61 protein-coding genes and 1 tRNA gene are annotated in these 53,244 nt (G+C 67.6%); 30 read left to right on the forward strand and 32 right to left on the reverse strand.

Going from position 1 to position 53,244, the window contains the following annotated elements; genetic code table 11:
* Window positions 1-84: 84 nt before the first annotated feature.
* A complete protein-coding gene (locus GO488_RS09115) occupies window positions 85-279 on the reverse strand; it encodes a hypothetical protein (RefSeq protein WP_162317445.1) in 195 nt (64 codons plus the stop codon).
* 135 nt (window positions 280-414) lie between these two features.
* On the opposite strand from GO488_RS09115, the gene GO488_RS09120 reads away from it, so the two are divergent.
* Window positions 415-1,215, forward strand: a complete 801-nt coding sequence (locus GO488_RS09120) for a DUF3592 domain-containing protein (protein WP_162317446.1) — start codon at window positions 415-417, stop codon at window positions 1,213-1,215.
* Window positions 1,216-1,230: 15 nt separating this feature from the next.
* Here the strand turns inward: GO488_RS09120 and GO488_RS09125 are convergent, their stop codons facing one another.
* Both GO488_RS09125 and GO488_RS09130 read right to left on the reverse strand, forming a co-directional pair.
* Window positions 1,231-2,568, reverse strand: coding sequence for an Hvo_1808 family surface protein (locus GO488_RS09125; protein WP_162317447.1), 1,338 nt, complete (start codon window positions 2,566-2,568; stop codon window positions 1,231-1,233).
* Window positions 2,561-4,075 carry an Hvo_1808 family surface protein gene (locus GO488_RS09130; protein ID WP_162317448.1) on the reverse strand — a complete coding sequence of 505 codons (1,515 nt, stop codon included), beginning with the start codon at window positions 4,073-4,075 and terminating at the stop codon, window positions 2,561-2,563. The genes GO488_RS09125 and GO488_RS09130 overlap by 8 nt, the downstream gene beginning before the upstream one ends.
* An 80-nt stretch (window positions 4,076-4,155) precedes the next feature.
* Here GO488_RS09130 and GO488_RS09135 point away from each other — a divergent pair, with 80 nt between their 5' ends.
* Together GO488_RS09135 and GO488_RS09140 are read left to right on the forward strand one after the other, a co-directional pair.
* Window positions 4,156-4,737 (forward strand): cysteine hydrolase family protein, encoded by a 582-nt coding sequence (locus GO488_RS09135; protein ID WP_162317449.1) that lies wholly within the window; start codon window positions 4,156-4,158, stop codon window positions 4,735-4,737.
* On the forward strand, window positions 4,734-5,213 hold the full coding sequence (locus GO488_RS09140) for a DUF4385 family protein (protein ID WP_162317450.1): 480 nt from the start codon (window positions 4,734-4,736) through the stop codon (window positions 5,211-5,213). Before GO488_RS09135 ends, GO488_RS09140 begins: the two co-directional genes overlap by 4 nt.
* On the opposite strand, the gene GO488_RS09145 is transcribed toward GO488_RS09140, so the two are convergent.
* Window positions 5,210-6,055 carry a DUF8155 domain-containing protein gene (locus GO488_RS09145; protein WP_162317451.1) on the reverse strand — a complete coding sequence of 282 codons (846 nt, stop codon included), beginning with the start codon at window positions 6,053-6,055 and terminating at the stop codon, window positions 5,210-5,212. The two genes, GO488_RS09140 and GO488_RS09145, sit on opposite strands and share 4 nt — an antisense overlap.
* Window positions 6,056-6,271: 216 nt before the next feature.
* Here GO488_RS09145 and GO488_RS09150 point away from each other — a divergent pair, with 216 nt between their 5' ends.
* The 3 genes from GO488_RS09150 to GO488_RS09160 all read left to right on the forward strand — a co-directional run bounded on the left by GO488_RS09150 (window position 6,272) and on the right by GO488_RS09160 (window position 8,576).
* Window positions 6,272-6,952, forward strand: coding sequence for a lipoate--protein ligase family protein (locus GO488_RS09150; protein WP_162317452.1), 681 nt, complete (start codon window positions 6,272-6,274; stop codon window positions 6,950-6,952).
* Window positions 6,953-7,021: 69 nt separating this feature from the next.
* Complete coding sequence (locus GO488_RS09155; RefSeq protein ID WP_162317453.1) at window positions 7,022-8,326, forward strand: dihydroorotase; 1,305 nt, start codon at window positions 7,022-7,024, stop codon at window positions 8,324-8,326.
* Between the two features lie 70 nt (window positions 8,327-8,396).
* Window positions 8,397-8,576, forward strand: a complete 180-nt coding sequence (locus GO488_RS09160; RefSeq protein WP_162317454.1) for a hypothetical protein — start codon at window positions 8,397-8,399, stop codon at window positions 8,574-8,576.
* A 14-nt stretch (window positions 8,577-8,590) separates the two neighbouring features.
* Here the strand turns inward: GO488_RS09160 and GO488_RS09165 are convergent, their stop codons facing one another.
* Both GO488_RS09165 and GO488_RS09170 read right to left on the reverse strand, forming a co-directional pair.
* A complete protein-coding gene (locus GO488_RS09165; RefSeq protein WP_162317455.1) occupies window positions 8,591-8,965 on the reverse strand; it encodes a hypothetical protein in 375 nt (124 codons plus the stop codon).
* 54 nt (window positions 8,966-9,019) lie between these two features.
* Window positions 9,020-9,766, reverse strand: coding sequence for a DUF5806 family protein (locus GO488_RS09170; protein WP_162317456.1), 747 nt, complete (start codon window positions 9,764-9,766; stop codon window positions 9,020-9,022).
* 116 nt (window positions 9,767-9,882) lie between these two features.
* Here GO488_RS09170 and GO488_RS09175 point away from each other — a divergent pair, with 116 nt between their 5' ends.
* Both GO488_RS09175 and GO488_RS09180 read left to right on the forward strand, forming a co-directional pair.
* Entirely contained in the window at window positions 9,883-10,254 is a 372-nt protein-coding gene (locus GO488_RS09175; RefSeq protein ID WP_162317457.1) for a universal stress protein, read from the forward strand.
* Window positions 10,251-10,772, forward strand: a complete 522-nt coding sequence (locus GO488_RS09180) for a GNAT family N-acetyltransferase (protein ID WP_162317458.1) — start codon at window positions 10,251-10,253, stop codon at window positions 10,770-10,772. The genes GO488_RS09175 and GO488_RS09180 overlap by 4 nt, the downstream gene beginning before the upstream one ends.
* Here the strand turns inward: GO488_RS09180 and GO488_RS09185 are convergent.
* On the reverse strand, window positions 10,769-11,206 hold the full coding sequence (locus GO488_RS09185; RefSeq protein WP_162317459.1) for a universal stress protein: 438 nt from the start codon (window positions 11,204-11,206) through the stop codon (window positions 10,769-10,771). The two genes, GO488_RS09180 and GO488_RS09185, sit on opposite strands and share 4 nt — an antisense overlap.
* Before the next feature lie 114 nt (window positions 11,207-11,320).
* Here GO488_RS09185 and GO488_RS09190 point away from each other — a divergent pair, with 114 nt between their 5' ends.
* The 4 genes from GO488_RS09190 (at window position 11,321) to GO488_RS09205 (ending at window position 14,508) form a co-directional block, all read left to right on the forward strand.
* Window positions 11,321-11,785 (forward strand): universal stress protein, encoded by a 465-nt coding sequence (locus GO488_RS09190; RefSeq protein WP_162317460.1) that lies wholly within the window; start codon window positions 11,321-11,323, stop codon window positions 11,783-11,785.
* Window positions 11,786-11,844: 59 nt separating this feature from the next.
* Window positions 11,845-12,873 (forward strand): hypothetical protein, encoded by a 1,029-nt coding sequence (locus GO488_RS09195; RefSeq protein WP_162317461.1) that lies wholly within the window; start codon window positions 11,845-11,847, stop codon window positions 12,871-12,873.
* A 39-nt stretch (window positions 12,874-12,912) separates the two neighbouring features.
* Window positions 12,913-14,004: a DHH family phosphoesterase gene (locus GO488_RS09200; RefSeq protein ID WP_162317462.1), complete on the forward strand. Its 1,092-nt coding sequence runs from the start codon at window positions 12,913-12,915 to the stop codon at window positions 14,002-14,004.
* Window positions 14,005-14,070: 66 nt separating this feature from the next.
* On the forward strand, window positions 14,071-14,508 hold the full coding sequence (locus GO488_RS09205) for a hypothetical protein (protein ID WP_162317463.1): 438 nt from the start codon (window positions 14,071-14,073) through the stop codon (window positions 14,506-14,508).
* Window positions 14,509-14,517: 9 nt separating this feature from the next.
* Here GO488_RS09205 and GO488_RS09210 read toward each other — a convergent pair whose 3' ends face one another.
* The 7 genes from GO488_RS09210 to eif1A form a co-directional block, all read right to left on the reverse strand.
* Complete coding sequence (locus GO488_RS09210; protein ID WP_162317464.1) at window positions 14,518-14,949, reverse strand: DUF5807 family protein; 432 nt, start codon at window positions 14,947-14,949, stop codon at window positions 14,518-14,520.
* A 105-nt stretch (window positions 14,950-15,054) separates the two neighbouring features.
* Window positions 15,055-15,360: a hypothetical protein gene (locus GO488_RS09215; RefSeq protein ID WP_162317465.1), complete on the reverse strand. Its 306-nt coding sequence runs from the start codon at window positions 15,358-15,360 to the stop codon at window positions 15,055-15,057.
* A 997-nt stretch (window positions 15,361-16,357) separates the two neighbouring features.
* On the reverse strand, window positions 16,358-18,040 hold the full coding sequence (gene thsA, locus GO488_RS09220; protein ID WP_162317581.1) for a thermosome subunit alpha: 1,683 nt from the start codon (window positions 18,038-18,040) through the stop codon (window positions 16,358-16,360).
* Window positions 18,041-18,194: 154 nt separating this feature from the next.
* Window positions 18,195-19,190, reverse strand: a complete 996-nt coding sequence (locus GO488_RS09225; protein WP_162317582.1) for an ATP-binding protein — start codon at window positions 19,188-19,190, stop codon at window positions 18,195-18,197.
* Between the two features lie 172 nt (window positions 19,191-19,362).
* The gene (locus GO488_RS09230; protein WP_135305803.1) at window positions 19,363-19,911 is read right to left on the reverse strand and encodes a KH domain-containing protein; all 549 of its coding nucleotides are present in this window, start codon (window positions 19,909-19,911) and stop codon (window positions 19,363-19,365) included.
* Between the two features lie 70 nt (window positions 19,912-19,981).
* Entirely contained in the window at window positions 19,982-20,920 is a 939-nt protein-coding gene (gene rio1 / locus GO488_RS09235) for a serine/threonine-protein kinase Rio1 (RefSeq protein WP_162317466.1), read from the reverse strand.
* Between the two features lie 42 nt (window positions 20,921-20,962).
* Window positions 20,963-21,250: a translation initiation factor eIF-1A gene (gene eif1A, locus GO488_RS09240; protein ID WP_135305805.1), complete on the reverse strand. Its 288-nt coding sequence runs from the start codon at window positions 21,248-21,250 to the stop codon at window positions 20,963-20,965.
* A gap of 106 nt (window positions 21,251-21,356) precedes the next feature.
* On the opposite strand from eif1A, the gene GO488_RS09245 reads away from it, so the two are divergent.
* On the forward strand, window positions 21,357-21,770 hold the full coding sequence (locus tag GO488_RS09245) for an SCP2 sterol-binding domain-containing protein (protein ID WP_162317467.1): 414 nt from the start codon (window positions 21,357-21,359) through the stop codon (window positions 21,768-21,770).
* A gap of 38 nt (window positions 21,771-21,808) precedes the next feature.
* Window positions 21,809-22,012, forward strand: a complete 204-nt coding sequence (locus GO488_RS09250; RefSeq protein WP_162317468.1) for a DUF7470 family protein — start codon at window positions 21,809-21,811, stop codon at window positions 22,010-22,012.
* Here GO488_RS09250 and GO488_RS09255 read toward each other — a convergent pair.
* From GO488_RS09255 to GO488_RS09270, 4 genes are all read right to left on the reverse strand, one after another.
* Window positions 22,009-23,013 carry a sensor histidine kinase gene (locus tag GO488_RS09255; protein ID WP_162317469.1) on the reverse strand — a complete coding sequence of 335 codons (1,005 nt, stop codon included), beginning with the start codon at window positions 23,011-23,013 and terminating at the stop codon, window positions 22,009-22,011. The genes GO488_RS09250 and GO488_RS09255 overlap by 4 nt on opposite strands.
* 381 nt (window positions 23,014-23,394) lie before the next feature.
* The gene (locus GO488_RS09260) at window positions 23,395-25,368 is read right to left on the reverse strand and encodes a DUF460 domain-containing protein (RefSeq protein ID WP_162317470.1); all 1,974 of its coding nucleotides are present in this window, start codon (window positions 25,366-25,368) and stop codon (window positions 23,395-23,397) included.
* A gap of 42 nt (window positions 25,369-25,410) precedes the next feature.
* Window positions 25,411-27,342 carry a PAS domain S-box protein gene (locus GO488_RS09265; RefSeq protein ID WP_162317471.1) on the reverse strand — a complete coding sequence of 644 codons (1,932 nt, stop codon included), beginning with the start codon at window positions 27,340-27,342 and terminating at the stop codon, window positions 25,411-25,413.
* A 101-nt stretch (window positions 27,343-27,443) separates the two neighbouring features.
* Window positions 27,444-28,121: an enoyl-CoA hydratase/isomerase family protein gene (locus GO488_RS09270; protein ID WP_162317472.1), complete on the reverse strand. Its 678-nt coding sequence runs from the start codon at window positions 28,119-28,121 to the stop codon at window positions 27,444-27,446.
* 60 nt (window positions 28,122-28,181) lie between these two features.
* Here GO488_RS09270 and GO488_RS09275 point away from each other — a divergent pair, with 60 nt between their 5' ends.
* The 3 genes from GO488_RS09275 to GO488_RS09285 all read left to right on the forward strand — a co-directional run bounded on the left by GO488_RS09275 (window position 28,182) and on the right by GO488_RS09285 (window position 29,766).
* Window positions 28,182-28,832, forward strand: coding sequence for a DUF7114 family protein (locus tag GO488_RS09275; RefSeq protein ID WP_162317473.1), 651 nt, complete (start codon window positions 28,182-28,184; stop codon window positions 28,830-28,832).
* A gap of 67 nt (window positions 28,833-28,899) precedes the next feature.
* A tRNA-Thr gene (locus GO488_RS09280) sits at window positions 28,900-28,971 on the forward strand.
* A 483-nt stretch (window positions 28,972-29,454) separates the two neighbouring features.
* On the forward strand, window positions 29,455-29,766 hold the full coding sequence (locus GO488_RS09285; protein WP_162317474.1) for a hypothetical protein: 312 nt from the start codon (window positions 29,455-29,457) through the stop codon (window positions 29,764-29,766).
* Window positions 29,767-29,842: 76 nt separating this feature from the next.
* On the opposite strand, the gene GO488_RS09290 is transcribed toward GO488_RS09285, so the two are convergent.
* A complete protein-coding gene (locus GO488_RS09290) occupies window positions 29,843-30,286 on the reverse strand; it encodes an acyl-CoA thioesterase (protein WP_162317475.1) in 444 nt (147 codons plus the stop codon).
* Between the two features lie 203 nt (window positions 30,287-30,489).
* Here GO488_RS09290 and GO488_RS09295 point away from each other — a divergent pair, with 203 nt between their 5' ends.
* The gene (locus GO488_RS09295) at window positions 30,490-31,788 is read left to right on the forward strand and encodes a ferritin-like domain-containing protein (RefSeq protein ID WP_162317476.1); all 1,299 of its coding nucleotides are present in this window, start codon (window positions 30,490-30,492) and stop codon (window positions 31,786-31,788) included.
* 176 nt (window positions 31,789-31,964) lie between these two features.
* Window positions 31,965-32,270 (forward strand): DUF8036 family membrane protein, encoded by a 306-nt coding sequence (locus tag GO488_RS09300; protein ID WP_162317477.1) that lies wholly within the window; start codon window positions 31,965-31,967, stop codon window positions 32,268-32,270.
* A gap of 126 nt (window positions 32,271-32,396) precedes the next feature.
* Here the strand turns inward: GO488_RS09300 and GO488_RS09305 are convergent, their stop codons facing one another.
* Window positions 32,397-34,133 (reverse strand): ATP-dependent DNA helicase, encoded by a 1,737-nt coding sequence (locus GO488_RS09305; RefSeq protein WP_162317478.1) that lies wholly within the window; start codon window positions 34,131-34,133, stop codon window positions 32,397-32,399.
* Between the two features lie 157 nt (window positions 34,134-34,290).
* Here GO488_RS09305 and GO488_RS09310 point away from each other — a divergent pair, with 157 nt between their 5' ends.
* The 3 genes from GO488_RS09310 to GO488_RS09320 all read left to right on the forward strand — a co-directional run bounded on the left by GO488_RS09310 (window position 34,291) and on the right by GO488_RS09320 (window position 35,475).
* A complete protein-coding gene (locus GO488_RS09310; protein ID WP_135305817.1) occupies window positions 34,291-34,485 on the forward strand; it encodes a cold-shock protein in 195 nt (64 codons plus the stop codon).
* 169 nt (window positions 34,486-34,654) lie between these two features.
* A complete protein-coding gene (locus GO488_RS09315; RefSeq protein ID WP_162317479.1) occupies window positions 34,655-35,047 on the forward strand; it encodes an amphi-Trp domain-containing protein in 393 nt (130 codons plus the stop codon).
* Complete coding sequence (locus GO488_RS09320; RefSeq protein WP_241692914.1) at window positions 35,044-35,475, forward strand: hypothetical protein; 432 nt, start codon at window positions 35,044-35,046, stop codon at window positions 35,473-35,475. Before GO488_RS09315 ends, GO488_RS09320 begins: the two co-directional genes overlap by 4 nt.
* A gap of 13 nt (window positions 35,476-35,488) precedes the next feature.
* Here GO488_RS09320 and GO488_RS09325 read toward each other — a convergent pair whose 3' ends face one another.
* A complete protein-coding gene (locus GO488_RS09325) occupies window positions 35,489-35,707 on the reverse strand; it encodes a DUF7561 family protein (protein WP_162317480.1) in 219 nt (72 codons plus the stop codon).
* Window positions 35,708-35,770: 63 nt separating this feature from the next.
* Between GO488_RS09325 and GO488_RS09330 the strand changes: the two genes are divergently transcribed.
* The 3 genes from GO488_RS09330 (at window position 35,771) to GO488_RS09340 (ending at window position 38,368) form a co-directional block, all read left to right on the forward strand.
* Window positions 35,771-36,631, forward strand: coding sequence for a YkgJ family cysteine cluster protein (locus tag GO488_RS09330; protein ID WP_162317481.1), 861 nt, complete (start codon window positions 35,771-35,773; stop codon window positions 36,629-36,631).
* Window positions 36,632-36,701: 70 nt separating this feature from the next.
* Entirely contained in the window at window positions 36,702-37,637 is a 936-nt protein-coding gene (locus tag GO488_RS09335) for an NAD(P)H-binding protein (RefSeq protein ID WP_162317482.1), read from the forward strand.
* Window positions 37,634-38,368 (forward strand): DUF7530 family protein, encoded by a 735-nt coding sequence (locus GO488_RS09340; RefSeq protein WP_162317483.1) that lies wholly within the window; start codon window positions 37,634-37,636, stop codon window positions 38,366-38,368. Before GO488_RS09335 ends, GO488_RS09340 begins: the two co-directional genes overlap by 4 nt.
* Here the strand turns inward: GO488_RS09340 and GO488_RS19660 are convergent.
* A complete protein-coding gene (locus GO488_RS19660; protein ID WP_164509631.1) occupies window positions 38,355-38,528 on the reverse strand; it encodes a DUF5786 family protein in 174 nt (57 codons plus the stop codon). The genes GO488_RS09340 and GO488_RS19660 overlap by 14 nt on opposite strands.
* Window positions 38,529-38,684: 156 nt before the next feature.
* Here GO488_RS19660 and GO488_RS09345 point away from each other — a divergent pair, with 156 nt between their 5' ends.
* Window positions 38,685-39,659: a DUF5784 family protein gene (locus GO488_RS09345; RefSeq protein WP_162317484.1), complete on the forward strand. Its 975-nt coding sequence runs from the start codon at window positions 38,685-38,687 to the stop codon at window positions 39,657-39,659.
* A gap of 32 nt (window positions 39,660-39,691) precedes the next feature.
* Here GO488_RS09345 and GO488_RS09350 read toward each other — a convergent pair whose 3' ends face one another.
* From GO488_RS09350 to lrp, 3 genes are all read right to left on the reverse strand, one after another.
* A complete protein-coding gene (locus GO488_RS09350; protein WP_241692915.1) occupies window positions 39,692-41,179 on the reverse strand; it encodes an MATE family efflux transporter in 1,488 nt (495 codons plus the stop codon).
* 72 nt (window positions 41,180-41,251) lie between these two features.
* Window positions 41,252-41,851 carry a TetR/AcrR family transcriptional regulator gene (locus GO488_RS09355; RefSeq protein ID WP_162317485.1) on the reverse strand — a complete coding sequence of 200 codons (600 nt, stop codon included), beginning with the start codon at window positions 41,849-41,851 and terminating at the stop codon, window positions 41,252-41,254.
* A gap of 78 nt (window positions 41,852-41,929) precedes the next feature.
* Complete coding sequence (lrp, locus tag GO488_RS09360; protein WP_162317486.1) at window positions 41,930-42,385, reverse strand: HTH-type transcriptional regulator Lrp; 456 nt, start codon at window positions 42,383-42,385, stop codon at window positions 41,930-41,932.
* 126 nt (window positions 42,386-42,511) lie between these two features.
* Between lrp and glnA the strand changes: the two genes are divergently transcribed.
* On the forward strand, window positions 42,512-43,867 hold the full coding sequence (glnA, locus tag GO488_RS09365) for a type I glutamate--ammonia ligase (RefSeq protein WP_162317487.1): 1,356 nt from the start codon (window positions 42,512-42,514) through the stop codon (window positions 43,865-43,867).
* A gap of 24 nt (window positions 43,868-43,891) precedes the next feature.
* On the opposite strand, the gene GO488_RS09370 is transcribed toward glnA, so the two are convergent.
* The 3 genes from GO488_RS09370 to GO488_RS09380 all read right to left on the reverse strand — a co-directional run bounded on the left by GO488_RS09370 (window position 43,892) and on the right by GO488_RS09380 (window position 46,831).
* The gene (locus GO488_RS09370) at window positions 43,892-44,038 is read right to left on the reverse strand and encodes a hypothetical protein (protein WP_162317488.1); all 147 of its coding nucleotides are present in this window, start codon (window positions 44,036-44,038) and stop codon (window positions 43,892-43,894) included.
* The gene (locus GO488_RS09375; RefSeq protein ID WP_162317489.1) at window positions 44,038-45,297 is read right to left on the reverse strand and encodes a YihY/virulence factor BrkB family protein; all 1,260 of its coding nucleotides are present in this window, start codon (window positions 45,295-45,297) and stop codon (window positions 44,038-44,040) included. The genes GO488_RS09370 and GO488_RS09375 overlap by 1 nt, the downstream gene beginning before the upstream one ends.
* 97 nt (window positions 45,298-45,394) lie before the next feature.
* A complete protein-coding gene (locus GO488_RS09380; protein WP_162317490.1) occupies window positions 45,395-46,831 on the reverse strand; it encodes an MATE family efflux transporter in 1,437 nt (478 codons plus the stop codon).
* Between the two features lie 101 nt (window positions 46,832-46,932).
* Here GO488_RS09380 and GO488_RS09385 point away from each other — a divergent pair, with 101 nt between their 5' ends.
* Together GO488_RS09385 and GO488_RS09390 are read left to right on the forward strand one after the other, a co-directional pair.
* Window positions 46,933-47,127: a hypothetical protein gene (locus GO488_RS09385; protein WP_162317491.1), complete on the forward strand. Its 195-nt coding sequence runs from the start codon at window positions 46,933-46,935 to the stop codon at window positions 47,125-47,127.
* A gap of 67 nt (window positions 47,128-47,194) precedes the next feature.
* Window positions 47,195-47,623: a hypothetical protein gene (locus tag GO488_RS09390; protein ID WP_162317492.1), complete on the forward strand. Its 429-nt coding sequence runs from the start codon at window positions 47,195-47,197 to the stop codon at window positions 47,621-47,623.
* 1 nt (window position 47,624) lies between these two features.
* Here the strand turns inward: GO488_RS09390 and GO488_RS09395 are convergent, their stop codons facing one another.
* Together GO488_RS09395 and GO488_RS09400 are read right to left on the reverse strand one after the other, a co-directional pair.
* Window positions 47,625-48,728, reverse strand: coding sequence for a tRNA (guanine(26)-N(2))-dimethyltransferase (locus tag GO488_RS09395; RefSeq protein WP_162317493.1), 1,104 nt, complete (start codon window positions 48,726-48,728; stop codon window positions 47,625-47,627).
* Between the two features lie 47 nt (window positions 48,729-48,775).
* Window positions 48,776-50,470, reverse strand: a complete 1,695-nt coding sequence (locus GO488_RS09400; RefSeq protein ID WP_162317494.1) for a histidine kinase N-terminal 7TM domain-containing protein — start codon at window positions 50,468-50,470, stop codon at window positions 48,776-48,778.
* 91 nt (window positions 50,471-50,561) lie between these two features.
* On the opposite strand from GO488_RS09400, the gene GO488_RS09405 reads away from it, so the two are divergent.
* Window positions 50,562-50,909 carry a hypothetical protein gene (locus GO488_RS09405; RefSeq protein ID WP_162317495.1) on the forward strand — a complete coding sequence of 116 codons (348 nt, stop codon included), beginning with the start codon at window positions 50,562-50,564 and terminating at the stop codon, window positions 50,907-50,909.
* A 50-nt stretch (window positions 50,910-50,959) separates the two neighbouring features.
* Here GO488_RS09405 and GO488_RS09410 read toward each other — a convergent pair whose 3' ends face one another.
* Window positions 50,960-52,723: a nitrite/sulfite reductase gene (locus GO488_RS09410; RefSeq protein WP_162317496.1), complete on the reverse strand. Its 1,764-nt coding sequence runs from the start codon at window positions 52,721-52,723 to the stop codon at window positions 50,960-50,962.
* A gap of 91 nt (window positions 52,724-52,814) precedes the next feature.
* Window positions 52,815-53,156, reverse strand: coding sequence for a DUF8134 family protein (locus GO488_RS09415; RefSeq protein WP_162317497.1), 342 nt, complete (start codon window positions 53,154-53,156; stop codon window positions 52,815-52,817).
* Window positions 53,157-53,244: the final 88 nt, after the last annotated feature.

Consider the following 53,244-nt stretch of genomic DNA (forward strand, 5'->3'; position numbering starts at 1 on the left):
GGGGATTCAAAAAGGACGCGGGTCCGAGCGGCGACAGCGGCGACAGCGGCGACGAGTCGCCGTCTCGCGTCCGCCGCGCCGTGACTATCGTTCGACGACGGCGGGGTGATCGACTCCGTCCGCGGTCGCTCGCAGCAGCGCATCGCTTATGGCGCTCTTGCGGTGGCTGACCTGCAGATGGACGTACACGTCGTTCGCCGCCAGTTCGTGTCCGCAGAGCGGACAGGCGCGTGTCTCCTCGGTTCGATCCGTCGCGGTCACGGGCGTCGTCGATTGCATATACTCGGATAGTGTTACTGAATCTATATGAATGTGTGTAGTTGAGATACTGTCAGGAACGTCGACATCTATACCACTATCGAGACGACGCCCGGCGTCGAAACCTTTTCTTCCGGCCGCTCTGTCACGAACGCTATGCTCGGTCCCCGCCGGTCGGTCGCCCTCCTCCTCGCCGTCGCGTTGCTCCTCCTCGGCGGCTGGTTCGCCGGTCAGCAGTACGTGGCGGCGACGACCTACGAGCGGACGGCTGGAACGGTACAGTCCGCCGAGATGGAGACGTCCCAGCGCGTCGGCGGCGGTATCCGCCTCGGCGGCGACCAGTACTACCGCCCAAACGTGACCTACTCGTATCGGGTCGAGGGCCGGAGCTACACCGGACGGAACGTCGCGCTCGGCGGCGAGGTCGACACGAACGCGCGCGGTCGGGCCGCGGAAGTGCTGAATCGATATAGCACCGGAGAGGAGATAACGGTCCACTACGACCCGGACGCGCCCGAGAGGGCGTATCTCAGCCGTCGGTTCGCCTTCTTCCCCGGCGGCGTCCTGTTCGCGGCCGGACTACTGTTGCTCGGCGACGCGCTCACGCCGCGGACGCGAGTGATCGGGTTCGTCCTCGCGCGGATTCCGCTCGGTCCGGAGGGGAGACGAAGCGACGGCGAGGAGCGGCGACACGCCGTCCCCGACGACCCGACGGCGATACTCGACGGCCGCGGTTCGCCCACTTCTCTGTCGGTGTCGCCGGAACCGGTCGACGCGGCCCCACTGACCGGACGGGCGGCACAGGCGGCGTGGCTCGCGGTCGGGTTGGGAATCCTCGCGACCGTCGTCGGCTTCGTCGCCGTCTCTCGACCGCCCTACGACGAGACGGCGATCTTCACCGGCGTCGGCGCGGTGCTGGCGTTCGGCCGCGGAGCGTACCAATCGCTGCTGGGCTGACCGACTCGCCTCCCCTCACTGGGGTCGGTGGATAGCGCTCAAGTCATCGACCGTCGGTCCGTTGACGATACGAACGGTGTCGCCCGTCCGGGTGATCCGGAAGGCGTCCTCGAAGGAACTGGACTCGGGGACGACGTAGACGTTCTCCCGCGGTTGGCTCGCGCCGTGTTCCTCGACCAGCGCGGCCCGATAGGCCTGTGAGAACTCACGGGCGTCCGCCTCGCTGTCCCACGTGCTGACCCACACGTAGCCGCCGCCGCCGGATCCGTCTTTGTACGGGACGACCTTGTCGCCGGCCCAGCCCTCGGAGGGGTCGCTCACGTAGGAGTAGCGGTCGGCGTCGGTCTGGTTGTTGTGGTACATCGTGGCGAAGATGGAGGCCTCGCCGACGGTGTCGCCGACCGGGTCGTGGTCGAATCGCGACCACTCGTCGTTCGAGCGGTCGGGGACGGTGAGTTCGACGGGTTCCTCGTCGGGGTAGCGGTCGGGGTGGATGACCTGTTCGGTGCTGTTGGGGTACTGGCGGTGAAGCGCGTCGACGGCCTCCCAGCCGCCCTCCTCGCGGATGCTGTCGACGAATCGCGGCCCCGAGACGTACGGCTGGATGATGACGGTGAACAGTCCGGGGTTCATGCTACTGCTACCGCCGCCACCGCCGCCGCTCGCCTCGGGGTTCTCGATACAGGACCACTGCTGGTCACAGCGGTTCCGGTAGAGCGCCTGCACGTAGTTGGCCTCGCCCTCGATGGCCCCGTCCGTCGACAGTTGGGTGTCCTGGGTCTCAGCGGAGGTGTTCAGCCCGAACTGCTGGTCCTGCAGGGCGTGGGTGAGCTCGTGCGAGAGCGTCCCTCTGTCGACCTGCGGCGTCTCCGTCGGGCTGACGATGACGATGCGGTCCCGGCTCGGCGAGTAGAAGCCCTGAACGGAGGTCGAGAGCGCGCTGTCGATGGCCTCGCTGCTCCCCTCGTCCTCGCCGATGAGCAGCAGGGACTCCCACACCTGATCGTTCCACGGGTCCGCCGGCGGCCCGGCGGCCCCGCTCTGATTGCCCCGCGAGCGGTTGCGGTACTCCGCCCGCGAGATGACCTCGACGGGGACGTCCTGCGTGAACTCCCGCTCGCGTATCCGTTCGAGACGGGCCATCGTCCGGGCGACGACGGCCTCGCGCTCGCTCGCGTTGAGGCCGTCCTCGGTCGTCACGTCCACGGGGTCGTCGTACCAGTAGCCGTTCTCCCAGCCGAGCGTGTCACCCCCCTCCGGGGTCGCAGGGTGGTCGCTCCCGCTCCCGCCGAAGGAGGGGACGGTACAGCCGGCCAGCACGATAGTCAGTGCGAGTAGTAGCTCTCTACGCATCGTAGACCTCTCTGAGTTCCGCTTCGCTCGGCGCGTTCACGACGGTGACCGTCTCGCCCTCGACGTGAACGGCGACGGCGTCGGTGAAGGGGCTGTCCTCGGCGACGACCCAGTTCCCGTCGGCGGTGCGGGCCCCGCCCCAGTGTCGGATGACGGTCCGCCACGACTCCGCGAACGTCCGGGCCGCGGCCTCGTCTTCCCAGGCGGTCCGCCAGACGTAGGCCGATTCCGATCCGTCGGTGTAGACGTACATGCGGCCCCCGTCCCACTGCTCGGCCGACCGCAGCGCGTAGTTGTACGGGTCGCTGCCGTCGACCGAGCCGTTCTCCTCGTAGTTGAACACCGTTCGGGGATCGACGACGGCCGACTCGTTGTAGTCGTCGGTCAGCGTGTACGCCAGCGACGCGGCGATAGCCGACGGACCGACGACGGCGTAGTCCGGGCGGTCGCGGTCGGCCGAGGGCCTGACTCGCGTCCACTCCTCGCTCGACCGGTCTTCGAGGGACACCTCGCGCGGCTCCCACTCGGGGTACTCCCGCGGGTCGATGACCTCGCGTGCACCCTGCGGCTTCTCGTCGTAGGCGTCGTTCACCGCCGCCCAGCCGCCGCGTTCGTACAGGTTCTCGATCAGACCGGGGCCGTCGCTGTATGGGAAGTAAAGCAGGAAGGAGAGCCCGAAGTGGCGGTCGTCACCGCCGCTGCCGCCGCCGGGTTCGCCCTCCAGACACTCCCACTGCTGGCCGCAGCGAGCGGTGTAGCGGGCCTCCGTCGCGCCCGCGTCGCCCTCGACGAGGCCGTTGCGGCCCTGCAAGGCGTCTCGGGTCGCGGCGTCGCCGCCGCCGAGGCCGAACTGCTGGTCCTGGACGGCGTGGACGAGTTCGTGGGCCAACGTCGCCTCGTCTATCGTCGGCGTCGGCGAGTCGCTGACGACGACGATCCGGTCCTCGGCCGGGCTGTAGTACCCGAGGACGCTCGACCCGAGCGTGCTCTCCTGGACGGCGATGGAGTCGCGATCCTCGCCGACGAGGAACAGCGCCTCGAACTTCGCGTTGTCGAACCGCGTGAGCGCCTCGCCCGGGCCGTCGCGCTGGCTTCGGTTCGCGCGGAACGCCTCGCGGGAGACGACCTCGACCGGCACCCGCTCCTCGAACTCCAGTCCGCGGACGAACTCGACGCGGGCCATCGATCGGGCGACGACGGCTCGTCGCTCGCTCTCGTTGAGGCCGTCGCCGGTTGTGACGGCGAGGGTCTCGTTGTGCCAGTAGCCGCCCTCCCAGCCGAGTCGGTCGCGCTCCGGGTCCGGCGGCGCGATCTCGCTCTCAGCCGAACTGCCGCTCGCGCCGTTGCCCTCCGCCCCGCTCGTCCCGTCTTCGAGTTCGAGCGTGAACACCGCGTCCGGCGTCTGTGTCCGCTCGGTCTCCGTTCCCGTTTCGGACGCTCCGAACCCCTGACAGCCGGCCAGCAGGAGCGTCACGGCGCAGACGAGGACGGCGGACTGACGGCGCATCTACTGGCTCAACGGGAGGCGCGGTGAAAAGTGACACGCCCGGGGGAAGGTTCGTAGGGGCGGCGACCGAACCGTCGACTATGCAACTGGATCCGACCGACACCGCCGTCATCGTGGTCGACATGCAGAACGGCTTCTGTCACCCCGACGGCGCGCTCTACGCCCCGGACAGCGAGGCGGCCGTCGACCCCGTCGCGGAGCTGGTCGCGGACGCCCGCGAGGCGGGCGCGAGCGTCGTCTTCACGCGGGACGTCCACCCGCCCGAACAGTTCGAGGACGCCCACTACTACGACGAGTTCGACCGCTGGGGCGAACACGTCCTCGAAGGCTCGTGGGAGGCGGAACTGGTCGAGGACCTCGACCCCCGCGAAGGCGACGACGAACTGGTCGTCGTCAAACACACCTACGACGCCTTCTATCAGACGCAACTGGAGGGGTGGCTCGACGCTCACGGCGTCGACGACCTCGTGATTTGCGGGACGCTGGCGAACGTCTGTGTCCTGCATACGGCCTCCAGCGCGGGCCTGCGCGACTACCGCCCGATCCTCGCCGAGGACGCCGTCGGGTTCATCGAGGCGGACCACCGCGAGTACGCCCTGGAGCACGCCGACTGGCTCTTCGGCGAAGTGACCGACCGCGACGCCATTGAGTTCGCCGAATGAGCGAGCCGGTCCGCGGCGACGTCTCGGAGGTCGAGGGCGGTCCCGAGTACGACCTGAACTTCCGCGAGCATCCCGAGCGCTACCGCCACACGAGCGACGAGCGGGGCGCGTTCAAGATAGAACCGTACAAGGGCGAACTGCTCCCCGACTGGACGATCTCGGACCTCGGCCCGGCCGCCGAGGCGGCTCAGGCTATCCACGACCGCTACCGGGAGTACCGCGACGCGGACGATTTCGTCGGGATGGACATGGCTCGGAAGTACCTCCAGATGGGGTGGACGCGGTCGATGCGCTACGCGAAGTATCCGGGCGGGCAGAAGTACGAGGACGGACGAGAACGGGAGCCGCGGACATGGTACGACCCGGAGAAACGCCGCATTGCCCGGATATATCGGTTCCACCTCGACCGAGTTCGGAACGACGACGCCTACGCGCGGGCGAAGGCGCGTCACCGAGAGCAGTACGGCGAGAACTAGCGTTCGATCGTCACAGTCACGTCCTCTCCGACCGCCAACTCGACCCCCTCACCGACGAGTTTCGCGCCCGCGTCGTCGCGCGAGCAGAACAGCGCGAGGCCGGTGACCGGGTCGCCGTTCGCGTAGACGGTCACGTCGTCCCACGCGACCGTTCGCCCGTCGGCCGTGCCGACCCGAGTGCCGGCGAACGCGACTCGTTCGCTGCCTACACCACCCAGTAACCCGCCGCCGTCGTAGTGCGGGAGGCCGCCGTCGAGGACCCCCTCGTCGCCACCAGTACCGCTCTCGTCGCCTCCCTCGTTCGCTATCCCGACGAACCGCTCGCCGGGTTCGGGATGCTCGGGGCTGTCAAGGCGCGCCCACGTCTCGCCCGCCTCGGCGACGGTGCCGGTGCCGTTCCACGAGAGCGGTTCGACGTCGACGCCGACCGAAATCGGAAGCGATCCCGACGCCCGATAGGGGTTCGCGTCGGGCGAGCGAAAGCCCAGGTGGACGTGGTTCGGGACCCACGGCGCGAAGAAACCGGCGCGGACGAGTTCACCGAGATCGTCGCCGACGGTCACCGTCTCGCCCCGTTCGACGCTCGGTTTCACGTGGAGCAACCGGGCGACGTGCTCGCCGGTGTCGACCAGAATCAGGTGGTCGTCGGCGGCGGCGTAGGGTTTCGGCGGCGCGCGCACCCGCTTCGTCTCCAGCACCTCGCCGGCGACGGGCGAGGGCGCTCGGTCGCCGTCGGGATAGAGGTCTATCGCACGCCCCTTGTCGTGGGCGTCGAACGGCGAGTTGTACAGCGAGAAGCGGTAGTACCGGTGGAGTACGTCCCGCGGGACGGTGACGGCCATCGACGGGGATTAGCGAGCACGGAGTATGTGCCTGTCGTCCGAGCGTTCAAGTCAGATGAGGAGACCACACCGGCCCGTGAGCTAACCACCGCCGCGACGGGTTCGCGGGAGTGCGACACACCCCGTCGCGGTCGCCGCGTGTCGCCTGTTCGCCACTCGCTCACCAGCCACGGCGTTCGGCGGGGACATTTAGTCTTCGCCGTCCCTACGGCGGCTATGCGCCTCCTCCGCGGGCGGGCGAGCGACCACGAGCGCGACTACGCGTGTACTCGGGAGCTGGCCGATCAAGTGGCCGACGACGGGACGCCGGCCCTTCGCGTCTGGACCCCGCACCGACAGGTCGCCTTCGGCCGCCGGGACCGCCGCGCCGAGGGGTACGACCGCGCCCGAGCGGCCGCAACGGACCGGGGCTACGCGATCCTCGAACGGAGCGTCGGCGGTCGCGCCGTCGCCTACACCGGTAGGACAGTCGCGTTCACGCTAGCTGAACCCACTGCTGACGGCCGGAGCGGTATCGGCGCTCGCTACGACCGCGCGGCAGCGGCGATTCGGCGTGCGCTCGCCGAGGTCGGCATCGAAGCGCGCGACGGCGAACCGCCCGACTCCTTCTGTCCCGGTACCAACTCACTGCAGGCCGACGGGAAACTCGTGGGGCTGGCACAACGAGTCCGACAGGACGTGGCACTCACCGCTGGCATCGTCGTCGTTCGGGACCACGCGGCGATTGCCGCCGTCCTCGACCCGGTGTACGACGCGCTCGGCGTTCCCTTCGCCCCCGATTCGGTGGGAAGCATCGCGCGTGCGGGCGGCGTCGGCGATTCGGAGGCCGTCGTCGACGCCGTCGAACGCGAACTCGTCGGTGACCGGACGGTCACGGTCCGCGAAACGGTGGAGTGACCGCCTGCTGTCGCGATCGTCGGCGGCGCCTTTCGAGACACTTAGGGAGGCCCCCGGCGGACAGGGCATATGCTCATCCGCAACGCGACGCTCGCGGACGGCCGGCAACGGGACGTCCGGGTGCGCGGTGAGACCATCGCCGAGGTCGGTCGGGACCTCTCGCCCGACGACGAACGCACCGTCGAGGCCACGGGCAAGCGCTTGTTACCCGGAATGATGGACGTCCACGTTCACTTCCGCCAGCCCGGCTACCCCCACAAGGAGACGTGGGAGTCCGGCTCTCGCGCCGCGGCGGCGGGCGGCGTGACGACGGTGGTCGACCAGCCCAACACCGACCCGCCGACGGTCGACGGCGAGGCGTTCGACCGGAAGGCCGAGTTCGCCGCCGACTCCGTCGTCGACTGGGGCATCAACGGCGGCGTCACGGCCGACTGGATCCCAAACGTCCTCCTGCGCCGACGCCTGTTCGCACTCGGCGAGGTGTTCCTCGCCGACTCGACGGGCGACATGGGCATCGAGACGGATCTCTTCGAGGACGCGCTCGAAGCGGCGACGGAGAACGGTGTCACCGTCACGGTCCACGCCGAGGACGCCGACTCGTTCAACGAGGACGCCCGCGCCCGCGAGGACGCCGACGCCTGGAGCGCCTACCGTACCGCCGAGGCGGAGGCGATCGCCGTCGAACGGGCCTGCGAGGCCGCGAAGCGGATGGACGCTCGCATCCACATCGCCCACACGTCCACGCCGGAGGGCATCGACATCGCCGCCGACGCGGGGATGACCACCGAAGTGACGCCGCATCACCTCCTGCTCTCGCGGCGGGACCTCGGCGAGTTGGGGACGTTCGGGCGGATGAACCCGCCCCTGCGTCGGGAGAAGCGACGCCGCGGCGTCTACGAGCGGGTCGTCGACGGCACCGTGGACATGATCGCGACCGACCACGCGCCCCACACCCGCGAGGAGAAGGACGCAGGTATCTGGGACGCCCCGTCGGGCGTGCCCGGCGTCGAGACGGTGCTGCCGCTCTTGCTGGCGGAAGCCCGTGATCCCGATACCGACCTGACCTACGAGCGCGTTCGAGACCTCACCGCCGCCAACCCCGCCGAGGTCTTCGACGTGCCACAGAAGGGCGCGATCGAGCCCGGTAAAGACGCCGACCTCGTGCTGGTCGACACCACCGAGACCACCGAGATTCGCGGCGAGGCCCTCCACACCGACTGCGGGTGGACGCCCTTCGAGGGCTTCGAGGGCATCTTCCCCGAGTGGACGATGGTCCGCGGGACGACCGTCTACGAGCGCGATTCGGACGAAGACGTCTTCTACGGCCACCAGGGCGAGAACGTCCGCGACGCCGACGGCGAAGTCCTCCAGTAGTCGGATTGTGTGTGCGAGATCTACGCACACTCGCGCCGCGGTGATATCTGATATCGACGAATCGACAGATATGGTTCGCTGTGAGAACTGCGGCGCGGAGGCCGAGACCACCGACGAACTGGACCACGACGACGTGAAGCAGATCGAGCTCGACGAGGGCGGGAACGGGCCGCCCCGCGTCCGCTACGGGGCGAACATCCGCGACCTCTGGCTGTGTAAACAGTGCGGAAAAGTGCTCGGCGTCAGCTGATCACGCCCGTCCTCTCACACCCGCTCTAAGCGCGTCGGCGGAACGGGCCGGACGAGACCGAAGTACGCGCGATAGCAGAGCATTCCGACCCCGAGACCGGCCAGTCCCGCCAGTAGTATCGACGTGATCAGGTCTGGGCCGAGGAGGTAGCCACCAGTCAGGATCGCTGCGCCCAGCACCACGATAAGCGCGACAGTTCGGGTAATCTTGGACCCCGGAAGTCGGTCGGTTGCGCCGTGTTCACCGGCATAAATGGCGAGGACAGTCGTGACCGTAAACAGCGCCGCGAGCGGCCACGACACACCATCGTCGATGTTAAGCCACACCTGTACGAGACAGAGAACCGCGAGAAATCCGTCGGTGAGGAGGACTTTCGTTCGGGGTTCCATCGCTCGTAATTCAGCCGGTCTGCGGATAACGGTGGCGACGGTCCCCCGGTCGGCTCACTTCTCGTCGACGCCGAACTCGTGACCGCACTCGGGACAGCAGACTTCGTCGTGACGCAGCGCCGCGGAGTGCTCGCGGACTTCGCGCATGACCGTCGAGATGCGGTCCTCGGCCTCCATCTCGTCTTCGACGGCGAGATCCACGCCCTCGACCTCCAGGAGGAACTTCGCCACCTCCGTCGCCTCGTACATCACGTCGTCGAGCTCTTCGGCGGTGAAGAAGTCCGACATCGCGCCGTAGAGGAACGTCGCGCCGGCCTTGCGGACCTTCTCCTCGAAGGACGCGCGGGCCTGATTGACCGCCTGCGGCGTGTACGTGTCCGTCATAAAGGGAACGAGTTCCGGGAGGTTCTCGCCGATCTTCGTCATCTCGACGCCGGTCTCGGTGCGGAAGTCGGCACAGAGACGGGCGATGGCCCACTCGCGGGCGGTGACGTACGTCCGCTCGCGAAGGAACTCGTTGGCGCGGTCGTAGGTACCCCCCTCGATCTTCTTGAACCGCTCGTACTTCCGGACGTCTTCGGGGACGTCGCCGGCCGGCGCGACCCCCTCGCCGAGCGCTTCGTCCGCCGCCGCGTCGGTATTCTCGGCGTCGGCGGTCTCGACACCGCCGGCTCCGGCGTCGCTCCCCGCAGCGTCGCCGTCCTCGCTGTCGGCGTCCGCGTTCTCGTCGTCCGGTTCGTGGGGCGTGACGACCCGCGTCGGCGTCTCGTCGCTCTCCTCCGGCGGCGCACCCTCTGTCATTGGCGTCTCTGTGTCCCCGCGCGGAAAAAGCGTATCGCCCGCAGCGTGCGCGTCGTCGTCTCACACGCCGCAGTCGTGGGGGTGGCTTTTTGAGCGACGCCGCCGAGTGGCCGCGTATGAACGTCCTGCTCGGGATCGGAGGGAGCGAACTCTCCTACCACGCACTCGACGAGACGATCGCCCGCGCGAAGGAGACGGGTGACGAGGTGACCATCGCCATCTTCGACAACGAAGAGGTGGATACGGACGCCGACGAGGTCCGGGAACGGGTCGAGTCGACGCTGTCCGAGGCCGACTTCGAGGCGTCGATACGACGCATCGAGGGCGACTCGCCGGGGAGCCGACTCATCGACATCGCCGAGAGCGAGGAGTTCGACCGCATCGTGCTGGGCGGCGGCGAGCGCTCGACGCTGGGGAAGATCCAACTCGGCTCCATCGTCGAGTTCGTCCTGTTGAACGCACAGACGCCCGTCACGCTCATCCGATGACCAGAGAGTACCCCGACGATCCGGCCGGTGAGTTCCCCGCGCCGCCGCGGACCGTCACCGACGCCGAGGGCCGCGAGATCGAGATCGTTCCCGCCGACGACGCCGAACGCGGACGCCTCGTCGAGATGTATCTCGACTTCGACCCGGCCGACCGCGCGCAGGGCATCCCGCCGGTCAAGGAAGAGGCGATCGAGAAGTGGCTCGACACGATCCTCGAAGACGACTGCGTCAACGTCGTCGCCCGCCACGACGGCCACGCCGTCGGGCACGCGACGCTCGTCCCGGACCGCCACGACGAGCACGAACTCGCCATCTTCGTCCTGCAGGCCTTTCAGGGAGCGGGCATCGGGACCATGTTGCTGGAGACGCTGTTGGGGCAGGGACAGGTCGAGGGCATCGATCGGGTCTGGCTCACCGTCGAGCGGTGGAACGACCCCGCGATCGCGCTCTATCGGAAGATGGGCTTCGAGACGAGCAACGCCGAGAGCTTCGAGATCGAGATGGCGATCCAGCTCTAGACGGAGAGCACCGGCTGGCTCGCGTACTCCAGAACGTACAGCGCGGCGCGGCCGATGGCCTCCTCGCCGCCGCCCTCGCGCGGGACGACGATGAACTCCGCGCCGACGTCCTCCGCCGCGTCCAAGATGACGCCCCCCGGCGTCTGCATCAGTCGCTGTTCCGAGAACGCCGTCGCGGTCGAGGTGTCGAGGCCGCCGTCGTGACCGGCCGCCCGGAACTGCTCGCGTATCTTCCGGGTGAACGTGCGGTGTTCGTCGGCGACCGACTCGGCGTCGACGAGCCCGTCGTCGATGTCCCGCCTGAGTCGCTCGTCGACGACGAACAGCAGGTGGAGGTCGGCGTCGTATCGCTCGGCGATGGCGATAGCGTACTCGGCCGCTCGCTCGGCCCGGTCGCTCCCGTCGACCGGCACGAGCACGAGGTCGATGTCCATCACTCGTCTCTGTGACCGGCCCGGGCAAAAAGCCATCCCATCAGCGCGTCGCTCTCCGCGCTCGCCCGGGGCCGAGGGAGCGGCTTTTTGGTCGTGCCCGCGGTACTCCGGCGTATGTTCGAAACGGTGGTCATCGCGACCGACGGCTCGGGGAGCGCCCAGCGGGCCGTCGAGGCCGCGCTCGACCTGGCCGCGCACTTCGATGCGACCGTCCACGCGCTGTACGTCGTCGACTCCGGCGAAGTCGAATCCACGCCCGAGGAGGTCCGCGAGGAACTGGAACGGGCCCTCGCGACCACCGGCGGCCGCGCGCTCTCGTTCGTCCGGGAGACCGCCGCCGCCGAGGCCGACGACGACGTCGTCACGGCCGTTCGGGAGGGTGACCCGGCCGACGAGATCTGCCGGTACGCCGACGAACACGACGCCGACGTGGTCGCGACGGGGACGCGGGGCCGACACGGCGACCATGGCTTCCTGCTCGGGAGCGTCGCCGAGGAGATCGTCCGGCACGCGGAGATGCCGGTCCTGACGGTTCGCCAGTTGGAGGGCGAAGCGAACCCGGAACGGGAGCAGGTGTAGCTCTAACCGAGTTTTCAGTCATCGAAACGAACAGGGGTAGTGCCGTCGAACGCCGAGACATGCCCTCCCGCTCCCGTCGCGCCTTCCTCGCGGCTACCGGCGTCGGCCTCGGATCGCTCGCGGGGTGTAACGCCCTCTCGACCGAGCCGCCGGCTACGTCGCCGCCGCCGGCCGCGGACCTCGCGGACTGGACCGTCTTCGTCGACTCGCAGGTCCCGCTCCCCGAGAGCGTCGCGTTCGACCGGACCAACGACACCACGGCGGCGGACGTCGCCGTCTTCGCGCCCACCGAGGCCAACGTCGAGCAGATCGCGGTGACGCTGGCCGACGGCACGCCGGTCGCCGTCGCCGGGACCGACGCGCAGTGGACGCTCGTGCAGGCCTGTCGCGGACTCGATGCGAGCTACGGGCTCGCCAGCAGCGGATGGAGCGCGCAGACCACGTTCGTCGCGGCGGTGCCCCGGGGCGACCGATTGGACACGCATATCTTCGTCGGCGCGGAACTCCCGCGGGACCTGCCGTGGGCGCTGAACGAGACGCTGTCGCCCCGGGCGCAGGCCTGTACGGTCCCGTTCGAACACGTCGAACTCCCCGGAGACGTGACCCCTCTCGGGACCACCCGCATCCGCGGGCGCAACGACGTCGCCGGGTTCGATCGACGCGACAGCGTGCTCGTAGCGGACGACGACGACGTGACGCCGGTGTACGTCGACACGTCGGCGACCATCTGGAGCGGAGAAGCGGCGGACGGCGACGACCGCTACCGCGCGGACGGCGTCGTCCTCGCGGCGGAGTTCGACGGCCGACTGGACCGCATCGGACCGGGGTCGCAAACGACAGAGCCCCTGACGGTCGCAGACGAGAGCGACACGACGGACGACGAGGCCCGACAGGTCTTCACGCCGGAAACTGACGCCGCGCGAGACGGGTTCACCGCCTGCTCGCGGTGCCGCGTGGTCCCGGACGAACTCGGGGACCGCTTTTCGTACCTCGCCAACGCTCGCTTCCGGTGGCGAGACCCGCGACTGCTGCGTTCGGACGACGTCTGGAGCCACCACACGCCCGGCGAGGCGGTGTGGTATCTCTGAGACCGCGGGGTTCATTGCCGGCGACTGGCATGAACGGGCATGGACGACTGGCTCATCGACGACGACCGCCTCTCCGTCGGCCGCAAATCCGTACTCCCCGGGGAGGGATTTTTCTTCCCCGACTCCTTCGAGGAGGAACAGGCCGAGGCCGAGGCCGCCGAGACGCTCGCCGGCGCGGGCGTCGTAGTCATCGCGGACCCGGACGCCGACGGACTGGCCTGTACGGCCCTGATCCGAGAGGCCCACGGCGAGGGAGCGCTCCTGCCCGCCGGCCCGCACGAACTGCAGGAGGCGCTCGCCTGGACCGCCGAGTACGCCGAACCCGACGCGACCGTCTTCGTCTGTGACCTCTGTCCCGACAGCGAATCCGACGTCGACGCCCTGCCGGACCTCACCGCTCGCGTCGAGCGCGTGGTCTGGTTCGACCACCACCAATGGGACGACGAGCTCGGCGCGACGGTCGACGAGACGGGCGTCGAGCGAACCGTCGGCGAGAGCGACGAGGTCTGTACCGCGGACGTGGCACTCGTGGAACTGGACCACGAGTTCGAGGAGCGCTGGGCGGACCTCGCCGCCGTCACCCGCGACCACGACCTCTGGATACGCGACGACGAGCGCAGCGACGACCTCGCGGACTTCTCGTACTGGTCCGAGCCGGAGGAGTACATCGACGCCGTCGCCGAACACGGGGCCGACCTCTCGCCGGAGGTGCGGGAGTTCCTCGCCGAGCAGCGCGTCGAGAAGGAGGCGCTCATCGAGAAGGCCGTCGAGCGCGCCGAGATGCGCGAGATCGGCGAGTGGACCGTCGGCGTCACCTACGGCCGCTGTTCGCAGAACGAGGTCGCCGAGGCGCTGCGAGAGCGCGGCTCCGACGCCGCCGTCATCGTCAAGCCAGCCGGCTCCGCGTCGATCCGTGGCACCGAGAACTTCGAACGCGCCCACGAGGTCGCCCAGCAGGTCAACGGCGGCGGCCACCCGAAGGCCGCCGGCTGTAAGCCCGACATCTACGACGACATGATGGACTACGCCCACCACTGGACGACGCGGGGAGCGGTGGCCAAACAGGCTATCATCGACGCGTTCCGGCGGCTGCCCGAGGAAGACGACGAGGGCGTCGAGACAGAACGATAGCTACCCGGGCGCGCATTCTCGTCCGCATAACGCTGATACGCCCGCCGTCCGAACGCCGAGCTGTCGATGTCCACCGCCCTCCCCGCGTGGCTCCCCGACCGAGCGGCGTTGCTCGGCGAACTCTCCACTGCCGCCGCCGTCGGAGCCACCCTGTACGTCTTCGACGGGTCGCTCCCCTACGCCGCCGGTGTGGCCGTCGCGTTCTTCGCGCTTCGACTGCTTACCGACCTCGCTGAGGCCGCAGTCGGCGACTACGCCGACCACGCGCTGTTCGGCGTCCTCGTCCTCGCCGCGACGGGTTACCTCGCGGTTCTGACCCCGCCGTCGTGGCTACTCGCCGTCGGCGGCGTTGTCGGTGGCTGGTTCCTCCTCGACGGTGTCCAGCACCTCCGCCACGGCGTGGCCCGCGACGAAGTGGGAATAAAATACTCGCACGAAGGAAGCATACTCACGGGACTCCCGAAGGCGCTGCTCGTCCGTCTCGCCGAACCGTTCCTCCTGTAGCGTCGTCGACTACTGCTCGGCGACCCACTTGTCGCTGTACCGTTCGCCACAGGCACAGACCGCGTAGGCGTGGATCACGTCGCCTTCGGCGTAGAGGCCGCCGACGTCCTCGTTCTGTTCCTCGGCGAACGCGAAGACGAATCGCGTCGTGTGGTTCTCTTCGGGTTCCTCCTCGGCGACGGGACAGTCCGCGCCGGTCAGGTCGTCGTGGACCGTCCCGTCGGTGTCCATCGCCTCGCGGGCCAGCGCCATCGGATCGATGCCGGTCGCCGACTGGAACGCGCTCCGGCCGTCGTCGCCGGGCAACACGAGGACGTGCCCGTCCTCGACGGCGTCGGCGTAGTCGGCCAGCGCGCCGGGGTTCGAGACGGCGTCCTCGTGGAGGAAGAAGAGGACGTCCTCGGGCCGCTCGCCCGCCAGAAACTCGGTGTGCTTGCTCATGCTCGCTCGGAGTCGCCCGCGACGCAAAAGTGACGCGCTTCGGGTGACCGAAAGTCCGCGCGAGCGCGCGAGTACGACGGCGACAGCGAATTGCGGTCGCCGCCGTCAGTCGTCGGCGACCGAGTAGTCGGCGACGGCCGATTCGGTCGCGACCGCTTTCGTCCCGGACAGCCGCTCTCGGACGCCGGAGCGGAAGTACGCGAGCAGTCCCCACATGAGACAGCCGAAGCCGGCACCGATCGCTGGAGAGAGCATCCCGAGCGAGCCGAACATGACGGCCTTCACCAGGAGGCCGAGCGTCGTGAGTCCGGACGTTTGCAGCGGAATACGGGCGTGCGGGTCGCGCAGAGCCGGGAGTATGGAGAGCGTCAGGACGAACGTTACTACCGTAATGATATACTCTTGCCACATATTATCGAACTTCCCCCGCGACCGAGAGAGAATATACCCACACCGGTCGCAGTACTACTTCTACCCCAGTTCCCGATATATACTTTTACATGCAAAATCATATGTGATATTCCGCTCCGTCTCCGTATCTTTCGAGCGAAAAGTGAACAGTTCACAATCCAGTTAACCGAGACGAATCAGAGCCAGACAGCGCGTCCAGTCCGAACCGTCGGGGTCGGGGACCCCGATTGCGGCGGTGTAGGTGCCCGCTTCGAGCGATGTCTCGGGGCTAACGAAATCGACGACCTCACCGAGCGTCCAACTGTGCGTCGCTCCGGGTGAGAGGGCGAGCCGTCCGTTCCCAGACGAGCGCTGCTCGACTGTCTCCCACTCGGGCGTCGTCTGCCGCCGAATCGTCCACTGGAACGGGTTGAGGATCAGTTCGGTCGAAGAGTCGTTGTGAAGCGTCAGCTCGACCGACTCCGGTGGTGCACGGTCACAGATTCCGACGGGAGCACGTAGACGCTCGCAGCGTCCGTATCGACGGTGTGTGAGCAGACGTACCCGTCGCGGCCCGACCCGTCCGGCGGACACGGATACGCGGAGACGGGCTTCGACGTGGGCGACGCGGTACTGCCCCGCGATTCACCGTCCGCGGCGGGATCTCCACAACCACTGATGCCAGAAACGACCGCACAGGCGGTCTGTAACACTCGTCGCCGTCGCATACGAGAGAACGATTCCCGCCGCGAGCATAAACGCTCCCGAGGCGAAAACCGCGCTTTGAGCGACGGCCGGCGCTCGGGACCGTTCGAACCGCAAAGAGAGAAGTTCGTTCGAGAGCGGGACAGCGGAAGGCGTACGGGAAGCATCCGGCGCGCGAAGCGCGCCGGTTCAAACGCGGCGAGCGACCACCGCGCGCCTATGGCGCGCGACGGGAGCGAAGCCGCGTTTTTTCCCCACGTTTTTGCCCGAGCGAGCGCCGCGAAGCGGCGCGAGAGAGGTGCAAAAAGTGGTTTTACATCATGCCGCCCATGCCGCCGCCCATGCCGCCCATGCCGCCGCCCATACCGCCGGGCGCGCCGCCGGGGCCGCCGGGTCCGCCTTCGTCCTCGTCGTCGTCGCCCTGGCCACCCTTGAGGTCGCCGGCGGCGATGACGTCGTCGATGCGGAGGATCATGACGGCCGCTTCGGTCGCAGACTCGATGGCCTGCGTCTTCACGCGCAGCGGTTCGACGACGCCGTCTTCCTCCATGTCGACGATCTCGCCGGAGTAGGCGTCGAGCCCGGAGGTGACGGCACCGCCGTCGTGCTGGCTGCGGAGGTCGACGAGCGAGTCGATGGGGTCGTGACCCGCGTTCTCCGCGAGGGTGCGCGGGATGACGTCGATGGCGTCGGCGAAGGCCTCGACGGCGAGCTGCTCGCGCCCGCCGACGGAGTCGGCGTAGTCACGCAGGCCCAGCGCCAGCTGGGTCTCGGGGGCACCGCCGCCGGGGAGGACCTTGCCGTCCTCCAGCGTGGCGGCGACGACGCCGAGCGAGTCCTCGATGGCGCGCTCGACCTCGTCGACGACGTGTTCGGTGCCGCCGCGGAGGATCATCGTGACGGCCTTGGCGTCCTCGACGTCCTCGACGAAGATGCGCTCGTCGCCGGCGATGTCCTTCTGGGCGACGGAGCCGGCGAAGCCGAGGTCGTCGGCCTCGATGTCGTCGATGTTCGAGACGATGCGCGCGCCCGTCGAGCGCGAGAGCGCCTCGATGTCGGACTTCTTCGCGCGGCGCACCGCGAGGATGCCCTCCTGTGCGAGGTAGTGCTGTGCCATGTCGTCGATGCCCTTCTGGCAGAAGACGACGTCGGCACCGGCCTCTTTGAGCTTGTCGACGTACTCCTTGAGCTGGGCCTCTTCCTGGTCGAGGAACTGCTGGAGCTGGTCGGGGTCGGTGACGTTGACCTCGGTGTCCAGTTCCGTCTCCGGGACCTCGATGGCCGTGTCCAGCAGGGCGATGTCGGCGTCCTCGACGGCGAAGGGCATGTTGTCGTGGACGCGCTCCTTGTCCACGATGACGCCCTCGACGAGCTCGGACTCGTCGGTGGAACCGCCGACGACCGTCTCGACCTGGACGTTGTCCGTATCGACGGTGCCGTCGTCGTCGGCGACGGACTGGGCCGCGCGGACGACGAGCTCGGCCAGCACGTCCTTCGAGGACTCCGCGCCTTTGCCGGTCATAGCGGTGCCGGCGACCTTCTCCAGCGTCTCGGTGTCGTCGGCGTCGACCTCGATGGCGTTCTCCTCGAGGATCTCCTTGGCCTTCTCGGCGGCCTGTCGGTACCCCTGTGCCAGGATGGTGGCGTGGATGTCCTGGTCGAGGAGTTCCTCGGCCTTCGAGAGGAGTTCGCCGGCGATGACGACGGCCGTCGTCGTGCCGTCGCCGACCTCGTCCTCCTGGGTCTGGGCGACTTCGACGATCATGTTGGCCGCCGGGTGCTCGATGTCCATCTCGTCGAGGATGGTGACGCCGTCGTTCGTGACGACGACGGACCCGGAGTTGTCGACGAGCATCTTGTCCATGCCCTTCGGACCGAGTGTGGTCCGAACGGCCTCCGCCACGGCCGTCCCGGCCGTGATGTTCATGGACTGTGCGTCCTTCCCAGAGGTGCGCTGGGACTCCTCGGAGAGTACGATCATGGGCTGGTTACCCATCTGCTGTTGAGCCATAGTCAGACGATGATTGAATGTGATTCTATATAAAGCTTTCCGTGGCGGTGAGGCCATCGCCGCACTGGAGGGGCGTCGGGCGGTGTGTGACGGTGTGACGTGGGTGGTTTAAGTACGGATTTCGGTCGTCAGTCGCCCGTCAGTAGCTCATCCCGAACCGGCGATGGCGCAGTTCCGGCGTAATCTGGATTCGCGAGACGTCTTGGCCGGTGCGGTACCAGACGAACGCCGCGCGCGTGAACAGTTCACGGCACTCGATGCGAACCTCGCGGGGGACGCCCTCGGCGCGTTCGTGAACGTCTTCGATTGCCGCTCGCGTGAACAGGTCGGGGGACTGCCCCTCGTACGGTTCGTCCCGGAAGTACGCCAGCGAGCGGGCGACGTACTCGGCGACGTCGTCGGGACCGAAGGGCTCGATGCTCTCGTAGTAGCGCAGCCGAGAGTCGAGCGTCCCCCGAATCTCGGCGACCCGGCGCTTCCCCTCCGGCGTCCCGCTGAGGAAGAGGCGGACGCCGGCGTCACCGGCCACCTGCAACGGCGAGAGGAGGTCCGCCTGCAACACCTCGATCTCGTCGACGACCAACAGGAGCGTCTTCCCCCGCGCGCGAACGCGCTGGACGGCCTCGCGGACGGCGGCTTTCGCCTCCGCCGTCGCCCACGGGATGCCGTTTCGCACCTGCGAGTAGCGAGCGAAGTCGACGGAGTAGCCGGCCGCGTAGGCCGCTTCGAGTATCGTCTGATAGAGGGACCGGGGCGTCGTTTCGCGGGGGTTGTCCAGATGGGTGACGACGAAGTCGTCGTGTTTCGAGAGGTCGCGCAGGACGATCTCCCGAAACGCCGACTTGCCGGTGCCGTACGGACTCACGAGGCCGATGTGCTGGTCCTGCAACAGCCACGACGTGACCTGGTTCAGCATCGCCGTGTCGTGGCGGACGTACAGCGGTTCGGGCATGTGGTCCAGTCCCGCTTCCTCGGTGAAGGGGAGGTCCGTCACGTCCTCGGGCCGTCCGCCCAGCGCCTCGCCGAAGGCCAGGAGCCGCTGTTCGACCTCGTCCAACTGGTCCAGTAAGACGCCCTCGGAGGCGCTCGCCGACCGCTCGTCGTTCTCGCTCCTGAGCCGCTCTAAGCGGTTCATCACGTCGCCGACCGACCGACCGCTCTCGGCGTCGGTGTCGGTCCCGCCCCCGCCGTCCAAGTCGTCTGGCACGGTCGTTCTTCACCCCTCTTGACTGTCGGCGGCGTTATATGTTACGCTCAGATCGGCGGAAAAACGACGGTTCCCGCGGCGCTGTGTCGGCGCTCGGCGGTCAGCCGGAGAACTGGTGGTACTCCAGTCCCTTGTGCTTCATCTCGTTGTGCTTGCGTTCGAGGAAGGAGTAGACGGAGCCGTGTGGCGCGCCGTCCAACAGCATCTCGGCGGCCTCTCGCACCGCGTCGACCTGCTCCGGGCCGCCGATGATGCCGAGCGTCGACCCGTAGATGACGACCGACGCGCCGGATAGCTCCTGCATGAGTTCGCGCGTGCGCCCGCCTTCGCCGATGAGTCGACCCTTCTGTCGCCGGAAGTCGTTCTTGTTCCGGGAGGCCGCCTCGATGTCGATGAGTTCGAACAGCATCATGTCGTCTTCGAGCAGGGCGAGCGCGTCCTCGGGCGCGAACCCGCGACCGATGGCCTTCACGATGTCCGGCCCCTTCAGCGCCGTCACGGGGTCGCCGACGGTGTCGACCTTCACCGTGCCGTCCTCTGAGTCGATGTCGAGTCGCACCTCCGCTCGCTCCTCGATCTCGCGCATGGTCTCACCACCCTCGCCGATCAGCACACCGATTCGGTCCTGCGGAATCTTCACGTGCTTCATAATATACTGGGTGTTAGGGGGTTCTGCCTGTTTAAGACTTCGGCGGTAACGGCTACCAAAACACAGGGCGTCACTCTCCGTTTCGGTCGGCTGGCGTCCCCTGCGGCACGGCGTCGTCGTCGCTCCCCGGCGCGGTGTCCTCCTCGTCCTCGGGCGTCGCGTACTCGCGGACGTACGCAAGCAGCTCCTCCGGCGTGGCGTCGACGCCCTGTCTGGCGAAGAAGTTGGCGACGTTGCGACAGTCCCGCTCTAAGAACTCCTCGGCGTTGGGGTGGTGAACCGTAACCGCCTGCCCGAGGTCGATGATATAGAGCTGCCCCTCGTGGAAGACGACGTTGTACTCGGAGAGGTCGCCGTGGACGAGGCCGGCGTCGTAGAGGCGGCGGACGTACTCCTTGACGACCTCGTAGGCCGTCTCCGGGTTCTCGATGTGGACCTCGTTGAGCCGCTTCGCTCGCCCCTCCTCGGTCCCGAGATACTCCATGACGAGGACGTTTCGCTCGACGGCAATGGGCTTCGGCGTCCGGACGCCGGCCCGGCGAGCGCGTTTCAGATTCGACGACTCCTTGCGGACCCACGCGGTGACGACCTTCTTCTTATCCGAGCCGATGCCCTCGAAGCGCGGGTCGCCGTCGAGGTAGCCGCGCATGTCGGTGAAGTCTGAGGCGTTGATGCGATACACCTTCACCGCGACCTCCTCGTCGTCGGACAGCGCCGTGTAGACGTTCGCCTCCTTCCCCGTGGAGATGGGGCCCCCGAAGGCGTCGATGTGGCCGTCCTGGACGAGTTTGTACAGCGCGCCGTAGGTGGCGTCGTCGAAGACGCTGGCCTCGACCTTGAACTGGTCAGCGTCCTTGATCCGCTTGCGGAACTCGCTGAACTCGCGGTCCCGCTTCCGGGCGATGCGGTCGGCCTCGGTGTCGGAGACGTCGATCTCCTCCCACTCGTCGCCGACGCCCTCGGCCTCGTCGGTGTCGAGCAGGCCGAACTCCGCCTCGCCGTCGCTCACGTCCGGGCCTCCGTCGGTGCTGTGGGGCGGTGCATTACGGCGCTACTCCTGGATGTGTCCCTCCTCGCGCAGCTGGTCGGCGTCCTGCTTCTCGTAGCGCCACGTGATGTCGGCCTTCTCGTCCTGCCAGTCCCACGGCGAGACGAGCACCACGTCGTCTTCCCGGATCCAGATCCGTTTCTGCATCTTGCCCGGAATCCGGGCTGTGCGCTCTGTCCCGTCCATACAGCGTACCTTCACGCGGTTGGCCCCGAGCATGTTCGTGACGACGGCGAACACCTCGTCGTCGTCGGGCATCCGCAGGTCCTTTCGGCCTTCGTTGTCGCTCATGTCTGCCCGTTCGGTCCGGGGAGGGTTAAGTTTTGTACGATTTTGCCGTGGCCGCCCTCGGCCGCGAGTGGTAAGGCCCAAGGTTCGGCCGCCGCAACCGCCGCCAATGACTTACACGCTGCCCGCCGACGCCGCCGACTGGGCGACGGCCTGGCGCGACCGCATCAACGACCGCGAGGGGTTCGAGACCGCCACGGCCGACTTCGACGCGACGTTCCGATTCGAGATGCGCGCCGACGACACCTACGACGGCGACCCGGTCAACTTCCGCGTGACCGTCGCCGACGGGGTCTGTACCGAGGCGACCGTCGCCGACGCGAGCGCCGACTACGACTTCGCCCTGCGCGGCCCCTACGAGGCGTGGGTGGCGATGCTCGAAGGCGAACTCGACGTCTCGGAGTCGGTGATGAACGGTACCTTCGACGTCGAGGGGAACACGATGACGCTGCTGCGCCGACAGGACGCCATCACCGAGATGATCGCGGCCGCCCAGAACGTCGACACCGAGTTCGCGTACTGACCGACGGGCTTTTGTCCGCCCGCCGGACCAACACGGGTATGCTCGACAAACTCGGCGTCGCCGGAATCGCCGGCGTCGTCACCCTGTTCGGCGGTATCGCACTGGTCGCGTGGCAGAACCTGATCCTCGCGGCCGGCCTCGCACTCGTCGTCGGCGGCATGGGGCTCATCGTCTACGGACTCGTCACCAGCCTGCTGGCCTCCTTCGGCATGGGCGGTGGGATGGGCGGCGGGATGCCCTAGGCCGCCCCGCGGAGGTCGAACTCGAAGCGCGCGCCGCCGTCGGTCCCCTCGGTCACGGTCACCGACCAGCCGTGGGCCTCGGTGATGGTGCGTACGATGTAGAGGCCGAACCCGGTCCCCCCGTCGCTGTGGCTGATGCCGGGGCCGAAGACGTCCTCGCGGTCCGCGGGGTCGATACCCGGGCCGTCGTCCTCGACGGCGAACCCCCGCTCGGTGGCGAGGACGCGAACCGTCACCGGACTGCGCTCCGTCGAACCGTGGTCCACGCAGTTTCGAAACAGGTTCTCGAACAGCCGACGGAGCCGTTTCGCGTCGGCGTCGACCGTCAGCTCGCTCGGCAGTTCGAGCGTCTCGCCGTCGATCTCGACAGTCTCCCACGCCTCGCGTGCGACGACCACCACGTCGATAGGCATTACGTCGGCCGCCAGCGTCCCCTCGCGGGTCGCGGTCCGCACGTCCTCGATGATGTGTTCCATCCGCTCGTGCGCGGCCGCGATATCGGCGAGATGGTCCCGCTCGCCCGTCGTCTGCATCAGTTCGAGGTGGCCGTTGGCGACCGCCAGCGGGCTGCGCAGGTCGTGAGCGAGGATGTCGGCGAACTCCTCTAAGCGCTCGTTCTGCTTGGCGAGGTGCCAGGCCTGTTCGCGCCGGTCGGTCACGTCGCGGCCGACGCCGGCGAAACCCAGGATCGACCCGTCCTCCTCGGTGAGGAGCCGCCCGGTCAACTCGAAGCGGACTCGCCCCTGGGTCGTCTCCGCCCACGCCTCGACGAGCGTCTCGCCGCTCTCGAAGATGTCGGCCATCGCCGCTTCGACGGCCGGTCGATCGGCTTCCTCGAAGAACTCCGTCGGGAGCATCCCGTCGAGTTCCGCGTCGCTCAGGCCGAACAGTTCGTTCAATCGCCGGTTCCAGTGTATCAGTCGCCCGCCCGCGTCGTAGACGTAGAACACGTCGTCTAACGTATCCAGAGCGCGTTCGAGCACGCGGCCGTCCCCCGCCATACGCGAGATAGGCGACTATGGGTATTCAATTATTCGCAGAATATCTCGGGTGAGAATGCCTGCAAAAGGCGTATAGCCTGTCGGCGAGTGAGCACGAAGGTTTACTTCGCTCGCGCCCCTCGCTACTGCTCGCGGTTATCGCCGCTCGTCATCGGAGACCCCTCCCTCCGGTCGGCGTCTCCCTACTGCTCACGGGTCGTCCCTCCCCGTTCGCTTTCCGAGGGCCGCTCCCTTCGGTCGCGCCCCTCGCTACTGCTCGCGGCTATCGCCGCTCGCCATCGGAGACCCCTCCCTCCGGTCGGCGTCTCCCTACTGCTCGCGGGTCGTTCCTCCCCGCTCGCACTACGTGGTTCTCGCTCACTTCGTTCGCTCCGAACCACGCTACTCCTCTCCCGCGGACCCCGCCCGATGCTCGCTGATTATCTGATCGACCATCGCCGTGTTCTGTTCTTTCTCGCGGTCTTCGGCCCGGTCCTCCCAGTCTTCGATGGCCGCCTCGACCTCCCGTTCGCGGGCGATGGCGAGTTCGTCCACTTCCTGTACCGCGACCATATCGGCGGGAGCGACCGGAATGTCGTGTTCGAACAGCACCTCGTCGGCGGCGTCCGAGAGGTTGCCGTTCCGTAGGACGACGCGGGGACCGATGTCGGCGAGTCGCTGTGCCGTCGACCGGCCCGCGCCCGAGGCGTCGCGGAACAGCAGCACGTCGCCTTCAGCGAGCCCGAACCGCTCGTCGGCGTCGTCGATGGCGTCCCGCGTGAACTGGTCGACGACTTTCACCGGAACCAACCCCTCCTGTTTCTCGGAGACATCGGCGAAGTTCGAGTGGTCCAGTTTCCAGAGCGATTTCAGGCGTTCGAGTTTGGCCGCCAGTTCCTCGCGTCGCTCCTGTTCCTCCTCGACCTTGCGTTCCAGCGCGTCGTTGCGCCGCTCTAATCTGGTGACCTCGCGGTCCTTCCGGACCTCGCGGCGACCCTCCTGTCTGGCCTTCTCCAGTTGCTTGTCCTTCTCGTCGAGCCGGTCGTCTTTCTGCCGGATGGTCTCCTTGAGGTCCTCGACGTGTCCTTCGAGGCGGTCGATGCGGGCCTCCAGTCGCTGTATCTCCTTTTCCTCCTCGGTGAGTTCGCGCGGTTGGTGATCGGTGGCCGCCTCCTCGCTCTCGTCCTCGCCTTCGAGGTCCCGGAGGACGGCCTCGACGGATTCCTCGCCGGCGACGACGCGGTCGACGACGTGCCCGACCTCGTGCTGGGGCGGCACCTTCTCGGCGACGCGGTCGAACTGGCTCTCGTGGTGGTCGAAGGCGTACAGCGCTGCGGCCATCGCGTCCCGCTCGTGGTCGTTCTCGTAGCGCTCCTCGCGGGTCCGGTGTTTCTTCTCGTCGACCGGCAGGTCGCGTTCGGGCTCCCAGCCGGCGGCGTCGAACGACCGGCGGAACTTCTCGACGGTCTCCGGCATCGGCGTCACATCGGCGGCGAGGACGACCGGCCGCCCGCGTTCGATGATCCACTCGATGACGTCCGCGCGGTCGTTCGTCCGCGAGGAGTAGACGTCGAGCACCTCGCCGTCCAAGCCGACGATGGCGACCGCCGTCGTCGTCCCGGGGTCGACGCCGACGACGACGTGGTCCCGTCGCTTCGCCAGCGGCCGGAACTCGATGCCGTCCCGGCGGACCCGCTCCATCTCGACGCGCGTATCGCCCGAGCGATGGGTAGAGACGGGGATGTCGCTCGGTCGCCCCTCGACGCGGAAGACGGCGTTCGAGAAGCCGCCGTACTTCTCGGTGACCTCGCGTTCGTACTCCAGGCCCGCCGCGTCGAGTTCGGACTCGACCTCGCGAGCCTGCTTCTTCACCGCCCCGTGGATGCGCCGCGTGTATCGGTCCTCCGACCACCCACCCTTCCCCGTCGAGCGGCCGCGAGAGACCTTGACCTCGGTGGTGTCGGTGAAGGCCGACACCTCCTGCCCGACGTTGGCCGCGGCGAGTCGGGCGGCGGCTTCCGCTTCCTTCATGGGTTTCTTGCCGTAGGGGACGCCGTGTCGCTTGGCGACCCGCGAGAGCGGTTCCGGTCGCTCGTCGCCGGTCACCTGCACCAGCATCGTCTCGTCGGGTAGCGTCCCGAGGAAGTGGACCAACTGGTCCTTGTCGGCGGCCAGTTCGTACATGTTGTCCGTGGCGACGATGGCCGGTTCCTCGTCGTCGATTCGCCGACGGAGCTTTCGCCGCGACACCACGTCCCGCTGGATGCCTTCGCCGTCGTAGACCACCAGCGCGTAGGAGGGCGCGTCCCCGCGGACGTCCCCGCTCTGGATGTCGACCCCGAAGACGACGGCGTCGAGCGCTGCCGTGCGGTTCACGCCACGCTATAGCGGGCGAGTGATGATAAATCCGTCCCGGGCCTACTTCCCGAGGAACTCGACGTCGCGGAGCTCGACCTGTGCCCCGCCGGCGTCGCTCTCAGTCAGTCGACAGTCCCAGCCGTAGACGTCGGCGACCTCGCGGACGAAGGCGAGTCCGAGCCCCGTCCCCCGCCCGTCGCCCGTCGTCGTGTACCCCTCCTCGAAGACCCGTTCTCGGTCGGATTCGGGGACGCCGACGCCGTCGTCCGCGACCGAGAACCCGTCCGACAGCCGCTCGACGCGAACGGTGACGTCGTCTCCACCGTGCGTGATAGCGTTCTCGAAGAGGTTCCGAAACAGGTGCCGAACGTACGTCTCGTCGGCCGCCACCTCGCCGTCGACGTCGACCGACAGCGCCGCGGCACACGTCTCGACGTCCGCCCACGCGTCCCGCGCCACGTCGGCGAGCGAAACGGGCTCCCGTTCGCCCGTCGCGCCGTCGCCTCGGGTCAGCAAGAGCATGATATCGACCATCTCCTCGATGCGGTCGAAGGCCTCTTCGACGTACTCTACCGCCTCCGGATTCTCGTCGGTCGACAGCTGCTGGCTGTATATCTGGCCGATGGTGACCGGGTTGCGGATCTCGTGGGCGAGCATGCTCGCGAAGCTCTCCAGTTGCTCGTTTGACTGCTCCAGTTCCTCGATGGTCTCTTCGAGTTTGCGCTCGCGCTTGATCCGGTCGGAGATATCGCGGAAGTACACCGAGATACCGGACTCGGAGGGGTAGAGATTCGCCTCGACCCAGAAGTCGAGCGTGTCGTAGTAGAGCTCGTAGCTCGTCGGTTTCTGTTCGTCGCGCGCGGTGTGAAAGGCGTCCCAGACCTCGTCGATCTCGGCGGCCGAGGGGAAGACGTCCCAGAGGTTCTCGCCGACGAGCTCCTCCTCGGAGTGCTGGAGCAGCTCCTCGGCGCGCGCGTTGACGTGGGTGAATCGGAACTCCTCATCGAGCGCGTAGAAGGCGTCGGTGATGCGGGTCAGGATCTCTTCGAACTCGCCTTCGAGGCGGAGTCGGTCGGTGATGTCGGTGAACGTGAAAACGGCCCGACCGCCGTCGTCGTCATCGTCGTCGGTCCCCAGCGGCGATCCGTTGACCGACACCCAGACGCGCCGGCCGTCGGGTTTGCGCAAGCCGAGTTCCGCGTCGAAGATAGGTTCGCCGGACTCCACGACCCTGTTGAACGGCAGTTCCTCGGCCGGTAACGGGTCGCCCTGCGTGTCGACGAGGTCCCACCGCGAGTCGTCGTGAGAGAACAGTTCGAGTTCGTCTCGGCTCCGACCGTAGATCTCCTCCGCGCGCTCGTTCGCGAACTCGATGGTCCCGTCGGCTCCGACGATGACGATGCCGACCGGGCTGGTCTCGATAATCTGGGACTTGAGCAACTTCTCGGCTTCGAGACGGCGTCTCGTTCGCCGATTCTCGACTGTCGTGCTGAGGACGTTGCTGACGTTGTGGACGAAGCTAACGTCGGGGTCCGTGAAGTGCCCCGCCGTCGTCGAGTAAACGCCGAGTACTCCCCACGGCTCGTCGACCGACCCGATAATGGCCGTGATCCCGCTCTCGACGCCGCGTTCGTCGAGTAACTCGGTCGTAGCGAACCGCTCGTCCCGCCGGCAGTCCTCGACGAGGACCGGGTCGCCGGTTCGGAGCGTATAGCCCGCCTGTAACTCCGACCGAGTCGGTGTCGTCGCCGTCCCGACGTGGTCAGCTTCCCAGCCGGCACCACCCCAGAGACGGAGCGCGTCGTCCGCCGATCGCAACTCGAAGACGCCGCTGTACTCGGCGTGCAGCGTCTCGGCGACGGCGTCCGCCGCGTCCCGCAGTAGCCGGTCGAGGTCGTCGGTTTCGAGCGCCAGCTGGCCGATCTCGGCGACGACTTCCTGTCGACGGATGTGTCCACCTGCCCCATCCTCCGTCTCGGACGGCGATCCCATACCTCGTATTCGTTACTGGGCCGGTGGTAAACCTTTCTCTGCGGTGGAACGCGGAGATCTGGGTCCCGGCACGCGGGCGACGGGAAGCTCGGCTGTTCGACTCACCACTCCGCCCGGTCGACCAACCGCGCGAACGCCGACCGTTCGCGCTCCTCTTTGGTCCGCCGGTCGGCGTCGTCGCGAATCCGGTCTTTCAGCGTCCGCAGAGCCCGGGTATCGACCGCGGCCAGTTCGTTGGCGACCGAACGGGGGTCCTCGACGACGCGAGAGACGAGTCCCATTCGCAGCGCGGTCTCGGCGTCGATCGTTCGCCCCGACAGCGCGAGGTCCAGGGCCTCGCCCTCGCCGACGACGCGCGGGAGGCGAGCGGTGCCGCCCCACGCGCCGAACAGCCCCAGTTTCACGCCGGTTTCGGCGAACGTCGCCTCGGGCGTCGCGACGCGGAGGTCACAGGCCAGCGCCAGTTCGACGCCGCCGCCGCGGGCCGCCCCGTCGACGCCGGCGACGACCGCGCCGTCGTAGCGCTCGATGGCCGTCGTCACTCGCTGTCCCAGCGCGGCGAAGTCGGCTGCATCGTCGCCGTCGAGCCCGCGGACCACGTCGAGGTCAGCGCCGGCACAGAACGCCGCGCCGGCACCGCGGAGGTAGACGACCGGTTCCGTCGCGTCCGCCACCGCCGTTTCCAGATCCTCGAGCGCCTCGCGGTCGAGGGCGTTGCGCCGCTCCGGCCGGTCGAAGGTCAGCACGCGAACGTCCCCGTCGGCCGTCGTCCGGACCATGAACTGTCTGTTGCCGGTGTTTCCAAAGGTCTTTGCCCTTCCCTCCGCAACGTCACACCAATGGAGGAAGTGGCGGCGGTCCGCCGAGCGTCGTTGGCGGCGGTCGAAGACGTCGAACCCGAACGTCTCCGCGAACGCATCGCTGCGCGCCTCGACGACGCCTCGCTCTCCCCCGGAGTGTTGACGCTCGTCAGCGCCAGCGCCGCCCGCGAGCGCGCCGTCGACCCCGCCGACGGCCACGCCGACCACGCCGCCGGCGTCCAGTTGATCTACGAGGGACTCCGGCTCACCCGCCAGCTCGCCCGCGACGACCCGTGGACCGCCGGCGACCGCGACGACGCCGACCTCGACATCCTCATCGCCGACATCCTCGTCTCTCGGGGCTTCTACCTCCTCGCCCGAACCGAGGCCGCCGAGGCCGCCGTCGAGGTCGTCCGCGCGTTCGGCCACGACCAGACCGTCCAGCAGACCACCGGCGAGTCGCTGGACGCCAATCTGGAGGCCGACATCTGCGAACTCGCCGCCGTCACCGGCGTCGCCGCCGGCGGCGCCGCACCGACGGCCTCCCTCCGGGAGTACGCCGCCGCGCTGGCCGACGACGGCCTACCGACGAGCGCCCGTCTCGTCGGCGACGACGTGCTCGACGCGCTGACGACCCGGATCCACCCCGACCAGCCGCCGGGCGACGCCGAGGCCGCCGCCGACCACTGACAACCATCGCCACGCCGCCCCCGAATCGAAACGAATAAAGACAACTGCCGGCAACAACTGAGTGCGTGCCTGGGTAGCTTAGCGGTAAAGCGCGTCCTTGGTAAGGACGAGACCCCGGATTCAAATTCCGGCCTAGGCTTTTTCCACGAACTACGTCGCGGAGTTCCATCTCCGCGACTCACTGTGAGCGGACAAGCCGGACACGGAATTTGAATCGAGAGAAGACGCAGCGCGAGCGAAGCGAGTGACCGTCTTCGCGTAGTTCAAATTCCGGCCTAAGCTTCGTCCGACCACATTTCTGCGAGGCGCTCCGTCGCCGAGCGACCGCTGTAGCGGTAGTTCGAATAACAGAAAAGGAATGTGGCCGCTCAGGAGCAGTCGGGACAGGGGTTGCAACCTAAGCAGAAATAGTTACCGCAGTTCGGACACCAATCCATGTCCGTACGAGGCTTCTCTTTATGACATCGGGTACACATACCCATGAAATCTATACATGATTATTATTATTATATAATTGTTCCTGATACACCATTCATATACCAGCTCGCCACTTCTATCACAACATGGACAGTTACGGTCCACTAACGGCGGATGGGGACGGAATCGAACAGCGTGACGGGGCATGACCTGTCCGATCTGCGGGGGCGAAGTCGAGGGCGACACGGAGACTTACGTCAACCTCGTCTGTGACGAGTGCGACGACAGAGCGGTGAACGAGAACGGAGACGAACCGTGGCACGGCTGGCCGTCCGGTGAAGAACCGGAATCAAAAGAGGGGGCGGTTCAGTCGACTCCCGATCGAGGCGAGAATCCCGTGTTCATCGACGGCCAGAAGTGCTGGCGAAGATATCGCTTCGGGGGGTGGGTTACGATGAAAGACACGCACGACTGCGATAGCCTCGAAGAGTTCTACGAAGCACACGGGATGCGGTGAGTCAGAAGTCCTTCTCCGATCTACTGTACGATGACTTGATTGATACCACCGGTACTTTTCCGCGAGGTGTCGTCGCTCACTCCCGGTCGGGCTCCTCGGCGAGCGCTCGGTCGCGCAGCTCCTCGCACTTCTCGCCTCTCACCGTCAGTTCGGGGACCGGCACCGGCTTTCCGTCCTCGACGGCGACGAAGGTGGCGTAGGCGCTGGTGGTCTCCTCCGTCTCGCCGGTCCGGGGGTTCTCGGCGGCGACCTCGATTCGGACGCGGACGCTCGTCCGGCCGGTGGCGTAGGCGAACGACTCGACGCGGGCGGTGTCGCCGATGGGGATGGGCCGCTCGAAGTCGACGCGGGACATCTGAGCGGTGACGCAGGACTCCTCGGCGGCGCGCATCGCCGACATCGCGCCGATCTCGTCCATCCACTTCATCACGATGCCCCCGTGGGCGCTCTCGTAGTTGTTCGCGTGGGTCGGCTGGACGCGCTCGCGGTTGACGATGTGCGTGTCGGCGACGGCTGGCATGAACGGCGGTACACCGCCGCCGCGGATAACGGTTGACACTGCGACCGAATTCGCACTAGTATATTTCTCTTCACGTTTAGAATTAACTTTCAGAGTATGCTATCGCACCAAACCGGGCGGAATTTGGGTGAGAGTTCCGCCGGAATGCCGTCGGAATTCGGAAAATTCCCTTTAGTAGGGGTCGGGTTTGTTCGCCCGTCGATATGAGTCCGAACGACGACACCACTGACCGTACGCGGCGCGCATTCCTCGGAACCACTGCCACGCTCGGCTCGATCGCCATCGCCGGGTGTGCGAGCGAAGGCGACCCCTCGGTCGCTGCCCAGTCGGAGATGACGGAAACCGAGACGGGCACCGAGATGGGAACCGAGACGGCTACCGACGAGGACAACGCCGCGCCGGACGTCCCGATACTCAACTACGCGCTCACCCTCGAACACCTGGAGAACGCCTTCTACCGCGAGGGCCTGGAGACGTTCAGCGACGACGAGCTGAGCGGCGCGGACGTGCTCTCGGGCCTCAACGGACAGATCTGTAGCGAGGTGCCCGAGTACCTCCAGACCGTCGGCGACCACGAGGCCGCCCACGTGAAGGCGATCAGCGCGACCGTCGAGAAGCTCGGCGGGACGCCGGTCGAAGAGGGCGAGTACGACTTCGGCTACGAGACGCCCAGCGAGTTCCTCGCCGTCGCCGAGGCCTTAGAGAACACCGGCGTCGCCGCCTACGCCGGCGCGGCACCGATGGTCGTGAACAACGAGGTCCTCGGTGCGGCCGCGGGCATCCACAGCGTCGAGGCCCGCCACGCGTCGTTCCTGAACCTCGTCAACGGCTCCTCGCCGTTCCCCGAGGCCGTCGACGAGGCCAAGTCGATGAGCGAGGTCCTCGAGATCGCCGGGCAGTTCGTCACGAGCGAAGTGGACGCGAGCGTCTACGAACTCGAAGACGACCGGCCCGCACCGCAGCGAAAAGAGGAGGACGACACGAGCGACGTGGACGTCCTGAACTACGCGCTCACTCTCGAGCACCTGGAGAACGCCTTCTACCGTGAGGGCCTCGAGGCGTTCAGCGACGACGAACTGATGCACGCGGACGCGCTCTCGGAGTTCAGCGACGAGCTCAAGATGCTGGTGCCGGACCACATCGAGACCGTCGGCGCTCACGAAGCCGCACACGTCTCCGCGATCAGCGATACCATCCAGAAGCTCGGCGGGACGCCGGTCGAGGAGGCGACCTACGACTTCGGCTACGAGACGCCCAGCGAGTTCCTCGCCGTCGCCAAGGCCCTGGAGAACACCGGCGTCGCCGCCTACAAGGGCGCCGTCGACACGGTGTCGAACGACGACGTGTTCGCCGCGGCGCTCGGCATCCACAGCGTCGAGGCGCGACACGCCGCGTTCCTCAACGAACTCAACATGACGTCGCCGTTCCCCAAAGCCGTCGACGAGCCGAAGTCCATGTCGGAAGTCAAAGAGATCGCCGGGCAGTTCATCGTCGAGTCCTGAGCGACCGCGACTGACCAGTTCGGACTCTCGGTTCCGACCGGCGTCGGCCGAGCGAACACCCTCCAAACGAAGATGACCGAGCACCAGCGTCACCGGGTCGCCGCCCGACCGATATCGGCGGCTGACACGCCGCTCCCCGCTGATCCGTTTTCGTTCGGCCGCCGGGGGAGACCGCCATGAGCGTCTGGCTCGACCTGGCCCGTCTCGCGGCCGTCGTCAACGTCGCGTTGCTCCTCGTCCTCGGCGGCGTCTGGATCCGAAACTACCGGCGACTGCACTCGAAACACACGCTCGGCCTGTCGCTGTTCGCGGCGCTGCTGTGCGTCGAAAACGCGTTCGCGCTGTACGTCTACACGCTGGACCCGGTACTGTCGGTCTGGTTCGGAACGGCGGTCCCCGACCCGGCGTGGCAGGCGATGGTCGCGTTGCACGCGCTCGAGACGGTCGGTCTCGCCGTCCTGACGTGGGTTACGCTCGACTGAGCGTCGTAACGCCTAATTGGCCGACCGAGAAAGAGGAGGCATGGACAGACAGCAGATACTGGCGGTCATCCTCACCGTCCTGATGGTGGGGTCGTCGGTCGCCTACGCGCTCGCGTTCACCATCTTCTAATCCCAGACGTCCGAGAGCGGGTGGTCGCTCGACGACCCGCCCCCGGACCGGGAGCGCGAGCGGTCGTGACGGCGCTTCGCCCCGGAGTCGATGCCCGCGAGCGCGCGGTCGGGCGCGAACGGCGGGAGGTCGGGGTCGCTCGTCCGGTCGACCTGCTGGCGGAACCAGTCGGGCATGTCGTGGCGGGCGCGCTCGAAGAGGTCAAGCAGCGAGGAGTCCGCCAGATACGTCGCGCCGTAGTCGTCGGGCGCACGCACGACGCGACCGCAGCCCTGGATCACGGTTCTGAGCGCCGTCCGGTAGTACCAGCCCCACTGGTCGTCTTCGAGGCGACGGGCGACGCGCGAGTCCCGGGTGTTGGGATAGGGGGCCTTACAGAGCACCTGCCAGCGACAGAGGTCGCCCTCCAAGTCGAGGGCCTCCTCCATCTTCACCGAGAGGAACACGTCGGGGTTCTTGCTGCGCTTCCACGCGGCGAGCGCGCCGTCTCGGCCCTCTTTGTCGTGGGTACGAACGCGGACGCCGACGCCGAAGTCCTCCAGCAGTTCCTCCAACTGCTCCTGAATCGCATAGGAGTGGCAGTGAATCAGGCCCTTCTCGTCGGGGTGGCGGGCCATGATGCGGACGATGGAGCGGGCCACCTCGGGGAGCGTGTCGTCGCGGTGTTCGTAGGTCATCTTCCCCTGTGTCACGTCGTACAGCGGGCGGTTCTCGACCGGGAAGGTGTGGCCCACCTCGACGAGCGCGACGTTGTCGGGGTCGAGCCCGACGTTGGCACAGAAGGCGTCCTTGTTGAGAATCGTCGCCGACAGCAGGGCGAACTTCTCGCCCCGCTCCCAGACGGTGTGCTTGAGGTAGCGCTCGGGGTTCATCGGCTTGACCGTCACCGGCGCGCCCTCGCCGTCGGCCTGGTCGACCACCCACGTCGTCGCGCTGTCGGGGTCGCGGTAGTCCTCCTGGAACCACGAGAGGTCGCTTCGGAGTTTGTTCAGCGAGTCGCGTTCGGCCACCTCCTCGGGGCCGAGTTCGGCGTTGCCACGCAGTTCCTTCACGCGGCGCTCGGCCAGCGATTCGACGCGCTCGGCCAGCGAGAGGGCGTCGTCGAGACCGCCGACGTTCGGGATGTCGAGGTCGTTCCACATCGGAATGGTCTCGGGAGAGAGGTCGATGGTGGCGTACATCTCCGCCCACTCGCCCAGGCCGTGGGCCTCATCGATGACCACGACGTCGCGTTTCCCGAACACGTCGCTGCCGGCGGTCTGCATGAAATAGGCGAGCGTCATCGCGGCGATGCGGCGGTTCGAGGCGATGGCGCGGTCCGAGAAGTACGGACACCGATGCTTGACCTGACAGTCGAACTCCCGTTCGCGCACGCACGGGGCCTGATTCACGGGCGTGTCCGTCTCGCCGGGGAGGATGCAGTCGTAGTTGTTCTTCCCGCGGATGACACAGAGGTCCTCTAGGAGGGCGTCCTCGGCCACGTCGTCGAGTTGCGAGACCTGCGGCGTCGTGTAGTAGGCGTCGACGACCTGTTCGGGCGCGGCCTCGCCCGCGGTGCGGGCACAGCCCGCGATGGCGCGAGCGAGCAGGGACTTGCCGCTCCCGGTCGGGGCGCGCACGAGGACGACGTCGTTGCCGCCCTCGAACGCCGCCCGAATGTCCGAGAGCGCCGCCTTCTGGTTCCCCCGATAGCTCGGGGCGGGAAACTCGTCGTGGATCCGCGCCGGGTACACGGGCGAAGGCAACGCGCCGGCGGGCGTAAACCTTTCCTGTCAGCCGGGAGCGCCGCCCTCTCGGAACGACCACCGTGAGTCGTGTGCACACATACGCGTTCGTGGTACCGTGACTCTCAGAACCCTTATCCCTCCCCCGCCTGTACGATTGATTGCAATGGCAAACGGTAAGGTTGACTTCTTCAACGACACTGGCGGCTACGGTTTCATCTCGACTGACGACGCGGACGAGGACGTGTTCTTCCACATGGAAGACGTCGGCGGCCCGGACTTAGAAGAGGGCGAGGAGATCGAATTCGACATCGAACAGGCCGACAAGGGCCCCCGCGCGACGAACGTCGTTCGGCAGTAAGGCGGATTTCCGGTCGCCGCGCGGCGACCACATCTACCCTTTCTTGTCACACTACACGACCGGAGAGCGGCGGCACCGACTCGCGTCGGCTGTTCGTTCAGCGGCGCGAGCGACCCTGCAAGTTCAACCCGCCATCTCTTTCAGCGGTAGTCCCTAGGCACCGTAGCCTATGGCTGAGACGACCGCACACAGCGAGAAGCGGACCCGAGCGGAAACCGCCGAGTTCCTGCGAGCGCTGGCCGACGAGTTGGACGGCGGCAGCGGGCGAATCCGCGTCCCCATCGGGAACAAGGAGGTCCAGCTCTCACCGCCGGAGACCATCGACACGGAGTCGGTGGTGACCGAGCGATCGCGGCGACTGCGCAAAGACGTCGAGCAGCTGGCGCTCACCTTCCAGTGGAACCCCGCGAAGGACACCGCCGAGTCCGATTCGACGGCGACCGAATCCGATTCGACGACGACCGAGTCCGATTCGGCGGCGTCGACCGAGCCCGACGAGGACGACGGTCGAGAGCCCGGCTCCGAGCCGACGATCGAGGGCGAATCGGAGACGGGCCGATGAGCTCGGTCGCGCTTGCGATTGCAAGCGTCTTTCCGGGGGTCGTCTTGCAGTCGACCGGCGGGGCGGAGGACATCGCGAGCGCCGTCCTCGTCTTCCTCGTGAGCCTGCTCGTCGGCGTCGCGGCGATAAACCTCGGCGCGCAGGTGCTCATCGACCGCGACACGGGGTACCGGCGAGCCACCGTGACGGCGCTCGTCGGCGCGCTGGTCTACACGCTCGTCGGGTTCTTCCTCGGCTGGATCCCGCTGCTCGGCCCGATACTGATGTTGCTCGCGTGGGTCGCCGTCATCAACTGGCAGTACCCCGGCGGCTGGCCGACGGCGGCGGGCATCGCCCTCGTCGCGTGGCTGGGAGCCGTCCTCATCCTCTTCGGCCTCGCACAGGTGGGATTCGTCACGCCCGAGGCGATGGGCGTCCCCGCGGCGTAGGCCGCGACGGCAGTCAGGGCGACTCCTCCGGGAGCGCCGCCACGTCCGCCGCGGTGACCTCGTGGTCGTCGGGCAGGCGGTCGATACAGGAATAACAGAGGAAGTGCTCGGTGCCGTCGCCGAGTTCCAGCACGATCCCCTCGGTGGGCCGGGCCTTCTGGGTCCAGATGTTGGCGATACCGCCGGCGATCGAGACGCTCGTTCCACAGCCGTCGCAGGGCTGGGATGCCATGCCGTGACTACTCCCGGCAGGCGTAAGGGCGTTTCTTTTTGCGCCGTGGTATCAACTAGCGGTATGGAGGTCGACTGCGAGGGCTGTGCGGGCTGTTGCATCGACTGGCGACCCCTCACCGACGCGGATATCGACCACGAGCGACGCGGCCCCTTCGAGCCGCTCGACGACACCTACAACCTCGTTCCGCTGGCCCGCGAGGAGATTCGGGGGTTCGTCGAAGCGGGCTATGGCGACGCGCTCCGACCGCGGCTGTGGCGGGCCGAAGACGACGAGCGCAGCGTCGCGCTCGATGGCGTGGACGTGGCGGCCATCGACGGCCGCCCGGTCTTCTTCGTCGGGTTGCGAAAGCCGCCGAAGGCCGTCGGGCCGTTCGGGACGCCGCCGACATGGCTCCGGACCTGCGCCTTCCTCGACCCGACGACGCTGCAGTGCCGCGTCCACGGCGACGACCTGTATCCCGAGACGTGCGCTACCTACCCCGGCGAGAACCTCGCGATGGACGTCGAGACGGAGTGCGAACGCGTCGAGTCGGCCTACGGCGGCCAGCGACTGCTCGACGACGCGCCGCCGGACGTGACGCCGCTGTTCGGCCCCGCCGCCGTGGGCGAGCGGGTGTTCGTCCACCCCGAGCCCGACCGCGTCGCGGGGTCGGTCGGTCGGTTCCGCGACGACGACCTGACGCCCGAGGACCGCGCGGAGTTCGTCGCCGTCGCCGCGGCGTCCAGTCCGGGGACGCTCGCCATCAACGACGAGCGATACGAACAGACGCTCGAAACGGTCCTGACCGCCGACTCGTGGACGGGCCGGGCCATCGACCGGTGGACCGATGCCGCCGACGAACTCGGGGAAGCGGCCCCCGACCCGGCTGTCGCCGAGGAGATCGAGGACGACGACGGCGCGCCGCCCACGCCGGGTTGGTAGTCGGCGAGCGAGGGAGGCCGTCGGTCTCCGGGGAGTGCATTTTAACCCGCTGCCGCCCCGTGAGTGTGACATGCACGTGTTGGTGACCGGCGCGACGGGGTTCGTGGGGGGGCACCTCGTCCCCGCGCTCCGCGCCGCCGGCCACGACGTCCGCGCCCTCGTCAGGGACCCGTCGGCGTACGACGCGCCCGAGGGCGTCGAGGTGGTGTGCGGCGACCTGCTGGAACCGGAAAGTCTCGACGCCGCCCTCGACGGGATAGACGCAGCGTACTACCTCGTCCACTCCATGCGGTCCGGTCCCGACTACGTCGAGCGCGACCGGCGGGCCGCGACGAACTTCCGGGCCGCCGCCGATTCGGCGGGCCTCGACCGCGTCGTCTACCTCTCCGGCCTCGGCGAGGACGACGAGCTTCGGTCGGCGCACCTGCGTTCGCGCCGCGAGGTGGAGTACCTGCTCGGCGAGGGGCGCTACGACCTGACGACGCTTCGGGCGGCCATCATCATCGGGACCGGCAGCGCCAGTTTCCGCCTCGTCCGCGAACTGGCCGAGCGCCTCCCGGTGATGTTCACCCCGCGCTGGGTCCGGACCGACTGTCACCCGATCGCCATCGCGGACGTGGTCGAGTACCTCCTCGGCGTCCTCGATGACCCGGCGACGGCGGGGGAGACGTACGAGATCGGCGGGCCGGAGGTGTTGACCTACGCCGAGATACTTCGACGGACCGGCGAAGTGATGCACGGCGTCGAGCCGCGCGTCGTCCCGATTCCGATACTGAGTCCGCGCCTCTCCGCGTGGAGCATCGGGCTCGTGACGGACGTGCCCTCGACCGTCGCTCGGCCGCTCATCGACGGCCTGAACACGCCCGTCGTCGCGACCGACGACGCCATCGAAGGGCGTATCTCGGTCTCGCTGACGCCGTTCGAGACGGCCGTCGAGCGGGCGCTCGCCGGGACGCGGCCGGACGCCGTGAGGCGGGCGGTCGCCGCCGCCGGTGACTCCCGATGAGCGGCGAGAGCCCACCGCCCGAGTACGGCGAGACGTGGGTGTACGAGAGCATCGTCAAGGCGCTTCCGGGGATCGATATACCCACGTGGGCGGCGCTCGCCATCCAACTGGTCGTCTTCGAGGTGGCCGTCGTCGCGATGGCGTGGTACTACGACGTCTGGAACGCCGCCGTCGCCGCGACGGCGGTCATCTTCGTCGCCACCGTCGGGAGCATCGAGATGCTGCGTATCAGCACGCTCGTCCGCCGCATCGACGTGCCGCCGACGTACAGCGCGCTCCTGTTCTCCTCGAACATGGAGGTCGTGCTGTCGGTGCTCGCCTACATCGCCATGTTGACCCACCTGTTCGTCTTCGACCCGCAGGTGTCCGAGACGCCGCTCGTCACGACGCTGTTCGGCCCGGAGCCGCCGGTGTTGGTGGTGTATCTGACCTTGCTCATCCTCTGGGACGTCTGCTATCGCATCGGCACCGGGTGGTGGGCCAGCATCACCGGGCTCTGGCGGTCGCTGCGCTTTCGCTTCGAACCCGAGACGGCGCGGGTGTTCCAGCGCGCCGACGTCGAGACGTGGGGCTTCGGCGTCCTGCAGCTCGTCTTGCTCCCGTTCGTCTTAGACCAACCGGTCCTGCTGGCGTCGTTACTCGCACACGTCGCCGCGGTGACGGTCGTGACGGCCGTCTCCGTGACGCTGCTACAGGTCCGGTCGCGAGAACCCGACGCTACTCGGAGTTGATCTGTTTGAACTGGTCGAGTAGCTCCTCGGTAGACTCCTCGTCGCCGTAGGTGACGGTCCCGTGATACGCTGTCCGGTCGTCGTCGTCGGACGTGTCGACCTCGGTGTTCTTGCGCTCACGGCGTTCGTGTTCGTCGTCGTCATACGCTCCCATAGACATAGGTTACCACACTCAAACTTGCGTGGTAATACGTATCAATGTAACGGTCGTGGAAGAATGGGCGATACAGCGCCTATATACCGACTATATCCCCGTTTCGGCCCGTCTTTCCGGTCAAGCGGAACGCACAAGGTCACGGGCCGACTAGGGAGCGACGTGGCAGGCCCGCTCCGATTTCGCTACTCGACCGACCGCTGGAACGCCGACCGCGTTCGGCGTGACCTCCTCTCCCCGCTCGACGACACCTTCGGGGCCGAACTGAACGGTCCCTGGTTCGCGCCGCCCGAGGGATGGGCCGCCAGGCGGCTGGAGATGGACAACGGCGACCTCGCGCTGTTCTGCTGGAACGGCGACGAGGCCTACTGGCTCGGCAACACCGAGACGCCCGAGACGCTCTGGCGCACGGAGAAGTACACCTTCGAGGAGTCGCCCGACGCCGTCTCGGAGTGGGGCCAGCGCGAACTGCTCGCCCAGCTGGAGGTCGAGGACCCGTGGCTCACCGAGTACGACCACCTCTCGCGGTTCTTCCTCCCGGTCTTCCTCTCGAAGGACGGCCGCGACTCCACGCGGACCTTCTTCCGGGACCACGCCGGGGGGTTCCCCGACGCCGACCGCGAGGCAGGCCTCGCCTTCTACGACGACTTCCTCGGCACCGGCGTCTTCGACGCCCACCGCTACACGATGGCGAGCAAGCTCGGCACCAGCGACGGATTCGACCTCTCGCGGATGCAGGCGACGATGGGCGAGTTCAACGCCGCGAAACTGCTCGTCGACGCCGGCAGCGAGATCGAACCGGAGGTCGAACTCGGCTCGGGTCACTCCGTGGACTTCCGAGTCGAGGACACCCTCGTCGAAGTGACGCGCCCCCGGCCGCCCGCTCGTCGGCAGGCCGACACCGCCATCGGTGCGCTGAAGGCCTCCGGCGACGCCAAGACCCGCGACCAACTGGCCGCCCACCCCGGTGCGGTGCTCGTGGTCGACTGCTCGTCCTTCCACGACGACGAGTGGCGACGGGTCCTGGGCGAACGCCCCGGCGTCGGCTACGAACCGCTCGTCGCGTTCCGCTACCGTCCGGACGGCACCGTCGAGGGGTACTCACACGGCTCGGTGCCGTTCCCGCTCCCGTTCTGAGAAGCCGCGCGGAACCGCGTTCGCAAGTCCCGTCAGTCGTCGGCGATGGCCGGTTCGGCGTCCGTCCGCGGGTCGGCCTCGCGCCACGTCCCCCGCAGGAACCACGCCAGCGCGATGCCGGCGGCGAGCACGTTCGAGACGCCGAACGAGAGCCAGATTCCCTGTTCCGCGAGCGACGCCGCGAAGAGGTCGACGACCCACTCCCCGAGCCACGCCGGCACCGCGACCGGCCGGGAGGCGACCCAGGCGATCGGCAGGCGGATGACGCCGAGCATCAGCACGGCCAGCGCCGCCGACACGAGCGTCTTGCCCGCTCCTCGGAATCCGCCGGAATAGGCCCGGATGATGCCGATGAATCCGAAGGTCGGGGCGACCCACTGGAGGAACTCCGCGCCGATCCCGACCACGTCGGGGTCGTCGCTGAACACGCCGACGACCGCCGGCGCGGCGAAGATGGTGACGACGCCGATGGCGGTGAGGACGACGAAGGAGAACTTCGCCGCGAAGTGGTTCGCCTCCGCGGCGCGGTCGGGGCGGTCCGCCCCGAGGTTCTGGCCGGTCATCGTCTCGACGCCCCGGTCCATGGCGATGGCGGGCATGAACACCAGCGAGAACACGCGGATGCCGACGCCGAAGGCGGCGACGACGGTGACCGAGAACGTCCCGACGATGAACAGCATCGCGTTGACCGACAGCGCCCGCCCGGTCCCCTCGACGGAGGCCGGGACGCCCAGCCGCAGTAGCTTCCCGAGGTACTCGAAGTCCGGCACCATGTCGCCCGGCCGGACGCGGATGCCGCGGTTCCCCCGCAGCATGATGGCGACGCCGACGGCGAAGGCCAGTCCCCGCGAGAAGACGGTGGCGACGGCCGCGCCGACGACGCCCAGTTCGGGGAGCGGCCCCCACCCGAAGATGAGGAACGGGTCCAGGGCGATGTTGAGGAGGACGGTGCCGAACATCACGAGCATCGGCGTGATCGTGTCGCCGGACCCGCGCATCAGCGAGATGAACACGAAGAAGCCGAACATCGTCGAGAGGCCCAACGAGACGACCTGCAGGTAACCCGTCGCGCCGGGTAGGATCTGCTGTGAGGCCCCCAGAAGCGACAGGAAGTCCTTGACGAAGAAGAAGCCGACCGCGCCCAGTAGCAGCGACGCCGTGACCGCGAAAGTGAGCGTCTGCGAGGCGGCGTACTCCGCTTTCTCCGGTTCGTCGGCCCCGGTGTGCTGGGCGACGAGAACGCTACCGGCCACCGACAGGCCCATCCCCAGCGAGATGAGCAGGAAGATCATCGGGAACGCGAAGGAGATGGCCGCCAGCGCCGTCGTGCTGTACTGGCCCAGCCAGAACGTGTCGGCGAGGTTGTACGCGACCTGTAGCAGGTTCGTCACGACGATGGGAAAGGAGAGATAGAGCAGCGGCTTCCCGATTGGGCCGCTCGTGAGGTCCAACTCCTCCTGGCCCTTGAACAGCGCCCCGACGCGTTCGGCGAGGGCCCGCACTCCATCGCGGGCCGTCACGGTTCGGTCCCCCGTGTGTGCCCGGTCACGGTTCGGCTCCCCGTTCGCGTCCGGCCCCCCGTGTGCGCGCGGTCACGTCTCGACCTCCCGCGTGCGGTCCGTGAGGAGGTGCGTCTCGACGTACTCCGTGAGCATCCGCCGGGTGCACTCGACCGAGCGCCCCGAGGTGACGCGCTCGGTGGCCGCGCCGGTCAGCACCGTCACGAGGAAGCGGGCGGTGTCCTCGGCGTCCATCTCCGGGTCGAAGGTCCCGTCCTCGACGCCCGCTTCGAGGATCGCCTCCAGTTCGCCCGCGAGGTACTCGTCGAACTCCGTCAGGCGCTCGCGGAACCCCGGCTCGTAGGGTGCCTGTGCGCGGATCTCGAGGATCGCGGTCCCGAACTGCTCGCTGTCGTCGTCCGGTCTGTCGAGCACCGCGTCGACGAACGCGACCAGCCGCTCGTAGGCGTTCTCGCCGGCGACGCCCGACGTGCGCTCGACGAAGCCGTCGTAGAGATATTCCAGAAAGGCACACAGCAGGTCGTGTTTGCTGTCGTAGTGGTAATGTAGCGCCGCCTTGCTCTTTCCCGACTCGTCCGCGATGTCCTGCATCGTCAGATCGGCGTATCCGTTGGCACAGAGGGCGCGGTACGTCGCGGCCATGATCTCTTCGCCGGTGTCGCCGTCGCTCATTACCACTCACTAGCTGACCAGCCAGTCAAGTAGCCGTCGGTTCGCCCGACTCGCGGACGTCCGAACCGGAGAACCCCCCTATTCGAGGTCGAGGTCGAACTGCTCGTTCTCGCTGGCCGTGTTCAACACGACCGACGTGTTCGACTCCTTGATCTCGGGGTCGGTCAGCAGCTCCTTGATCTGGGCGTTCATCCCGTCCGTATCGGAGAACTTCCCGATGGCGATGATGTCGTAGTCGCCGGTGACCTCGTAGACCGAGACCATCTGCTTGTGGTTCCTGAGACTCTCCGTCACGTCCGGGAGCGAGGACCCCTCGACTTTCAGCTGGATGATGGCCGTCACGTCGTATCCCAGCGCGCCGTAATCGACTTTCGGTGTGTAGCCGTTGATGATCCCGTCGTCCTCTAGGTCCGAGAGGTGGTTCGAGACCGTCGTCACGGAGACGTCTAAGTCCTCACCGAGGCTTCGCAGGCTCGCGCGGCCGTCCCCCAGAAGGGCATTCACCAACTCACGGTCGAGATTTTCGTACGTCATTACACCCACACAGTAGCTCGGGGGATTAGAATTTTACGAATGTCCAACTGCGTGCGGGGAGTGCGGAATCTTTGCGCAAAACGGCAGGGTTTTAGTAGTAGCACCACTCCTACTCGGTGTTCAAAGATGACAAGCGAACTCTCAGACGAGGCACAGAGCGTACTCGACGAGATCGAAGAGCAGAACGTCGACTTCCTCCGGCTGCAGTTCACGGACATCCTCGGGACGGTCAAGAACGTCTCCATCACGGCGGACCAGGCCGAGAAGGCCTTCAGCGAAGGCATCTACTTCGACGGCTCCTCCATCGACGGCTTCGTTCGCATCCAGGAGTCGGACATGCGTCTCGAACCCGACCCCGAGACCTTCGCCGTCCTCCCGTGGCGCGAGAACGTCGAGGGGGGTTCCAGCGCTCGCCTCATCTGTGACGTCTTCGATACGTCGACCGGCCAGCCGTTCTCCGGCGACCCGCGCGGCGTCCTCAAGCGGGCCATCGACCGCGCCGAGGAGATGGGTTACACCGTCAACGCCGCCCCCGAACCGGAGTTCTTCCTCTTCGAGGAGGACGAGGACGGCCACGCCACGACGAAGACCAACGACGCCGGCGGCTACTTCGACCTCGCGCCGAAGGACCTCGCGAGCGACGTCCGCCGCGACATCATCTACGGCCTCGAAGCGATGGACTTCGACATCGAGGCCTCCCACCACGAGGTCGCACAGGGCCAGCACGAGATCAACTTCACGTACGACGACGCCCTGTCGACGGCCGACAACGTCGCCACCTTCCGCTCGGTCGTCCGGGCCATCGCGGCCGAACACGACCTGCACGCGACGTTCATGCCCAAGCCCATCGCCCGCATCAACGGGTCGGGCATGCACACGCACATGTCGCTGTTCACCGAGGACGGCGAGAACGCCTTCCACGACGACGACGACGAGTTCAACCTGAGCGAGACGGCCAAGAGCTTCACCGCCGGCATCCTCGAACACGCGCCCGCCATCACCGCCGTCGCCAACCCGACGGTCAACTCCTACAAGCGCCTGGTCCCCGGCTACGAGGCCCCCGTCTACGTCGCCTGGTCCGACCGCAACCGCTCGGCGCTCATCCGCAAGCCGGCCGCCCGCACGCCGGCCGCCTCGCGCGTCGAACTCCGCTCGCCGGACCCGTCCTGTAACCCCTACCTCATGTTCGCGGCGATGATCCACGCCGGTCTGGACGGCATCGAACAGGACATGGAGTGCGAGGACCCGGTCCGCGAGAACATCTACGAGTTCGACGAGGAGAAGCGCGAGGAGTACGGCATCCAGACGCTCCCGAGCAACCTCGGCGAGGCCATCGACGCCCTCGAAGCCGACGAGACCGTCCAGGACGCGCTGGGCGAACACGTCTACGAGAACTTCGTCGAGGCCAAGCGCCAGGAGTTCCAGGAGTACCTCGTCGACGTCTCCGACTGGGAACTCGAACAGTACCTCGAGAAGTTCTGAGCGGCCGACACTCGTTCTCTCTTTTCAGTCCCGCGTAGCGACGGTCACGCGGGCATGCATCGACTGTTGCGGACTACTATAGAGGCCGTCGAGTCGGATACCGAACGCGGAGAAGACCGTGACTGCGTGAGGGGCGCTCGACAGCACGTCGGCGATGCCGACGCCTCGCATCAGCTCCGCCAGTCGCGGACCCGGTCGATGACCCGTCCGGGCAGTCCCGTCGCGCGGAAGGTGATCCCGGTCAGTAGCATCATCACGTACAGCCCGAGCGTCGAGAGCCAGACCACCAGCATCGAGAGGACCGCCCACAGCCCCGAGAGCCAGTAGAACGCGGCCATCGTCATCACCGTGCCGTACAGTAACACGACGTACGGACCCCAGCCGCGGGCGTGGCCCCGGCGCATCCGCCGACGGACGTACCGGCGGAGGTCCTCCCTGACCTCGTCGCGGTGGAGGGTCCGGTCCTCGACGTCGTCGCGGAACGACTCGAACTCCTCGCGCAGCTGGGCGAGTTCCTCGTCGGACAGGTCCTCGACACCGCGCTCGCGGGAGCCAGTCGTGCTCGCCCCGTCTGGCGGTGGCGTCTCACCGGATGCTCGGTCGGCGTCCTCACTCATCGCTCTGCCGGAACGTCGGGTCGGTTCCTGTTGTAGTTGCCGGTCCGGGACGCCGGCCAGCACCGCGTTGAGCGCCGCCCCCACGAGCAGGATCTGGCCGGCGAAGTAGAACCACGTCACCAGCAGGAGCACGCCGCCGATGACGCCGTAGAGCTGGAAGCTCCCCGCGGCGGCGGCGTAGACGCCGAACCCCGTCGCCAACACGGTCCAGCCGAGGGCGGCGAACGCCGAGCCCGGAACGGCCTCCCGGATCGTCAGTCTGTGGTCCGGAAAGACGTAGTACAGCGGGAGGAACGCGACGGTGAGTATCGGGACCAGCGCGAGTCCGGAGAGCGCTACCTCGACGCCGAACAGCCCCCCGAGCGAGGCGATAACCGCGAGCCCAACGAGCGCCAGTCCGATGCCGAACAGCGCCGACAGCGCGTCCGTGATAGAGTCGAGGAACGTGTTCGCCTCGGTCGTCCCGTACATCCGCGAGAAGGCCACGTCGAGACCGCGAAGCACCTTGAGCGTGCCCCAGACGGTCGTCGCGAGCCCCAGCACCGTCGCTCCGCCCCGCCCGACGGCGCTGGTGAGCGCGTCCGCAAGCAGTTCGGCCGCCGTCGGCGACAGCGCGTCCCCGACGGCCGCGACGACCCGCGCTGCGAACGCCTCGCCGCCGAAGAAGGAGCCGACGACGAGCGAGAGGAGGAGAAACGGCAACAGCGAGACGAACATGTAGTAGGCGATGCCGGCCGCCAGAAACGACACCTGCTGTTCCCGGACTGTGCGAACGAGGTCGCGGACGACGGAGACGGCGCGGTTGCTGGCCACGACGGGAGGTGGGACGGGCGCTACATATACCTCGTCGCTGCGTGATACTCGGCGAGCGCGACGGCGGGCGGTCAGTCGTTTCGCGGACGCCGGAGGTTCAGTCGTCCAAGGCGGCGTCGGGCCGATACGAGCGGCTCACGGCGCGCCACGCCCCCGACCGGAAGCGGTGGTACGTGACGGCGGCGGGGACGGCCGTCTCGGCGAGCATCGAGGCGTACAGCGCCGAGACACCGATCGCGGGGACCGAGACGCCCGCGTAGGCGATGGGGAGCGCGAACAGGTACATCCCGGCGAGCTGGGAGTAGAACGGCCAGCGCGTGTCGCCGCTGGCTCGGAGCGGGCCGGTCGCGCCGCCGTCGACGCCCCGGAAGACGACGGTGAGACAGGCGACGGCGACGAACGTCGTCACGAGGCCCAGTCCGGCGGCGTCCTCGACGAACAGCCGGCTTATCTGCCGGGAGAAGGGCGCGAGCCCGAGGGCGACGGCCACGTAGACGCCGACGCCGAGGCGGAAGACGGTCTGTGCCCACCGCGTCGCGTCGGATTCGTCGTTCTCGCCGAGCGCCTGGCCGACGAGGCTGCTGGAGGCGAGACTGAGTCCCCAGTTCGGCGTGTCGAGCAGGGCGCGCACGCGGAGGGCGACGACGTACGCCGAGACGACGGTCGGACCGAACAGGCCGACGATGAACAGCCGGGGGAACTGCGCTCCGGTGCGGGCGAGGTTAGACCCGACGAGCGGCGACGCCACCGACGCGAGGTCGCGGGCCAGCGACGCGTCGACGAACGGCCGCGAGAGCGGGATCCGGACCGGGAAGTCGAGTCCGGGGAGCCCGCCGCGAACGAGGCCGACGGCCAGCGCCGCGGTGACGAGGACGTTGGCGATGACGGTCCCGACGGCCGCGCCGACGACGCCCATCCCCAGCCCGAAGATGAGGACGGCGTTGAGGACGACGTTGACCACCGCGCCGCCGCCCCGGAGTATCATCGGCGAGTAGGCGTCGTCCGCGCCGACGAGGGTCCGGCTGCCGACGAGGTTCAGCGCCGCGAACGGCACGCCGACGGCGAGCGTTCTGAGGTACTGCTCGCCGTAGGCGACCGCGTCGGCTCCCGACCCGACGAGGCCGATCAGCGTCCCCGGAGCGTACCAGAACGCCGCCGTCAGCGGCAGCGTGACGGCGACGACGACGGCGGCGCTGGTCGTCACCGTCAGCCCCAGTTCCTCGCGGGCGTCCGCGCCGAAGCGCTGGGAGACCATCCCGATGGTCCCCCCGCCGACGCCGCCGCCCAATGCGAACGCCAGTCCCCAGAAGGGCGCGGCGAACCCGACGCCGGCGATGGCGACCTGGCCCAGCGCGAGCCCGACCATCGCCACGTCGGCCGTCGACTTCGACATCCGAGCGAGACCGGTGACGATGCGGGGCCACGCGAGGTCCGTCGCCCGCGCGATTCGGTCGCGCTCGACCAGTCCCGCACGCGAGAGCAGGCCGCCAACCGACAGGAGGAGGCCGCGGACGGGGTTGTAGCGGGAGGGCACTCGGAGGGCTAGCCGGCGGACGCTCAAATGGGTTAAGAAGCCGCGCCCTCGGATCGACCGATACGCACGTAACGGTCGAGGTCCAAGCGCGAGCACGGACGATGGACTGGGACCGGCTCTACGAGTGGCAGAACGTCGGGATCGGCGTCGTCGGCATCGCGTCGACGGTCGCGTTCGTCGACCCCGGCGTCCACGTCGTGGCTGTCGGGCCGGCCCGTCTCGACGCGTTCTACGTGCCGCTGGTCTGTTTCGGGGTCATCCTCGCGCTGTCGGTGTCCCGCGTCGTCGGCTCGTAAGCGGGTCTCGCCTGCCCGCTACCGGAGAGCGGCAGGCTTTATCACCGCCGCCGCCGACCGTCGGAACATGGAGACGGAGACGGCCATCCGGTCGGGGACGATGCAGGTCACGATGCTGTTGCTCGTCGCCGGGTTCATGCTGCTCGCGCTGGGACTCGCCGGCGCGCCGTCGTCGATCCAGCTCGCCGTCGTGCTCTGCGGGCTGGGCGCGGCGCTGTACGTCACGCGTCCCGGCGAGGGAGAGGTCGGCTACGTCGCCGGGATCGACGTCGACAGCCTGCTCTCGGCGCTCTGGCTGGCACCGGTCATCGCGGCGGTCCCGCTCGTCTTCGAAGTCGGCGCGACCGGCGAAGAAGTGCAGGCGCTTGGCGGGATGCTCGGACTCATCGGAATGGCGAACTACTTCCTCCGACCGGTGTACCTCCTGCTCTACGGCCTCGTTCGGTCGGTTCGCGGCGGGCGCGGGGGCGAACAGCAGGGGATGGAGCGCCTCTGAGTCACTCGGTCGTCGCCTCGCGGATCTCGGTCACGTCGGCGTCCGTCTTGAACGTCGTCCCGCCGTAGTGAGTGCGCGAGGCGTCGTAGCCCGCGTCTCGCAGTTTCTCGACGAAGGTATCCATCGCCTCCGCGCCGCGCCCCCACCGTTTACAGAGGCGGTGCTGGTCGTAGTGTGTCGGGGTGGACAGTTCCGTCCCGAGCGTCGAGAGCAGCTCCCCGACCTTCTCGGCGGTGCCCATGTCCTCGCTGACGTGGTCGGAAACCGCCGCCGCGAACTCGGAGTCACAGGTCGCGCCGAGCCAGATCGGGCCGGCCGTCTGGAGGTGTTCCTCACAGACCGGGCACGCCTCGGGCGGGTCCGCGATGAGCCCGTAGTCGTGGTCGCGCCAGAGACAATGCTGGCAGTGATGGACGTAGCCGAGTTCGTCGATGCAGTCGTTAGCGACCGTCGCGCCGTGCTCGAATTCGAGATAGGTCCGCACGTAGTGTTTCGTCGCGTGACTCAGAATCGGGCGAGCGGCGATATCGTAGCGGGCGGCGGTCCGGACCATCGCCGACAGCAGGACGCGCATCCCCATCTCCGCGTGGAACTCCGTGTTCCGCGGCACCGTCCCGTAACTGCGGACGCCGCTCTCGAAGTGCGCCCCACACAGCGGCGCGGTGTCGGTCGCGGTGACACAGAGCAGGCGTTTCGTCCCCTGAACCGCCGCGTCGGCGAAGGGGATCGGCGTCCCGAACGGGTCTAAGTCCACCACGTCGAACGCCTCGCCGTGCATGAGGACGTTGGCGTCGGCGTGGCGGACCTCCGCCGCGAGGTCGTTGCGCTCCAGATTCTCCTCACAGAGGGCGACGGCGTCCGTGTCGAAGTCACACAGCGTCGTCTCCCAGCCGTCTGCGGCCGCCCGCACCCCGCGGACACCGCTGGCGGCGGTGGCGTCTAAATACGACGAGACGCCGTCGATACGCTCTCGATAGGCCCGCAGCGCCGCCACGGTCACGTCGCGGTTCAACTCCTGAACGGGGTTGAAGAACACGTCGGCCCCCTTCCCCGCGTCGGGCTGTTCGGGCACCGAGACGGTCACCTGCCCCTCGCTGACGCGCATATCCCACTCTCCGCGCGGGCGCCGTTAAGTCGTTCGAACGGCGGCGATTACTCCGCCGACGCCCGCGACCGAACCGCCGAGCGATCGCTCGGGAGCCGCACCGTCACAGTAGTGCCGTCGCTCGTGTCGAAATCGAGGTCCCCCGCGAGCGTCGTCGCGGTCCAGCGGACCAGCCAGAGGCCCACGCCGCGGCCGTGATCGAGGTCCGTCTCCCGACCACGGTCCAGCACCGCCAGTTCGTGCTCCGGAATGCCCGGCCCGCCGTCCTCGACGGTGAGGTGTATCCGGTCGTCCGTCCCCGAAACGGTCGCCGTCACTGCGACGGGCGCGTCGCCGTGTTCGAGCGCGTTCTCGACGAGGTTTCGCACCAACACCGAAAGCAAGACCGGTCGCGTCTCCAGCGTGAGGTCGCCCGGGATCTCGACCGTGACACTGCCGACGTGGTCCGCCTCGAGCGAGTCGACGATGTCGACCACCCGGTCTCGGAGCGGAATCGGCTCGACCGCCTCGTCGGCCCCCATATTCGAGAGCGTCCGCGCCTTCTCGCCCGACTCGGCGAGGCGACCGATCGCCCGGTCGATCGTGGCGGCGTGTTCGCCCAGGTCCCCGTCCAGTTCGCCGGCGAGCAGTTCCGCCCGCGCCTGAATGACGACCGTCTCGTTGCGGACGTTGTGTCGCAGGAAGCGGTTGAGCACCTCCAGTCGACGCTCGCGGCGCAGCTCGTCGGTGACGTCCTGAAAGACGACGGTGTAACCCAGACGGGTGTCGCGCTCGTTCCGGAGCGGCGTCCACTGGACCTTGTACTCCCGGCGGCGCTCGCCGTTCTCGACGCCGAGTCGGTTCCGATCCGTGCCGAGGGGCAGGTCGTCACCGACTAAGAGGTCGTCGAGGGAGTCGGTCAGCGCCGCCCGCTTCTCGACGCCCAGCATCGCTTCCGCGGCGGGATTGAGATTGACGAGACGGCCCGCGACGTCGACTATCGCCACCGGCGTCGCGATGTCGTCGATGGCCGCTCGCTCGCCGGCCCGTCGAGTCGCCGGGTGGAACTCGAACATATCGCTCCGGACGAACGCGTAGGCGTCCAGCGCGATGTGGGGGAGAAACAGTAGCGTCGCGAAGTTGACCGAGGGAGAGGGACCGATTCCGCCGGCCCACGCGAGGAGTGCGAAACCCGGTGGGAGCGGACTCAGCCCGACGGCGATGGCTTCTCGCCGGTACAGCGGCCCGTAGCTGACGACGGTGTCGAAGACGAGCAGCGTCCCGAAGCTGACCAGCAGCGTCGCCACCAAGACGACAAGCGAACCGAGCGGCCGGAGCGTGTACGTCGCTCCCGCAGCGCCGAACGTCGGATCGACGGCGAACCCGGTCCAGAGCAACGAGTGAAACGGGTTCGTCAGCGCCAGTCCCGACGCCGCGACGGGCAACAGCGCCGTCGACCGGAACCACCGGCTCCCGAGGACGCCCGTCCGACCCGTATAGCCCAGCGCGAAGGAGACGAAGAAGAAGCCGATCCACGAGAGAGACACCCAGCAGACGATTTCGAGAACCAGCCGGATCGTCCGGTCGTAGACGAGCAGCGCGGCTCCATACGTAAAACACCACACCGCCATCGTGGCGATCGTCGCGACGAACCACTTCGCGCCCGGTTGTCGCCAGTGCCGCCGGAGCCGGGAGAGGAGATACAGCGCGCCGACCCCCGAGGCGAACGACCCGACGGCGAGCCACGGGACGGTGACGGCCATGGCCTATCGTAGCGATGCTCCCTGTTTATCTTTCCGGGCGTCTCACCGCGCGAGACGACGCTGTTTTGTCGGGCCTCTCCGTAGCCAGCGTGTGAGCACCGTCGACGAGTGGGTCCGACTGCTGGAAGCGGAAGGGGAACTCTCCCCCGCGGCAGTGACCGCGATCGTCGACGCACACGGCGACCGCGGCACGCGCGCCATCGAAGCCGTCGGCGAGAGCCGGGTCAAACAGTACCGCGACTTCACCGTCGTCGTCGGCTACGAGGACGAATACATCGTCGAGGACGGCGGCTGTCACTGCGCCGACGCCGAATACAACCTCGATAGCGACGACCCCGACGAGCTCTGCTGGCACGCCATCGCCGTCCGCATCGCCGAGGCCGTCGACGCCGTCGACGAACACGACATGTGGTACTCCGACGTGCGCGATTTCCTCTGAGAAAAAACCGGCGAGTCACGCCTTCGAGAACGGCCGCCGAGCGGGAGGGGTTAGTCGTCCGACGGCAGCGGGTTCCCCTCGCCGTCCGTCGGGGCGGGCGAGGACTGCATGTCCGAGTCCTCGGTGTAGGGGTACCACGTCATCTTCGTGTTGTGCATGTACGGGTCCTCGTAGTCGGTCTCCTCGGGTTCGACCAGTTCGGCCAGCGTGTCCTCGTCGCGCGCCTCGACGAAGTCGCGGAACGTCTCGCCGTCCTCACGCAGGTCTTTGAAGTTCTCGACGAGGTTCCGAATCGCCCCGGGCACCTCGTCGGCGGGGACGCGCATCTCCACCCAGTCGGCGAAGCGCGGGTCCTCGCCGAGGCCGCCGCCCAGTCCGATGTCTAAGGCCTCGACCGGTTCGCCGTCCTTGCGCGTCTTCATCCCGCGCAGGGAGACGTCGGCGATCTGGGGCTGGGCGCAGGAGGCCGTACAGCCCGAGAGGTGGATGTGGAAGTCCTCGTGGTCGGCGGGGAGTTCGACGTTCTCCTTGAGCCAGCGGGCGTAGCGGACCTGGCGGTTCTTCGTCTCGACGATGGAGAGCGAGCAGTACTCCGTGCCCGTACAGGCGATGGAGCCGCGCATGAACGGCGACGGCTCGGGCGAGTAGTCGTCCAGCAGCGCCTCGCTCTTGAGGTCCTCTAAGTTCTCCTCGGGCACGTCCATGACGATGATGTTCTGTCGCTGGGTCAGGCGGACCTCGCCGGAGCCGTACTTCTCGGCGAGTTCGGCCAGTTCCAGCGTGTCGTCTGCACCCATCCGACCGACCAGCACGTTCAGGCCGACGTAGTAGTTGCCGTCGTCCTGTTCGTAGACGCCGACGTGGTCGTCGTGGCCCTCGTTGCGACCGGAGTTGTAGGTGTACTGGTCGCGCATGTCCTCGCCCGCCGTCTCCAGTTCGAAGTCGACGAACTCGTCTTGGAGGACCTGTCGCATCTTCTCGGGCCCCCACTCGTCGACGAGGAACTTAATGCGGGCGTTGAAGCGGTCCTCGCGGTCGCCGTACTCGCGGAAGAGCGCGGACATCCCGTGACCGATGTCGGCCGCCTTCTCCGGGGGCACCCAGACGTCGATGTCGCGGGCGAGACGCGCTTCCTTCCGGGAGAGGCCGCCGCCGACGCGGACGTTGAAGCCGAGTTCGCCGTCCTTCTTCGCGGGTTCGTAGGCGAGGTCGTTGATGTCGCCCTGCCCGCAGCCCTCGTCACAGCCGGTCACGGAGACCTTCCACTTGCGCGGGAGGTTGGCGTAATCGTCGTTGCCCTTGAACGTCTCGTGGAGGTCCTCGGCGACCGGCCACGCGTCGACGTGTTCGTGCTTGTCCTTGCCGGCGACGGGACAGCCGACGATGTTCCGCCAGGAGTCACCGCAGGCCTGCTGGGTCGAGAGCCCGACGGACTCCAGTTTCTCGAAGATCTCCGGGATGTCCTCGAGCTTTATCCAGTGCAGCTGAATGGACTGGCGAGTCGTCCAGTCGCAGTAGGCGTCGCCGAACTCGGGGTTGGAGGCCGGGCCGGTCGCGTACTCCTTCGCCACTTCGCCGATGACTTCGAGCTGGCCCGGTTCGATGACGCCGTTCGGCGTCCCGATGCGCATCATGAAGTACGACTCCTGGCCGGAGCGCTGGTGGTACAGCCCCCACCACTTGAAGCGCTCGAACCACGCGTCGTGTTCGTCCTCGGGGATGGACTCCCAGCCCTCCTCTGCGAACTCCAAGAGGTGCTCTCTGATCTCGTTACCGTACAGCTCGTCCTTCCAGGACTCTACTTTGCTCGGCATAGTTGTGTGTTCGCCCACTAGCCATCCACCCTTATACGACCCGCTTTGCCGTCAACCGTCTCCCCCGCTCGGTGAAATAGGAAAATGTTACCTATTCTTCGGGTCGGGCGAGCCGGGTGCGCTTCTCGGGAATGTGAACGCTCTCGTGGACGACGCCGTAGAACTCGCCCGAATCGGGGTCTACGACGCGGCCGACCGTCAGCCAGTCCGTGACGCCGCTCTCGCCACACGCGATACACTGCCCGGCGACGCGCGCTTCGATATCCGGGTGGTCGACGCCCACCTCGACGAACCCCTCGGCGAGGAAATCCGTTACCTCACAGTCACAGAATTCGCTCCGCGCCAGAAGCCACAGGTCCGAGACGTTCACTTCCCGCGAGTCGTTGACGGAAATCCACGCCCCGTCGTCGAGCTGGTGAACGTCGGTCGTCATTACATCTCATTAGATGCCGGAGCTACCTGAGGGCGTCGGCGCTCGCAAGTTTCGCCGGAGAGTCGATGGTCCGACCGCCCGCGTGCGG

Origin of the sequence: Haloarcula limicola (genome assembly GCF_010119205.1) — an archaeon.
Taxonomy (GTDB): Archaea; Halobacteriota; Halobacteria; order Halobacteriales; family Haloarculaceae; genus Haloarcula; species Haloarcula limicola.

Coding starts and splice junctions, on each gene's coding strand:
- GO488_RS09370 (WP_162317488.1), bottom strand. CDS start 44,038: ATGCGAGGCGTCGGCATCGCCGACGTGCTGTCGAGCGCCCCTCACGCA.
- GO488_RS09215 (WP_162317465.1), bottom strand. CDS start 15,360: ATGTGGCAAGAGTATATCATTACGGTAGTAACGTTCGTCCTGACGCTC.
- GO488_RS09170 (WP_162317456.1), bottom strand. CDS start 9,766: ATGACAGAGGGTGCGCCGCCGGAGGAGAGCGACGAGACGCCGACGCGG.
- eif1A (WP_135305805.1), bottom strand. CDS start 21,250: ATGAGCGACAACGAAGGCCGAAAGGACCTGCGGATGCCCGACGACGAC.
- GO488_RS09120 (WP_162317446.1), top strand. CDS start 415: ATGCTCGGTCCCCGCCGGTCGGTCGCCCTCCTCCTCGCCGTCGCGTTG.
- GO488_RS09115 (WP_162317445.1), bottom strand. CDS start 279: ATGCAATCGACGACGCCCGTGACCGCGACGGATCGAACCGAGGAGACA.
- GO488_RS09300 (WP_162317477.1), top strand. CDS start 31,965: ATGAGCGTCTGGCTCGACCTGGCCCGTCTCGCGGCCGTCGTCAACGTC.
- GO488_RS09190 (WP_162317460.1), top strand. CDS start 11,321: ATGTTCGAAACGGTGGTCATCGCGACCGACGGCTCGGGGAGCGCCCAG.
- GO488_RS09385 (WP_162317491.1), top strand. CDS start 46,933: ATGGACTGGGACCGGCTCTACGAGTGGCAGAACGTCGGGATCGGCGTC.
- GO488_RS09335 (WP_162317482.1), top strand. CDS start 36,702: ATGCACGTGTTGGTGACCGGCGCGACGGGGTTCGTGGGGGGGCACCTC.
- GO488_RS09395 (WP_162317493.1), bottom strand. CDS start 48,728: ATGCGCGTCAGCGAGGGGCAGGTGACCGTCTCGGTGCCCGAACAGCCC.
- GO488_RS09415 (WP_162317497.1), bottom strand. CDS start 53,156: ATGACGACCGACGTTCACCAGCTCGACGACGGGGCGTGGATTTCCGTC.
- GO488_RS09410 (WP_162317496.1), bottom strand. CDS start 52,723: ATGCCGAGCAAAGTAGAGTCCTGGAAGGACGAGCTGTACGGTAACGAG.
- GO488_RS09135 (WP_162317449.1), top strand. CDS start 4,156: ATGCAACTGGATCCGACCGACACCGCCGTCATCGTGGTCGACATGCAG.
- GO488_RS19660 (WP_164509631.1), bottom strand. CDS start 38,528: ATGTCTATGGGAGCGTATGACGACGACGAACACGAACGCCGTGAGCGC.
- GO488_RS09290 (WP_162317475.1), bottom strand. CDS start 30,286: ATGCCAGCCGTCGCCGACACGCACATCGTCAACCGCGAGCGCGTCCAG.
- GO488_RS09200 (WP_162317462.1), top strand. CDS start 12,913: ATGGACGACTGGCTCATCGACGACGACCGCCTCTCCGTCGGCCGCAAA.
- GO488_RS09195 (WP_162317461.1), top strand. CDS start 11,845: ATGCCCTCCCGCTCCCGTCGCGCCTTCCTCGCGGCTACCGGCGTCGGC.
- GO488_RS09285 (WP_162317474.1), top strand. CDS start 29,455: ATGACCTGTCCGATCTGCGGGGGCGAAGTCGAGGGCGACACGGAGACT.
- GO488_RS09250 (WP_162317468.1), top strand. CDS start 21,809: ATGCTCGACAAACTCGGCGTCGCCGGAATCGCCGGCGTCGTCACCCTG.
- GO488_RS09245 (WP_162317467.1), top strand. CDS start 21,357: ATGACTTACACGCTGCCCGCCGACGCCGCCGACTGGGCGACGGCCTGG.
- GO488_RS09325 (WP_162317480.1), bottom strand. CDS start 35,707: ATGGCATCCCAGCCCTGCGACGGCTGTGGAACGAGCGTCTCGATCGCC.
- GO488_RS09155 (WP_162317453.1), top strand. CDS start 7,022: ATGCTCATCCGCAACGCGACGCTCGCGGACGGCCGGCAACGGGACGTC.
- GO488_RS09145 (WP_162317451.1), bottom strand. CDS start 6,055: ATGGCCGTCACCGTCCCGCGGGACGTACTCCACCGGTACTACCGCTTC.
- GO488_RS09315 (WP_162317479.1), top strand. CDS start 34,655: ATGGCTGAGACGACCGCACACAGCGAGAAGCGGACCCGAGCGGAAACC.
- GO488_RS09210 (WP_162317464.1), bottom strand. CDS start 14,949: ATGAGCAAGCACACCGAGTTTCTGGCGGGCGAGCGGCCCGAGGACGTC.
- thsA (WP_162317581.1), bottom strand. CDS start 18,040: ATGGGTAACCAGCCCATGATCGTACTCTCCGAGGAGTCCCAGCGCACC.
- GO488_RS09330 (WP_162317481.1), top strand. CDS start 35,771: ATGGAGGTCGACTGCGAGGGCTGTGCGGGCTGTTGCATCGACTGGCGA.
- GO488_RS09320 (WP_241692914.1), top strand. CDS start 35,044: ATGAGCTCGGTCGCGCTTGCGATTGCAAGCGTCTTTCCGGGGGTCGTC.
- GO488_RS09130 (WP_162317448.1), bottom strand. CDS start 4,075: ATGCGCCGTCAGTCCGCCGTCCTCGTCTGCGCCGTGACGCTCCTGCTG.
- glnA (WP_162317487.1), top strand. CDS start 42,512: ATGACAAGCGAACTCTCAGACGAGGCACAGAGCGTACTCGACGAGATC.
- GO488_RS09205 (WP_162317463.1), top strand. CDS start 14,071: ATGTCCACCGCCCTCCCCGCGTGGCTCCCCGACCGAGCGGCGTTGCTC.
- GO488_RS09340 (WP_162317483.1), top strand. CDS start 37,634: ATGAGCGGCGAGAGCCCACCGCCCGAGTACGGCGAGACGTGGGTGTAC.
- GO488_RS09225 (WP_162317582.1), bottom strand. CDS start 19,190: ATGAACCGCTTAGAGCGGCTCAGGAGCGAGAACGACGAGCGGTCGGCG.
- GO488_RS09390 (WP_162317492.1), top strand. CDS start 47,195: ATGGAGACGGAGACGGCCATCCGGTCGGGGACGATGCAGGTCACGATG.
- GO488_RS09295 (WP_162317476.1), top strand. CDS start 30,490: ATGAGTCCGAACGACGACACCACTGACCGTACGCGGCGCGCATTCCTC.
- GO488_RS09185 (WP_162317459.1), bottom strand. CDS start 11,206: ATGGACATCGACCTCGTGCTCGTGCCGGTCGACGGGAGCGACCGGGCC.
- GO488_RS09400 (WP_162317494.1), bottom strand. CDS start 50,470: ATGGCCGTCACCGTCCCGTGGCTCGCCGTCGGGTCGTTCGCCTCGGGG.
- GO488_RS09160 (WP_162317454.1), top strand. CDS start 8,397: ATGGTTCGCTGTGAGAACTGCGGCGCGGAGGCCGAGACCACCGACGAA.
- GO488_RS09275 (WP_162317473.1), top strand. CDS start 28,182: ATGGAGGAAGTGGCGGCGGTCCGCCGAGCGTCGTTGGCGGCGGTCGAA.
- GO488_RS09270 (WP_162317472.1), bottom strand. CDS start 28,121: ATGGTCCGGACGACGGCCGACGGGGACGTTCGCGTGCTGACCTTCGAC.
- GO488_RS09175 (WP_162317457.1), top strand. CDS start 9,883: ATGAACGTCCTGCTCGGGATCGGAGGGAGCGAACTCTCCTACCACGCA.
- GO488_RS09265 (WP_162317471.1), bottom strand. CDS start 27,342: ATGGGATCGCCGTCCGAGACGGAGGATGGGGCAGGTGGACACATCCGT.
- GO488_RS09125 (WP_162317447.1), bottom strand. CDS start 2,568: ATGCGTAGAGAGCTACTACTCGCACTGACTATCGTGCTGGCCGGCTGT.
- GO488_RS09140 (WP_162317450.1), top strand. CDS start 4,734: ATGAGCGAGCCGGTCCGCGGCGACGTCTCGGAGGTCGAGGGCGGTCCC.
- GO488_RS09310 (WP_135305817.1), top strand. CDS start 34,291: ATGGCAAACGGTAAGGTTGACTTCTTCAACGACACTGGCGGCTACGGT.
- GO488_RS09355 (WP_162317485.1), bottom strand. CDS start 41,851: ATGAGCGACGGCGACACCGGCGAAGAGATCATGGCCGCGACGTACCGC.
- GO488_RS09255 (WP_162317469.1), bottom strand. CDS start 23,013: ATGGCGGGGGACGGCCGCGTGCTCGAACGCGCTCTGGATACGTTAGAC.
- lrp (WP_162317486.1), bottom strand. CDS start 42,385: ATGACGTACGAAAATCTCGACCGTGAGTTGGTGAATGCCCTTCTGGGG.
- GO488_RS09230 (WP_135305803.1), bottom strand. CDS start 19,911: ATGAAGCACGTGAAGATTCCGCAGGACCGAATCGGTGTGCTGATCGGC.
- GO488_RS09165 (WP_162317455.1), bottom strand. CDS start 8,965: ATGGAACCCCGAACGAAAGTCCTCCTCACCGACGGATTTCTCGCGGTT.
- GO488_RS09150 (WP_162317452.1), top strand. CDS start 6,272: ATGCGCCTCCTCCGCGGGCGGGCGAGCGACCACGAGCGCGACTACGCG.
- GO488_RS09180 (WP_162317458.1), top strand. CDS start 10,251: ATGACCAGAGAGTACCCCGACGATCCGGCCGGTGAGTTCCCCGCGCCG.